Genomic DNA, 55793 nt, shown 5'->3' with positions numbered 1-55793 from the left:
CATTTGTCCCATCTGGGTGGAGCCGAAGTTGCGGGCGTCCAGCCAAGCGGAGACCTCGGCCGAGAATTGGTCTTTGCTGTTGTGGAGGGTGAGTGCGTGGCCGGTGGCCGGGATGTTGACCGCTGTGACGTCGTTACTGCCGGTCAAGAGACTGGCTTGGGGTTCTGCGAGGACGGGATAGATGGCGTCGCTGTCCCCGGTGAGGACGAGCGTGGGAACATCGATCGATCCGATGTTGGCTTTGTTTGTGTCCACTGCGTCCTTATAGGAGGTGATGTCACCGCAGGGGTCCATGTTGCGCAGGCCCGCCGTGGTATCCACCACTGCTGGTTCAGCGTTGTCGGTGAAAAAGTGGGCCTTGATGAACATTTCCGGGGTGTCCGCCCCGAAGAAAACGTACCCGGGGGACCCGGGGTCACCTTCGGAGAGCGTTCCGCCTGCTTCGCAGGCCGCGATGGCTGTTTCCAGGGCGCCCATCGCAGCGGGGGAGACAGTGGTATCGGAGTAGGACAGGACCATCAGCGCGTCGATGTCCCCGAAGCTGTAGGCGGCTGCCTGGGCGATGATTCCTCCAACGGAATGCCCGGCGAGCACCACTTCGGGGAAGGAGGGGGCGGCTGCTGTGTCGTCGGCCTGGTATTGGCCGCTGCGCAGTTGCGTGACGATCTGGTGGGCAATATCGGCGCGGGATCCGAAGCAGATGCCGGTGCCGTCGGGCTTGTCGGAGGAGTCGTAGCCGAGTCGGTCGACGGTGACGGTCACGTGCCCTGCTGCGGCCTGCTTTTGGGCGAAGTTGTAGCCGGGCTGTTCGCTGTAGTTGCCGAAGAACTCGCCGTAGCTGAGCCCGTGGAGGAGAAGGGTCACGGCTTGCGGATCGTCCAAGGCCTGCTGGGGGCCGGTGATGCTGCCTCGCACGGTGTAGGTTTCACCGTCAGCTTCGCAGGGGATTTTGCTTCGGTTGATGTTCTGGACTTCGAAGCTCACTTCCCGCTGCACGGTCTGCGAACCATCCGCCGCGCCCGTAGCGGGCCCCGCGGCCTGGGCAAGGGGTGCGGTGCCGAGAAGAAGAAGCGGAGTAAGGACAACTCCAGTTAGAAGGGGTTTGAAACGCTGAAACATGGCAACCTTTCACACGCCGCAGTCGCACCGAACCCAGGAACCACACCATTGCTGGTTCCATGGACGGCTGAGTGCGAACTCATTGATGAAGAGGAGAAGAGCTTCTTGGTGTCGCCACTGCCCCAAGAGGTGCGACACTTATCAGCGTACTGTCAATGTCCGTGAGCGTCCATCGTTTTATCAGTCCACGTCGAAAAGATGGCTGTGAATACCCTTGGTGGAGTCCCCCGGGGAGTTAGCTTAAAGCCGTCCAATTTGTGGGGGAGCGGCAGTTCATGTGTGGGGGCGACTTGGCGTATGTGTATGTTGGGCGTGGTCGGAGGGTGTGTGGGGTGGTTACGAAAGAGTTTCGGATTCATACCAATCCGGTCACGGTCCTGGCCCCGAATGGGTATTGTCCTTCAACTCCCAACAGAATTATGGAGGCACGATATGCAGAATCTTTTGACGAAGTCCCTGGCCGCAACCGCTATCAGCGGTGTGATGATCCTTGGAGGCGCCAGTATGGCCGCCGCCGACAGTACTGAGACCAGTGTGGACGAGGTCACCACCCAGGTGAGCGATAACCAAATCGCTGACAGCGGCAACTTCTCGCTGGATGACATTCTCAATGATGTGCTGGACCTTGGTGATGTTGCGAGCAACAACAACGTGCTTAACGGGATCGACACCGATGTGTCGGATAACTTGAACGGCAATTTCAGCGGTAATGACGCTGATGTTGACGCCAATCCTGATGTGGATGCCGACGTCGATGCCGATAACTCGGTCGACGGCTCTACTGACAGTGGCGAGGACAACGAGGGCCTGCTGGGCGGATTGCTCTAGCCAAACCCTTCAACAATGGTGTGGCACCTACCCCGAACCTGGGGTGGGTGCCACACTCATGTCCGGCACCAACCACCGGCGGCCAGTCAGAGCCAGCTAGCCACTACCGCCATCTGGGTGACACCCATTTCATAGGTCGAGTATCTTAACGACTCGCCCATAAATGGCTGGGGAAGAGCGGGTCAAGACCGTGATTCCGGCTGAGGACAGCTCTAGTAAGGGGTATCTTCATTCTCCGGCTGCGGGTCCGGCATTGCGGGTCATGCATTTCGTCCGCTGATGCAGCCGATGCAGTTTCGTCCATTTTCTAGGGAGCGGCCTAACGCAGTCGGATTCAGGGCGCATGGACTCGTTGGGGGATCAGGGTTAGATTGGTTGTGTTGCCCTAGACCCCGGCAGTGATCGTATTCATCACTGAAGAAGGGGACAATGATGACCATTTTCGGCAACGAATCATTCCGGCAGTCGGTTCTGATGACTGAGGCGCGTGGTAGTACGGCGTTGGCGGACATATCCGGTATTCCCGTGAAGAGCCGGCCTGGTTTGGAGCGCAGGCTTAGCCTTTTGGTGCAGGTGAACATGGATATGAGTTTCGCTACGGTAATGGTGCGTGGGTCGTTGACCTTGGAGAACTGTGAGTCGCTGGTACGTGTCATTGCCCGCACGAGTTATTTGGCGTCGGATCTGTCGATCACGGTGGATCTCAGCGAAGCGAAAACGATCGACCGTGAGGCCGTGAGTAGGCTACGCAACTATCCTTCCTGGACGATCGTGGGGGCTCCATGATGATTCGTCGCCAGCCCTATCTGGTAGTTGATGGTGCAGTGTCCGGGTGGAGTATCACGGATAGGCATAGTAATCGTTGAGGGTCCGCGCCGATCCGCCCGGCGCACGGGCGGGGCTAGAGGGACGGGCGCGAGTATGAATGCTAAGACCCTGATCAGACTGCGGGATCCTGGTCCGGGGAAACCGATTATACCGGGCGGTTCCGGGAGCGTGGCGGGCGAAGCGCCGGCTCAGTCGGTGCCTCTTAGTGCAGAGATTAGACCCATTACCCGTGCCGGAATGAGTGCGAATACGGGGGATACCTTGGTGGAACTGCTTTATAAGACCGGGCAGGGTAACGAAGAGGCCTTTACCTTGTTTTACCGGAATACCGCGGGCCGGGTCCATGGGCTGGCCAGACGGGTGATCCGCGACCCGGACCTGAGTAGTGATACCTCGCAGGAGGTGTATTTGCAGGTGTGGAGGACAGCGGCTCTCTATGATCCTTCCGTTGGTAGCCCGATGGCTTGGCTGATGATGATCACCCACCGCCGTGCGGTGGATCGGGTCCGATCGGAACAAAGCGCCACCAACCGTGCCGCCCGGTACGGGGTGGCTGTGTTGGTCACTGACTATGACTGCACGGTGGAAACCGTTATGCACCGGGTTGAGGTTGAGTCCGTGGTGGGATGCCTGAAAACCTTGACCAGTATGCAACGAGAATCGATACAGCTCGCCTATTACGGTGGCCTCACCTACCGGGAGGTGGCCGAAACGCTCGGTGTGCCGCTGTCGACCGTCAAATCCCGGATCAAAGACGGGCTGCTGCGACTAAAAACCTGTATGGGGGTGAGCTGAAGACGCGACTGCGGCATGGCCGGCCGGAACTAACCCGTCAACTCAATCAGAGGACCCGCACCGTTGCGCGGGGCACGGCAACCAAACCCATCCCACTTATTCCACAACTGATGAAGGAGAGAAACATGTTTGAACACTTCAACACCCCTGAGGAAATTTTCAGCTTCAAACTTGGTTCTGCGCTGACCATGGAGCGCGACACCTTGGCCATGCTCGGTGAGCTTGAGAAGGCGGCGAAGCGACCGGAGCTCAAAGCGCTGCTGAAGGACCATGCCAAGGAGACGGAACAGCAGATCGACAACATTGAACGTTCCTTTGAGCTGCTCGGAGAAGAGGTCAGCGACTCCCCTTCTCCGGTCACCAAAGCGATGGCCAAGGAAGGGAACTCGATGCTCGGCAAGACCGACACCAGCCTCGTCGACGTCGTAATTTTGGTCGGGGCACTGGAAACCGGGCACCACAAAATCGCTGTTTACGAAACGTTAGTGACAAACGCGCAAGCCCGTGGCGCGAGTGACGTTGCGGCCCTGCTGCGGCGGAACCTTGACCAAGAGGAAAACGCTAAAGACAAAGTCAAGGCGTTCGGCAAACGCATCTCGACCGACGGCATCGCCTACCCATAAAGCCAGCACCCACACCAGCAGAAAAAGCCAGAAACCCCATGAATGCTGGATTGATTGTGTCAACTAGGCAGGTGAATCGATTCACCACGCGTCGCTGACCCTCCGCACCGGCATCCCACTGGAGGTGCTGCGCGATCAGGTGGCGCAGTTCCCCATCTTCGACGAGGCATATTTTGCGGCCCTTGAGAAGTTCAGTTCGTAAATTCCTTGGGTAGAAGGATAGGGCGGAGGGTGAATCCCTAGGGGGGGTCAAAGCCTGGCAGCGAAGCCGTGGTGAAGATGATTGCGCGACGGGGAGACGTTCCCAGCACGAGACAGGCGTAGTCGGGGCAGGAAGAGTCGGAGGACGTGTATGAATACGAGGAAGTCCAGTGGGCAGGAGCAGTCAGGGGCGGTCATTTCGGACTATGGTCTGCTCGGTGACTGTCAGGGATCGGCTCTTGTCTCACGGGAGGGATCGGTGGACTGGTGGTGCCCAGCACGGTTTGATGCGCCCAGCGTGTTTGGCCGCCTGCTCGATGTGGATGCCGGATACTGGCTCATCTGTCCGACAGAAGATTTCACGGTCGGCCGACGGTACCTGCCGGGCACGATGGTCGTGGAAACGGACTTTCACTGCGGAAGCGGGGATCTCCGGCTCACGGATGGCCTCTCTTTAGGAAGGGGGGAGCGGGGGCACCAGATCGGGTATAGGTCCCCGCAAATGCTCGTCCGCCGGTTGGAGGTAAGCCGGGGGCAGGTACAGGTGAAGGTCGAGTTGGCGCCAAGGATGGAATACGGGCTCATCACGCCGGGCTTCACACGGACTGCTGCGGGGTGGGAAATAGCAGGAGGCGCTGACCGGCTATCCCTAACCGGCGACATCGCACTCAACGTCGAAAACGGGTCTGCGGGCGGAACGTTCACCCTCAACGCCGGTGAGAGCGCGATGTTCGCCCTGCAACATCGCAGTTCGGTCGACGGTTCGGTTAATAGTTCGGTGGTTGGTCCGGTTGACGATGTTGGTGGGGAGCCGGATGGTGCGGACCGGCTCAGGGACACGATCGCGGCGTGGCGGTCGTGGAGCGAGATTCATCAGAGTTATCAGGGGCCCTACCGGGAGCAGGTGCAGCGCAGTGTGCTGGTACTGCAGGCCCTGACGTACCGCCCGACCGGGGCAGTGGTCGCTGCGGCGACGACTTCGCTGCCGGAGGAACCCGGCGGAAGCGCGAACTGGGATTACCGGTTCGGATGGCTGCGTGATGGCAGTCTGACCCTTAAAGCGCTGTGGGTTGCTGCGTGCGCCGATGAGGGACAGCAGTTTTTTGATTGGATCACTTCTTCAGCCGGCCCGACGCGGGAGGGCCACCTGCAGATCATGTTCGGCGTCGGCGGGGAACACGACTTGAGCGAACATTCCCTTGACCACCTCACCGGGTATGCGCAGTCCCGGCCGGTACGGGTCGGTAATGATGCCTGGAACCAGACCCAGCTCGATGTCCTCGGGGAGGTCTTCGAATGCGCGTGGATACTGCGTGATCAACTCGGGGAACTACCAGCCCAGACAGCGGGGTTTTTGGTGGCGGTCGCTGACCGGGCCGCGGGGACCTGGCACGAAAAAGACTCAGGAATATGGGAAGGACGCGAAGGCGACCGGAACTACCTGACATCGAAGTTGATGTGCTGGGTAGCGCTGGACCGGGCGGTGAAACTCGCCGACCGCCTCGGTGCTCCTGACAAGGTGGCGGGGTGGGAGTCTGAGCGCGACAAAATCCGGGCGGCAATCCTGGAGCGGGGCTGGAACAGCGAGGTCAACGCGTTCACCGGTGCCTTCGATTCCGATCACCTCGACGCCGGTGTCCTCTTGATGCCGATGATGGGATTCCTGCCCGCCAACGACAACCGTGTCCTGGCGACGATGGACGCCATTGAACGGGATCTTTCCACCGGGGCCCTGGTCCAGCGGTGGACGGATGCAGGAGATGAGGGTGCGTTCATTATCTGTTCCTACTGGTTGGCCGCCGGACGGGCCATGGCAGGCCAAATTGGGCAGGCGAAAAAAATCTTCGAGACCGTCACCGGGTACGCCAACGATCTCGGGCTTCTCTCCGAAGAAGTTCACATTCATAAAGGGACCCTGATCGGTAATTTCCCGCAGGGACTCTCACACATCGGCCTCATCACTGCCGCCTCGGCCATCGCGCAAGCCGAACACCCTGAAAACCAGCAGGACCACCAACACTGAACTTCCAAACCACCAATGAGCACCAACTAAAGGAGATGGAAAGAAGTTATGGGAAAACTGGAGAACAAGGTGGCCTTCATCACCGGATCCGACTCGGGGATAGGTCAAGCCACAGCCGTCGAGTTCGCCCGCGAGGGCGCCGACATCGTCGTGCACTACCTCGAGGACGAAAAAGGCGCCAACACCACCCGGGAACAGGTCGAAGCCCACGGTCGTCAAGCGATCGTGGTTCAGGGAGATCACGGCGACGAGGCCAAGGTGCAGGAAATGTTCCACGCCGCATTCGAAACATTCGGGCGGATCGACATTCTCATGAACAACGCCAGCGTCGACGCGTCAGGGACCTATGTCGCGGATCTGGAGATCGCCGACTTCGAACGCACGATGCGCAGCAACCTCATCGGGCAGCTGATCTGCTGCAAACACTTCATTAACCATCGCAAGCAGCAGGGCGGCGGCGGAAAAATCATTAACACAACCTCGGTCCATGAAGAGCAGGCACGAGCAGGCGCGGCTGACTATGACTGTTCCAAAGGCGCCCTGCGCAACCTCACCCGCACCCTTGTACTGGAGGTCTCCGAGCTCGGCATGACGGTCAACAATATTGCCCCCGGTATGGTCCTGACCCCGTTCAACCAGAAAGCGATCGACGACCCCGAATATCGCAAGGAGCAGGTCAAAAGCATCCCCCTGAAAAGAGCCGCTGAACCCGGGGAAATCGGTCGTCTGGCTGTATTTCTTGCCTCCACCGACGGAGACTACGTGACCGGGGCGACGTACGTGATGGATGGCGGGCTGATGCAAATGTCCGGTCAAGGCGCCTGATCCCGCACCGCACAATAAGCAGCACAGGCCGGGATCTGGATGACCCGGCAGGCATTGCACCGGCATATCCGTTCCGCTTGTCGAAGAGTTGCGGCTGGGCGGAGGGAAGACCTCCGCCTAGGTGTGGGCCCTTCCGGGTGGATCACGAGACCGGGCGCTTTGTGACCGGGATGGGCAGGGGAGGCGCCGGGAACAATCGGTGCAGCCGCTTGTTGGAAGAATAACGAACCGCGTTGTAGAGGACGCGTTGTTGTGGATGGATAGGAACGGGAACTACACGGGCTTCGTTGCTGGTTGAAGGACCGTTGAGCTATTGATGCAGCCGCATCACGATGAAAGGATTATTGATGGTGTCGATGTCAGGTTTGGGGTACGAAGCACGGCCGCTGTCGGAGGCCGAGGCGGAAATCTATGTCGCGTCGGTGTGTTTCAAGACCGGCCCTCCGGGGGCGGTGGGCGTGGAGATCGAGAGAATTGTGCACGATCCTCTCGATCTGGGGCGGGCTGTACCGGTAGCGGAAGTCCAGGCTGCCGCTACTAAAACGGAAGGCAAGCTTCCCGGCGGTGGTGTCATCACCTACGAGCCGGGAGGGCAGCTCGAGCTGAGTTCGGCGTGCGGAGCGGACCTTCCCGCGGTCATCGAAGCAGTAAGATCCGATCTGGCTGTTCTTGACAGGTCTATCGAGAACGCGGGCCTTTCCTTCAGCAGCGTGGCCCTGGATTCGTCCCGTTCCCCGGTGCGAACGCTGGATCATCCACGTTACGCGGCTATGGAAGCCCATTTTGATCGTGCAGGTCCAGCCGGGCGGATGATGATGTGTTCCACCGCGTCCCTTCAGGTATGCCTGGATGCCGGTCTTTCCGGGAATGGTTCGGGTAGTGCGGTGCAGCGTTGGGAGCGGCTTCATCAGCTTGCTCCGGTGCTCGTGGCACTTTTTGCCAACTCCCCGTTCCGGCATGGGGCACCCAGCGGTTGGCAGAGCACACGTCAGGGCGTGTGGTTGAAAATCGATCCGTCCCGCACGTCGCCCGTTCCGCATTCTGATGATCCGCCCGTCGCGTGGGCCCGCTACGCCCTCGACGCGTCAGTGCTGTGCATCCCGGCGTCGCATGGTTCGTGGGAAGCGCCACGCGGTTTGACCATGCGGGGCTGGTTGCGCGGGCAAGGGCCCCGACCGGTCACGCGGAAGGATCTCGACTATCATCTCAGCACGCTCTTTCCGTTCATCCGTCCCCGGGGTTTCCTTGAGATCCGGGTGATCGATGCGCAAGCCGGTGCGGACTGGGAAGCCGTCGCAGCGATCACGACGGCGCTGGTGGATGACGAACGGGCAGCTGACATAGCTGCCGATGCATGTACGCCAGTGACTGCGCTGCCCGATCCGATGACCGCCGCGGCACGGGACGGGCTGGCGGATCCGGTCCTCGGCTCAGCAGGGCGTCGTTGTGCTGAGGTAGCGCTGGGCGCCATGGAACGGCTTAATGTCGATGCCAGTACAAGAACCAGGGTGGAAGCGTTCATCGAACAGTATGCAGCGCGCGGGCGCTCTCCCGCAGACCAGCGGATCGACGCTTGGCGCCGCACCGGCCGGTTTTTCGATCTCGAACAGCGAAAGGAAAACGTCCGATGATGAACTATGAGGTTTCCGCGGGTGCCTGCGCTACCCCTGAAACATTGCGTGCCCTCATTGCGGAGGGCCTGGAGCATACGCGCCGTCGTACGCATGTCCTCACCGCGTGTGACGAGGAGGAGTTACTCAAGCAGCATTCTCCGCTGATGTCTCCACTGGTGTGGGATCTGGCGCATGTAGGTAGCCAGGAAGAACTATGGCTGGTCCGCGATGTCGGCGGGATGGAGCCCCTGCACCCTGAAATCGACAGGCTTTACGACGCCTTCGAGCATTCGCGCAGCAGCCGCCCCTCGCTGCCGCTGCTGGCACCCTCGGAATCCCGGGGTTACCTTGCCCAGGTGCGCTCCAAGACCCTGGACATCCTGGAACGGGTTCCTCTGGAGGGTTCGCCGCTGCTGGAGGGCGGGTTTGCGTTCGGCATGATGATCCAGCACGAGCAGCAGCATGCCGAGACCATGCTGGCCACCCACCAGCTCCGGGTAGGAGAACCCGTATTGCATGCCGTGGATCCGGCCCCCGGGGTGCTGGCCAGCAAGGCAACCTTGCTTCCGCCGGAGGTGCAGATTTCGGCAGGGTCATTCACGATGGGCACATCGGTGGAACCGTGGGCACTGGATAACGAGCGGCCCGCCCATGAGGTGCACGTTCCCGGCTACTGGATCGACACCGTTCCCGTCAGTAACGGCGCCTTTCTAGATTTCGTGGACGACGGCGGGTACGCGAATCCGAACTGGTGGACGCCGGAGGGGTGGAGCCATTGCAATTATGAAGGACTGACAGCGCCGAAGTACTGGATGCGGGACGGCAACCGGTGGTGGCGTACCCGTTTCGGTGTCGTCGAACCGGTCCCCCTCGACGAACCGGTACAGCACGTGTCCTTTTTCGAAGCCGAAGCCTACGCCCGGTGGGCCGGGCGGCGTCTACCCACGGAGGCTGAGTGGGAAAAGGCCGCACGGCACGATCCGGTCAGCGGCCGTTCCCGGCGTTATCCGTGGGGTGACGAGGATCCGACGGCCCGGCATGCGAACCTGACCGGAGCAGCGCTGCGGCCTTCCCCGGTCGGGTCCTACCCTGATGGGGCATCAGCGCTGGGGGTCCGCCAGTTGATCGGGGATGTATGGGAGTGGACTTCCACCGACTTCGGCCCTTACCCGGGATTCCGGTCGTTTCCTTACCGGGAGTACAGCGAAGCCTTTTTCGGTGGCGGCTACAAGGTGCTGCGCGGTGGCTCCTGGGCGGCCGGCGGAACGGCGAGCCGGGGAACGTTCCGAAATTGGGACTACCCCATTCGACGTCAGATCTTCACCGGCTTCCGGACCGTCCGGAATGACGCTTCAGGTCGGGGGGAATAGAAATGTGCCGTCACCTGGCGTTCCTGGGACCGCCGACCTCGCTGGCCACGCTGATCTCGGCGCCCGAACACGGTCTGCTCCGGCAGTCGTGGGCGCCCCGGTTCCAACGCAACGGCACGATGAACGCGGACGGGTTCGGTGTCGGGTGGTACGCCGCAGGAGATCCCCTGCCAGCCCGCTACCGACGCGCCGTGCCGATGTGGACGGACCAGTCCTTCGCTGACGTGGCGCGGGTCACTACCAGCGGGGCGGTTCTGGCTGCCGTCCGTTCGGCTACACCTGGTACGACGCCGGACGAGGCGGCCGCTGCCCCCTACGCTTCCGGGAAGTGGCTATTCAGCCACAACGGACGGATCAACGACTGGCCACAGTCCGCGGAGGCACTTGCCGCCACACTGCCGCCGGCACGGCTACTCGCCCTCGAAGCCCGGGTCGACTCCGCCCTGCTGTGGGCGCTGGTCCTAGAGCAACTTGATTCCTTGGACCACGCGGTTGAAAATTCCCCTGCGAACGCTCTTGCACGTGTAGTGACCGATGCCTCCGCCGCCAGCACGGGCAGGTACAACTTCCTCCTGACCAATGGAACCACGATTGCTGCCACAACTGCCGGTGATACCCTTTTCTGGCGCTCAGATCACAGGGGGACCATCGTCGCCAGTGAGCCCTCCGACGATGGCACAGGGTGGCACGAGGTTCCGGACCAGTCCCTACTGGTCGCCACTTCACACGGCATCGACATAAGCCCGCTATTTTCCGCAGAGATGGAGCCCGCGCTCACATGAACCCTTCAAAAACCGCACTCGAAATAGTCCACCATCTGCCCCCGCACTACCTTGAGCGCACCATACGTGAAGACGTACGCGCGGGGTTGACCAAACCGGACAAAACTTTGCCGCCCAAGTGGTTTTACGACAAGAGAGGCAGCGAACTGTTCGAGCAGATCACGCAGCTCCCCGAGTACTTCCCCACCCGCGCCGAACGGCAGATCCTTAAGGATTACACAGCGGAGATGGCGGCGGCCAGCCCTACCGAGACGCTTATCGAACTCGGCTCCGGCTCCTCAAGGAAAACCCCCCTGCTGCTTGACGCGCTGAAGGAAGCCGGGGACCTGCGGAGCTATGTTGCCGTGGACGTCAGCGACAGTGCACTAACCGAGGCGAACAGTGAGCTGTCCCGAAACTATCCCGATCTGATCCTGCAGGCTGTGGCCGCCGATTTTGAATTGCAGCTGCAGCTGCTCCCGAGGGTTGGACGCCGAATGGTGGCATTCCTCGGCGGCACCATCGGGAACCTCGAACCAGATGCCCGGGCTCGGTTCCTGACCCAAGTGCGGGAACTGTTGGGTCAGGAGGGCGGATCATTGCTGATCGGCACCGGCCTGGTGCAGCCGCCGGAGATCCTGATTCCCGCCTACGATGACTCGAGCGGTGTCACCGCTGACTTCAACCGCAATGTGCTGCGCGTCCTCAACGCGGAGTTGGGGGCTGATTTCGACGTCGAGGCGTTCGAGCACGTGGCGGTGTGGAACGAAACTGAGGAGTGGATCGAGATGAGACTCCGAGCTACACGTGCCATGCAGGTGAGCCTGCCGGGCGCCGGATTTGAAATCAGCTTCGACCGGGGTGAAGAATTACGCACCGAAATATCCGCGAAATTCCGTCCCGCGGGAATCACAGCAGAACTTGAAAACGCACACCTCACCATCGTCGGGCAGTGGACGGACACTGAGGGACAATACGCGATGACCTTAGCCGAACCCCTCTGAGCCACCTATCAGCGGAACGGTTGTTCAATTGTGGAAAAGCCATGTTCGCGTGACTGTCCGTCCAATCAAGTGAAGTGAGCACATGAATTCAGGCATTTCACATACGTCCGCCTTGCGGCTTTTCGCCTCGGAATCAGTAACCGCGGGCCATCCGGATAAAATGTGTGACCAGATCAGCGATGCCATTCTTGATGGTCTGCTGGCGCAGGATCCCCACTCGCGTGTGGCTGGCGAAACGCTGGTGACCACAAGGCGTTAGAGGCACGGCTGCGGGAGCTGGAACGGGAGAATGATTTTCTGAAAAATGTTTCGTTGTTCTTCGCCAGAGAATAACGTTAGAAGACCTCTACCGCTTTGTTCAGGAGAAGAACGCCGAATTCCCTGTTACCTGGATGTGCGCCCGGCTGGCATTCCGCGGGTCTCGTACTACCGATGGCTGGACCGCAAAGAATCGGCGATGGCTGCCCGGCACCGAGAGCTGGCCGGCCACGTCAAGGCCATGTTTGATTCCTCCGACGGGATCTTCGGCCACAGGATGGTCCACACCAAACTCACCGCAGCCGGAGTCGAGGTTTCCGTCGGAACGGTGGCCGCGATCATGGCGGAGAACGGCTGGGCGGCCAAGGGGATGCGCGCGTTCAAACGCACGACCATCCCCTCGGATTCCGACAAGGGTCTTCGCGGACCTTATAGGGCGCTTCCATCACACCAGAAACTAGTGCCATAGGTCACCCGACTATGGGAGAGAGAGCGCTAGTTGGCCTATCCGGGATCCCTGCAAGGGATGCCTAGTACCGGGATTCATCCGCTACTTCAGACCGGAGTGGGCATGCGTGAGCAGATAAACGCGGCGGTGTAGTTCGAGCTTTCGTTCGGTCTCCCGCCGTCGTTCACCCTGCTGGCTAAGGATCGTCCGCTGACCGGCGCTCCTACCTTTTTCAAGCTTCCTGGACTGAGGAATCGCAGGCCGCACTAGCGGAAGGATCGGTGAAGCACCCAACCGGGCGTGGGTTTGCTCTGAACTCATGGTCAATCCTTTGCTAGGTGAAGCCTAGAACGATCCGTCTCACCCATGATCCGGTCCAGCGCCCCTTTTGCATAGGGCTTCGAAAACGACGGCCACAATTTCGCGCTCTTTCAGCTGTTGACCACGTGGAGAAATGATTACCTTCGCACGAATGGGAGGCTCAAAATCGGATTGCCCCAAATTTTTTACTTCCGCCTGGATGCACTGCAATCGTCGGTGATCCACCCCAAATTTATGACGGGCAGATTCGCATTGTCTTGGTTTGCCTCCACGAATAATAGGGGCAGTTCTGCGCGAACGCCCAGTGTCTTCGTTCGAGTGAACCCTGGTGGATGAGACCGGCTGGCGTGATGAACACGAGCGCCAGAATATTTGGACCATGCTGACCCGCGCGTCGCTTCACACATCAACCTTCGGATGACCTATATGGAACCGTCTGTTGTACTCACAGACAACTCAAGGACCAGGGAGCGGCGGCGGTTCAATGGGCGGTGGTTCGATGGGCGGTGCTGGGAGCGGCGGCGGTTCGATGGGTGGCGGTTCGATGGGTGGTGGTTCGATGGGTGGTGGTTCGATGGGTGGTGGTTCGATGGGTGGTGGTTCGATGGGTGGTGCTGGAAGCGGCGGCGGTTCAATGGGTGGTGCTGGAAGCGGTGGTGATTCGATGGGTGGAGGGAGCGGCGGCGGAGGGAGCGGCGGCGGTTCAGTGGGCGGCGGAGGGAGCGGTGGTGATTCGATGGGTGGAGGGAGCGGCGGCGGTTCAATGGGTGGTGGAGGGAGCGGCGGCGGTTCAATGGGCGGTGCTGGAAGCGGTGGTGGTTCAATGGGCGGCAGCGGTGCTGGTGCACCCGGACCTGGAGGTGGCCCCTGTGGGGCAGGGGCAGCTGGGGATGAGGGAACTAATTCACTCGGTGCAGGCGCGGATTCTTTCGGTGACGGTGTTTGCGGTTCTGGTGCAGGTTGGGTTGGATCTGATTGGTCGCCGGCCCGGGTATCGAGGTGGGTGCGGAGGGCGGCGATGGCGTCTTCTATGCGTTGCTGCCGGTCGGGTGGAACGGATCCGCTGGACGCCAGGGCGTCCAGGCGGACGCTGAGTTTATCTAGAATTTTTAGGGCTTCTTCGTAGTTTTCGTCGACGGAGAGCCGTGTGACGGCTAGCACCTCGGATTGGAGCTGTCGGGCCGCGTCCGGGCTGTAGCCCCCTGAGGTGTTGCTGCAGCCGCTGAGCAAAGCCACGCTGAGAGCTACCGCCGAGGTGCGGTTGAGGAATCGGGTGATTGTCATTGTGGTGCCACGCTGTCCTGTAGCTCCTGCAGTAGATCCCCGAGTTCCCCTGGGGCCGCAGGATAGGGAACGGGAACGGGGGAGGGTCCGTCTCCGATGTCGATGGCTGGCACTATCAGCACCGTTAAAACCAGCAGCGCAACTGCCAGGATAAGAGCTATCAGCGCCCATTGCATGGCGCCCGGTCTGCGGCGCTGCCCCGAAGGGTCCTGCTTCCCTTCCCGATGCGGCTGCGCCAGATCCCCGTCCGGTGGGGTGATGATTGAATGCGAGGGTAATTTACCTGTCCTGCTGGCGGTGGGTATGGCTGAGGTTTTCTGACCATCCTGCGGCGCATAACCTTGCCGGAGGGCTGAGGTTGGCGTAATCGTTGAGATGGACTCTAGATCTGATGTCCTTTGATCATCACTGTCTGTTGCTCGCGGAGTACCGGAACCGGGGAGAGAACGTAGCGCTAACGCTGTATCTGCGGCGCTGGGGCGCTCTAAGGGATCCCGGGCGGTCATGGCCTGGAGTAGCTGGGTCCAGCCGCTGCCCAGCGCGACAGGAACCGGTGGGCCGCGATACAACCGTGCCGCAGCGGATGCTGCCGCGGGCCCCGGGAAAGCGGTGTTTCCGGTGAGGCATTCCAGTAGCACCAGCCCCAGAGAGTAGATATCGCTAGCTGGAGTGACGGAAATGCCCTCAGCCTGTTCGGGGCTCAGGTAGGCGGCAGTGCCGATGGACTGTCCAGTGGCGGTCAACCGTGTCCCGTCCATCAGCCGCGCAATGCCGAAGTCCGTGAGTTTGGGGTTCTGCGCCCGCTGAGCGTCCCCATGGCTACCGAGGAGGATGTTGGCGGGTTTCACATCGCGGTGGACTATGTCGCGGCCGTGAATGTATGTAAGGGCGTCGGCCACTCCGGCGCCCATGGCCACTGTCTCTTCTTCGGTGAGTGGCGCATTGTATTTGGCACGGTGGAGATCCTCGCCGTGGACCAATTCCATGACTAGGTAGGCTTGCGGGTGTAGCGTTGCGGTCTCCGTGCCGACGTCAAAGACCGTGACGAGGTTGGGGTGGCTCAGTCCGGCCAGGACTCTGGCCTCGCCCTGCTGCCGGTCGGTCTCATCATTTCCGATCGCGCCCGCACGGAAAAGCTTGACTGCCACGTCCCTGCCGAGTACCTCATCGCGCGTCTGGTACACCGATGCCATCCCACCCTGACCGATGAGAGTGCCAAGCCTGTACCGCCCGCCAAGGGTCATACCGGTTGGCACACCGCCAGGTATTTCCTCCCCTATAACAGCATCTCTTACCCCAGATCCCGGATTAGGATCCTTGCTATTCATTTTCCGAGTCCAAGATCGACAGGTCGGGTTTGTCCGGATACCCCGAATGGTTGCGGTACAGGTTGGGATATCCGGTATTGCGGTTGGCCTTGTTCGTGTGTGGGACTGGCATATTGGGGGCGGCGTCCGGGTTCCGGGTTAACATTTCAGGGACCTTACAGTGTGCTGGGGGCGGTAGTTCATCGCCTAGGCTGCTTCCAGGCAGCTTCGTAGTTGTAAGAGTCCGTTACGGATGCGGCTCTTGACCGTTGGCAGCGGCAGGTCAAGTTTTTCGGCGACTTCCCGGTAGGTAAGCCCTGCGTAATAGGCCAGGGAAATTGCTTCCCGTTGCACGTGGGACAGGGTTTTCAACGACGCGATGACGCTTTGGGCTTCGATCCTGCCGATGGCGCCCGCCGCCGTCTCGTCGTATTCGATGGTTTGGGTGGCCGCACCCCAGTTCGCCTCCCGGGTGATGCGCCTCTGTTCTGTGCGGACTTTATCGACGGCTCTGCGGTGGGTGATGGTCATTAGCCAGGCCAGGGGTGTTCCTGCGGCGGGACGGTATTTGTGGGCATCCTGCCACACCACCAAAAATATTTCTTGGGTGGTGTCGTGGCTGAGCGAATCATTAATGATGACTCTGCGTGCTAGTCCGTACACCCGGCCCGCAGTGTGGTGGTAGAAGGCTGTAAAAGCCTCACGGTCTCCGTCAGCCGTGCGTAGTAACAGTCCGGTGAGCGCAGCACGATCAGCTTCGGCCCCAACCCCGGGATCGGACTTCGGGCGTTCAAAGTTGTTCATTGCACCCATCTTGTAGGTCCAGGCAGCACCCCAGCGGGCTGCCATCACACCATGCGAGCGACGCGAACGCCCGTTCTTAATCTTTGATTCGTGCACATAATTTCCGAACACCAGACCGGGCTTTAGCCTCCAATTTGATAGTAGTCTGCTGGGCTGCGGTCCGTAATGGTCAGCAGGCTTGCTAGCCATTTTGGAATGCAATTGTGATGTACCGCTTCAGTCAGATATTTCAGATCATTCCCAACTGCACTGCCATAGACAGGCGGGTAGGTGCCACTGACACCGGGTCTTGACCTCGATCGGCAACGTTCGGTGGGTGTCTTAAAAACGATCGTCTACGCGGCAACACCTACCGTTGACGGCGTTGACGGCGTTGAGGGGGCGCGGCGCGGCGTCGAACAGTTCCGCCAAGCCCGGAAGCGCCTCGGCGCACCGGACAACCTCACAGAGGCAGGAATTGTCCTGGGGGCGCTCCAGAACACCATTATGAGCCGAGTCGCTACAACGAGTATCGACGATCTCCGCGACACTGGCCTATTGCTGACTCCCTTGATCCCGCACCGGGTGATCGTCCAGGAAATGCGCGTCACCCAGGAGTGGTACGGCAAATACAGAAAAGGCGCCCCGGTAGTGGACGCCTATACCCAGATCGCAGAACAGGTAATCCGATGACAGAGAACATTCAAGACCGGCCAGCAGCTCTCCCCGCCCGCCGCCGTCCGCAGCCTGCACCCGATGAAACTGTAGATCCGGTGGACTACTCACCAGCAGCTCAGGCCGTGGCCGCTCCAGCTGCCGCAGCGGGGACCACCCGAACTAGGCGCAAACGTGAACTCACGTTCCCCTTCAGCACCCGAATCTCTCAGGACGTTCAAGAACTTCTCGACGCCGCTGTAGAGGCCGAAGGAATCACCGTCCGCGAAGCCGTTGAGCAAGCAATCCGCACCAGGTGGGGCAAATAGCACCCTAACTAGCTCCCGCTTGGGCGAGGCCACCCCCGGTTAGGGGTGGCCGTTTCGCTGTCCAGTTAGTGAATCAACCCAGGGCATTAGAGCACGTCGCTCACGCTTAGCTACAGGCTTTTTCTGCTGACTGGGGGAGTGTATGCGCCTGCTCCACAGCTTCTACCGGCTGCGCCGGCCTTAGTGCCCAAGACTTTTCCCAGGCGCTTCGCTTATTTCCTAGAAAAACTCCCGTGCCCACGTCCCTACGGGTAGACCCTGTTCCGTCAGCCGCAGCGAGACAAGCTCGCCAGCAGGAAAAAGCGACGGGGAAGGGCAGGGACCAGCATGGTTCAGCAATTAGCACACCAGATAGACCTATTCGACGCACTGGAAGCAGCCGAGCCAATCACAGCACCGCTGAGTTTCACCGTCGAACCCCACAGCCGCGAAGAGTTCCAGAAAGCAGACACCCGCTGGAGGTACGAGCACGGCTCGATGGGAGCACGGCCACAGTCCCACATGTGGAGCAGCTGGGATTACCAGTACGGCAACAACTGCACCATGCACGGCGGACACCAAAGCTACGTGGTGAGCGCTGACACCCGCTGCGACCACCACCGCGAGAAATGCTCATGCGTGGGGGATCTGCTCTACCGCGTCTACTGCGAAGGCTGCGGAAACGTTACCGCTATTCACGACAACGAAAACGCCGCCGTAGAGGACCACCTAGACCAGTGCTGGCCCGGGTGGCGAAATCTCCCCACCGTCACGGCCACAGCCCAGGACAGCGGCGGGTACCGCTTCAAACTCCCCGAGGGATACCCCGAAGCCTTCACCATCGACGGCGCACCCGTGCGAACCTCACGCGCCCCCGGAGCAAGGCGACACGTTCCCGGTCGCTCACCATTCGGCGGATACGACACCGGCCACACAGCATAAACAAATTCTGTCTATTTGGACTAGACAAAATGTGTCTAGGGGGAGTAGACCAAACCTAAGAGAACAAGCTGAACGGAAGGAAAAAAAGCAATGACTATCAAGAAGAACACCCGGACCCCCGAGGAACGCAAAGCCCAGGCCGAAGCCCTCCACAATCAGCTCACCAGTCAGGTTGAAGCGCTCACCAACACCGAGGAGTGGATGAAGTTCCTTGATTTCGCCCGCTCATTTCACGCCTACAGCCTCAATAACCTCATGTTGATTCTGGCCCAGCGCCCCACGGCCACGGCGTGCGCCGGTTTCCGTCAGTGGCAAGCCAAAGGCCGACAGGTCAGTAAGGGGGAGAAGGCACTCAAAATCTTCGGGTACAGCACCAAGAAAATCACCGTGGAGAACGGCGAGACCGGCGAAGAGGAAGAAAAGAAGATCGCCCGCTTTCCCATTCTGAGCGTGTTCGATCTCGATCAGACCGAACCCATGGAAGGCGCAGAGGACTACTCAAACCCCACCACGCGCCTCACCGGCGAGGATGAGGCCGGAATCGCGGCCACCGTCACCAGCTACCTAGAGTCCTTTGGCTGGAGCGTTGAGCGCGAAGAGATCCCCGGAGAAACCAACGGCTACACCACCACGGACGGCAGCAAGCGCGTAGCCGTCGATGCCCGGCTCTCACCAGCACAGACAGCCAAGACCATGATCCACGAAGCCGCACACGTCCTCATGCACGCCGACGAGGACCCCGCCGAGTACGTGGCACACCGAGGCACCAAGGAGACAGAAGCCGAATCCGTGGCCTACGTCGTCGCCGGAATGCTCGGACTCGACACCAGCGCCTACAGCGTCGGCTACGTCGCCCACTGGGCAGCAGCAGACATAGACCTCATCCGCAGCACCGCCGCAAACGTCCTCACAACAGTTCACACCATCGCCGAAGCACTCACCAGCACCGAAGCAGAACAAGCCGCCTAGCGTGTCTAGTCCCCCTTGACAAGCCTGTTGGTAGGCAGTACCGAGGGGGACCCGCTACTGGCGGTGCTACACACCAGGTCGAAAATGAAGGAGACTCACGCCATGATTGCAATTACCGTCTACACCAAACCAGGCTGTTTTGGCTGTGGCAAGACCATCGAGAAATTCCAAGCCGCAGCGGTTGAGCTCCAGATAGTGGACCTCGCCGAGACGCCCGCAGCGCTGGAGTACATCACCGAGGAACTGGGCTACTCCCAGGCTCCCGTTGTGGTGGTAGACGATGACACCCACTGGTCAGGACTGAATCCCGTCAACATTCAACGAGTCATTGATGCAGGCAAGCTGCCTAGTATTTTCTGTCTAGTCCCCCTTGCACTACTTGTGCTAGGGGGACTAGACTAATAGTATGAAGGAAATCAAAACGAAGCAGGCAGAGCAAGAGCTGTCCAAGGCTGGATTTACGGTAATCCGCACGGGAGGGAGGCACACCGTGTAGGCCAGTGCAGACGGGACGCAGACCGTCGCCATACCGCGACACCGCACCCTCAGCCCCGGAGTCGTCCGGCAGGTAGCTAAGTTGCTGCCGATCATCCCGCCGAGCTGGCGGTAACCATCGAGGGGGAGGCCGTAGCCGGCCTCCCCACCAAGGAGTGAGATAGACAGTGCAGACCTTCAATGCCGCCGCCCGACGAGAGGGTAAATGGTGGGTTATCGAGATTCCAGAACTTGGGGTAACCACCCAGGCCCGGAATGTCGCAGAGATTCAGGAAATGGCGACGGATCTCGCGGCTGTAATCCGGAATGTGGACCTCGCAGAGGTTCAGGTCACTGTGTCCATGCTGACACCGGAGCTACCCGAGGACAGTTGGCAGGAGGCGCGGGAGAAAACCTTACGCGCCCAGGAGCTCTCCAAGGAGGCCGCGGTGGCCTCTCGTGTGGTGGTTACGTCGCTGCGCTCCAGTGGGTACACCATGCGCGATATAGCGGCCATTCTTGGATTAAGTCACCAGCGAGTTTCACAACTCGCCCACGACAGCTAGAGCAAAGGAGATCCACTGTGAGGAACAAGCCTTATGCAGGCCCCAGTGATACCAACGATTTCGACGGATTGGACCCCGACGCAGCCGGGAAGCTGATGCACCAGTACCGGTTATTAGGGGATTGCTTCGAGCTCTCCGACGACGACGACATGATGGGCCGAGGTTTCCTCATCGAGGGCTGGGAAACCCTGTTGGAGAGCAAACAGTCAGACCTTGTGCGGGCGCAGCGGGAACTAGCGGCAGCGGTGAAACTAGCCCGCCACGAGGGCGCGATATGGTACGAGATCGCGGAGCTACTGGGGATCACCGAAGAAGAAACACGCACCAGGTACGCGCAGAACTAGACGCACTACTTTTCATCCGGGGCGGCGGGAGTGACCGAACCGACCCACACCCAGCCCTCACGCTGGATTCTGATTCCCGGCTCAAAGAAGGACACTTTAACGGCTGTTTTCGTCCACGCTGTCGCGTGTCCCTGAACCCGGTACGCGCTCGATGGGTAGCGAATCCACACGTACACCCTCCGTGGTGCTGGGAAGTCCTGTGCTGGGGTAGAGGGCAGGTCCAGTTCGGCCTCGGTGAGCATTATTGGTTCCTCACGCATCACCAGCTCTTCAATCCACCTATCCAACAGCCTGTCGTAATACCGCCTGTACCTTTTCGACGTGCCCACGGGACAACCGCCACCCTGCTAGCTCTCATAAACGGTGAGTACCCTTTTGATGTGAGGACCGCCAGAGATAGCGGCTCTCGGTGCCGGTGCCCTGGAAGTTACCCCCATGCTGTCCCAGGTCACCGGCACCACCACGTTAAAGCCCAGCACCGACACTTACCCGTCGCCGGGTGTCCAAAGATTACTTATTGGAGCGCGTCTGATTCGGGCCTGAAGAAGGACGCCGGTTGCCCCGAGTCGGTTCGCCCCTGAGGAACCCTTCCCCGAGGACCTGACCGTTTTGGATCAGTTCCAGACAGAAGTGCTCAACAGCAGAATGCATCGTCAACTTGATATGGAGTACATCTGCGATATTCAGGCACATCCTGAAGCCAATGTTCGCTTAGAGGAACTGACTGAAGAACTTGACCTCAGAGACAGCAAATATAGCTAGCGCTAAAGGGTCAGGGAACCTTCAATAATTTTGCCGGCCGTCTGCTGCAAGCCGAGACTGTGGGAACGCGAGTAGTGGCGGAGCCTGCTGAAGGCTTCGGTCATGTCCACATTATTGGTCTGAGAAATGACGCCCTTTGCCTGCTCAATCAGGACCCGGCTGTTCAACGCATTCTGCAGCTGGTCGTTAACGAGCGTGCTTTCGCGGATCGCGCGCTCCTGGAGCAGACCAATGGTCGCAACGTGTGCCAAGGCTTGCCCGATGGCTGAGTCTTCGTCGGTCAACGCACCGGGCTGGTGACCGAACAATCCCATAGCCCCAATTGTCCGGTCTTTCACGCGTAGCGGGATTGCGTGGATGGAGTGGAAGCCTTGGCTCAGCGCCGCGGCCTGAAATTCGGGCCAGCGTCCGCCCATGGAATCGATGCTATCGATGGTGATCACTACACCTGTTTTGAAGCATTCGACGCAGGGGCCTTCCCCGGCTTGGAGCTGCAATATCTCTACCAGTTGGGTTTCCTCACTCGTGGAGGCCACTACTTGCAGCTCCCCGTCAGGATCGACCAATAACAGGCCAGCTGCACTGGCGTCGAGCAGATCAACGGTCTCCTCCACCAGGGTTTGAAGGAGATCCAGCACATCGTAGTCAGTGACGAGTGTGTCTGTGAGTTTCACAAACGCTGCGCCAACCCGCTCCGCACGCGATGTAGTCACCATACGCCCACCTTACTCCAGCACAAGGTGCTGGTTCCGTTAAATAGTCGAGGAAAAATCCAGTTCACGAGCAACGACATCCTGGGCGGTTTCCGTGAGCGTGCGCCCGTTAGCAAACGCGTGGGCACGCAACAGCAACAGGGCATCCGCTGCCGGTAGCGTTGCCTGGACAAGAACCATGCCGGTGGCCTGATGAATTTCCCTACGCGATGGATAAGCATGTCCTGGAGATGATCCATCATCGGTACCAGCGCTGTCATTCAATAACTGGCGCAACACTGTCCACGACGTCTGGTCCGCGAGGGTGGACGCCGTGACTTGGTCGGAAAGGGTCAGGGTCCACGGCGACGTTCTATACAGTTCCACTACCCCAATATCGATCGTTCCGACGGCCAGCGGGAAAACATACAACGCCGCTGCGCCCGTCTCGGCTAGTGCTTTCCCAAATACGGGCCATAAATGGTGATCCGCGGATTGTAGATCCGGTAAGAGTACTGGGAGGCGGGTGCGGAGGGCTTCCCACCGTGGGCCTTCACCCAGATCGAACTGCAGCTCATCTAATCTGGCCGCAACAGGATCGGTGGCATGCAGCAACGTCGCGTTCATTGATCCGCCGAAGACGGACACAGAAGCGCCCGTGACCGGTAATTGTTCAAGAAACGGTGTGCACAGCCGGGCGTTATCCGAACCCAACTCCACGTGCATCTCAGTCATGGCTCCTCCGAAGCACCGCCCCGTGAATCGGTGCCTTCAATCACTCCCGGTATTCGGTCCTGGCTTAACCATAAACCCGCTGCTCAGCAGTGCAGGCGGAGAGACGTTCGCAGAAGCGCGTGCATGTCCAGTCAGCCCATCCTCGACCGGCTTAGCGATTAGTCAGCATACTCGACGAGCGAATCCGGCTCGATCAAGGGGTGAAAGGCAGCGGTCCCGATTATCCGCCTCGGACATGAATTGCCGTACCGCTCGCTGCGGTCTGACCTTTTGGTAGCGCAGCGCTTCGCTAAGCCTGATACACCTAGTGAAATCTGCTGTGCGAACAGGTGCTGGGGGCGTTTAGGGGTGGGTTCGCCCTTTAGCGCTGGCCCCGGGGGTCATCATCTCTCTTGTTCCTTTTGAGGCCTGCCAGACCCGCCAAGCCCAAGAGGCCGAGGAGACCCCACAAGCCCGCGTCACCGTCGTCGTCGCTTTCTTGGGTCTCTTGGGTAGCCGGTTCAGGCTCTACCGTGGCAGTGGCGGGAGCCGCCAGGCCGGTCAGTATGGCTAGGGACAGTGCGGCAGTGGCTGCAGTTTTGCGCATCGTTGTTCCTTAAACTTCGAAAAGACCTTCAACTGAAGGCTCAATCGTAAGCCTACTGTCTATTTGTTGTGCTGGCTACAGAATGTTGGTGAGGAGCGGGTGTCCACCCAGGTGTTCGGGTTAGGAGCTAGACGCCTCGTGAACGATCGATTCCATGCACTTCAACGGCATTAAATCGGTCTCGGGCTAACCATGGTTCCTTCTAGGAGGCTACTGTTAGGTAGTGCCCCAGACCCCGGCATGACCGCATGGACTATGCGGATGTCGATTAGATGGGGTTAGGATTCATGGCAACTCTTGAAAAGCACGGAGACGCCCAGAAGACTGGGCACCTAGCTCCGGAATTGCGGCTCAGCACCCTTATCCAGGTCAATACCGATATGAACTTCGCGACCGTGGTCATTCGCGGATCGTTAACACAGTCAAACTGTGACGCGCTGATCCGGATCGTTGTTCGCACCAGCTATTTAGCCCCCAACTTGAAAATCACTATCGATCTCAGCGGGGCTCGCTTAGTGGATCGCAAAGCTCTCAAAAGGCTAGAAATTTATCCATCGTGGACGGTCATCGGGCCCGTCCAGAAAACCGCCGTTGACGGTCAACCGGACACGCAGCCAAACCACCTAGGTGTGGGTTCAAACTGGCACGCTTCGTATCCGACATCGCCTCAATCAGTCGCTACCCACGAAGCAGCACTTTTGGCAGGAGAAGCAGACGGGAGTGAGTATGTGCACCCGGCTGATCCGAGCCGGATCGCGCCTGAGGAACCCTTCCCTGAAGACCTGACCATCCTGGAGCAATTTCAGTTAGAGGTACTTAACAGCAGAACGCATCGTCAGCTCGATATAGAGTACATCCGGGATGCACAACCGCACCCTGAAACGAGTGCTCGCCTGGAGGAACTAACTGAAGAACTTGACCGCATAGACAATCAGCACGACCTGGTCACTACTAGCGCCACTTTGGCCGCGAGCACCAAACTGATGCGCACCGCGGCGTCCGCCTATACTCCGATCCACTGGCCCTAGTGGGCCTATCTCCTGACGGAGCGGTTAATTTGAGTAGTCGGCAAATACCAGGAGTGCACTATGTCGTGTGAGTGTGAGGTTGGAATAGCGGCGGAGGCTGCCAAAGAGGGTCTCTGCTATCTCCTGGCGTGGCCTTTAGCTGGATCGGGACCAGCGATGAAACTATCTGCCTGCTCACAGGTGAATTTCCCGGTTCGAAGTGGTTGGGTCCCCGGGTAGGAGTCCAGTGACTGTGTGGCTATGTCGGATTCTCGGATTACTGCTGCCGCCGCCATTTCAGCGGTCTGAGTGCGGTATCAATAGAAAGCTTTGAGGGTATCTTTCGGCTAACGCGGGGTTTCCCCTCAGCCGACGTAAAATCTCGACGCTCGTCAGTCAAATGTTTTCCATGCTTCCAATCAGGCGTTGGCGCTATCCTGAGTTGCCTATAGAGGTACCCAAATAATCCTGCAGACTGCACCGCGGGAGGTTATAGACCGCCGGTGTGCCGGTGAAGGTAGGGAGTTACAGATGAGAACGTTCCGGATCAAACACTGGCTCAAGACCAGCCTCTGGTTCATTCCACTTTTCTTCATTCTTGGCGGGGTTGTCCTGTCCGTGATCACCACAACTATCGATGACGGCACCCTGATCCCTCAAAGCATCACCGGAGATCCGACTGCGGCGATGCAGATCCTCTATCTCATTTCCTTCTCAATGCTGACCCTGACCGGGCTGGTGCTCTCACTAGTGGTGGTCGTAGTGCAACTCGCCATGGGAGTGTTCTCACCGCGGATCGTCCGACAGATCCTGCAAGACCGGCCCAGCCAGGTGACCATCGGCCTCTTTGCCGGCACTTTCGCCCACTCCCTCCTCTCCATGAGGGCGGTCCGCACCACACCGGAAGGCGGCACCGTCCCGGGTCTGGCCCTCATCGCAGCAACCATCCTGGTGCTGTGCTGCATCGGCACACTGGTCTGGTACGTCAACCATATTGGGCAGGCGCTGCGGGTCGCTGCGCTCGTCGGATGGGTCGCGAACGACACCATGACCACCCTCGGCCATGTGCACCCGGATGAAGGCACAAATAACGACACCGCACCTGACCTGGTCGCCACACATATCGGCGGGATTATCTTCACCATCGACCACGCTCGCCTGGTCAACCTTGCCCACCGAAGTAACTGCCGGCTGGATGTGCTGTGGGCGGTCGGCGACTTCGTTCCCACCGATGCCGCGCTGGTGAGGATCAGCGGCACACCCACTAATCTCTCACACTCCGACGTCGTCAAGAACATTGCTCTCGGTCCCGAACGCACCCTAAACCAGGACGTGGCCTACGGAATCAGGATGCTGGTAGACATCGCCGAACGCACCCTATCATCTGGGCCCTTTCAGGATCCGACAACCGCGGTGCAGGCAATTGACCGGATCCACGACATCTTGCGCCAAATCGCGCAGCGCCCACTGAACTCCGGCGAATACCATGACGAGGACGGCACACTGCGACTGACCATCCCCGCCATAGGATGGCACGGATACGTCCGCCTCGCCTTCGACGAAATCCGTCAAACCGGGGCCGGCAGCCCCCAAGTCTCCCGTCGGCTCCGCGCGGCCCTGGAAGATCTCCTCTCGGTAGCGCCTCCGGCCCGCCGTCCGGCACTTGAACACCAGCTTTCCCTGCTCACGAACATGGCCAAAGACAGGGCTGGCAGCGACGCCGACCGGCAGGCCGCGATAATTGCGGACCCCTCCGGCATCGGATCAGGCAATGACGTCCTAGCAGAGTATTCCGGACCCGTGGTGCAGGAAAATTCAGTTACCTAACTTCCTGATTACATCCGGCAGCTGCGGGGCCGGATCTCCTATTCAATTGTGGATGCCTACAACGAAGCTCAGAAGTGGACCACATGGGCCGTAAGGGCTCTCAGCTCCCGCGGTAGGCACTCTGAACCGTCCCGGGTTTGATGCCGATCCCCCGGTTAAAGAAAGTCAGCCCGAGCCGTGAGGCGAGCGGGCTGATCATGATGAATAAAACTCACCACGCTCCGACCTGAGCACGCCTCGATAAGAATCCCAGAATGGGTGACCGTATGGCGTTAGCTGCACAAACGTAGGTCCCCACCAATCTGAAGCGGGCGCGAATAACGAGACAGACAGCTTGGCGTGTCGCCCACATCCCTCGTCTTACTCAGCACCGTCACTCAAACCATCGTTTGAGCGCATCAGAATTAGATGAACCATGCCGAGTAGAAAGCCCTCCAACGCGGAGCTGGAATCCAAACTGTGAGCTGCTGTGGAGATCTCGGACAGTGGGCCCTCTTAAAATGAGGGTCTACCGAAAGTAGAGATCAGCATGACCGCATCACGAAGACGATTTACCCAGGAGTTCAAGGACGAGCTGTGCCGCGAGGTGATCAACACGTCCAAGCCGATCAAGGACGTGGCCACCTCGTACGGTGTCGGTCCCGAGACGCTCCGCAACTGGTTGGTCAAGTACCGCCAGGCCAACGGCGGCACGGAGGCGGACCTGACGCTCTCGGAACGGGCCCGGCTGAAGGAGCTCGAGCGCGAAGTTCAAGAGCTGCGGGCAGAGACTGCCTTTTTGAAAAATGCCAGCGCTTACTTCGCGCGGGAGCAGCGGTAGTGAGCAAGTATGAATTCATCGATTCCCAAAAAGCCGACCCGTCCAATCTGAATGCAGTGGTGAAAATGTGCCGCTGGTTCGCCGTCTCGACGTCCGGTTTCTATCACTGGGCCACCCGTCCGAAATCAGCCACGGCGGCCCGCCGCGAGGCCCTGACAGCCAGGATCCAGCACTACTTCGAGGAGTCCGAGGGTACCTACGGGTACCGGCGCATCCACGCCGATCTCGCCGCGAAACGAACCGAGTGCTCTCCCGAGCTGGTACGGCACATCATGCGCTACCAAGGCCTGGTGGCCTGTCAGCCACGTCCGTTCCGCATCACCACCGAGACCGACGCTGAGGCAGCCGCGGGCATGCCCGACCTCGTCAAGCGGGACTTCACCGCTGACCGCCCCGGCGTGAAGTTCGTCGGCGACATCACCTCTATTCACACGTAGCAAGGGTTCGTCTACCTCGCCACCGTCATCGATTGTTACTCCAAGAAAGCTGTCGGCTGGTCCATCGCCGATCACATGCGCACCGAGCTCGTAGCGGATGCGCTCAAGAACGCCGCCGCTACGACCTGGATCGAGCCGGCCGCGATCTGGCACTCCGATCGGGGCAGCGTCTACACCTCGGCCGAGTTCAGGGCCTTGGTGACCGGTTTGGGCATGCGATCGTCAATGGGACGCACGGGTGTGTGCTGGGACAACAGCATGGCCGAATCATTCTTCTCAGCACTGAAAAATGAGCGTGTCTACCGGACCGTATACGCCACCAAATTACAAGCAAAACGAGACGTCATCCGCTACATCGAGGGCTTCTACAACAGTCGCCGCCGGCATTCAGCCCTCGATTATCGCCGGCCCAACGAAGTCCATTACAGTTACCAGCAGCCAGCCGTGGCAGCGTAGAGAAAAACCATCAAAACCGCTGTCCGAAATCCCCACAGCAGCCCACTCGGATACTGGACGAATGTCAGAAAAGACGCCCGAAGGTAGGATCAACATCGAACAAGTAACCCAAACTTCAAGTGGTCGGCTGGCATTGCGTCGACCTGTTCTTAGCGATGCGGACGAGTTGTTCCGAATGTACTCAGACACTCGCCTCATTGAATGTGACCCAATGCTCGCTCACCCTTCAATTACCCACACCCAAACAGTCCTCCAACGCAGAATCGCTGAGTGGCAACAGCGTGGGCACGGATTGTGGGTACTCCTGGAAGGTGGCCCGTCGGGCGAGGTGGTCGGCATGGGTGGCTGCCAGCTGCAAGCAGACATCGCATGGAACCTATCCTTTAGTCTGCGTCCCCAGAGCTGGGGGTGCGGCTACGCTCAGGAAGTCGCCCTAGCTGGCATAGGACTTGCCCAGTCGACACGTCCCGAGATTCCAATAACGGCTGTTGTCGCGGAGCGCAACACACGTTCCCAGCGGGCGATCGAAAGAGTTGGACTCCACAAAGAATGGGAGGGGCCGGACAACTACGATCCTGACCCTACGGCAATGATGCTGCTGTACGCCGACCGCGGATTATCCCAGGATCAAATTTCGGCCCTAACTCGCTAGCGACCTCTGTAAAGCTATTCGATCCGCCCGTCCAACAAACCATGGTTTTCGTGACGCTACAGAGTGAGACAAGGCATATAGGGTGGCGGGTCGAGCTATCTGTCGTGTTTCCCACGCAAGATCACGTTTGGTTTATGGCCCGGGTATGAGGAAGTTTCCGGTGGTCAGGTACCAGATGCCATCGACGGTCAGGGTGAGGCCGGCGATCGTGAGCACTGCGGTCAGGATGTGGTGCACGGTGGTTTGATGGCGGGTCCACCAGCCTTGAAACCAGGACACTGCTCTCTCATGTTGTCCCAGTGCCACCGCAACTAACAGCGCGGTTAGGGGCAGTTGGCTTATCAGGATCCACAGGCTGTGTGCCAGGAGGACCTGCCAGGTTGGTTCGTTTCTGCCCGCGACAACCACCAGGCCAACGAACGTCGGATCGAGGACGGCGGAAACGGTGAAGATCGCGCCAAGTCCTAGTAGGGCCGGGCCGCCCGGTCGGCGGCGCTGTGGTTTTTTGGCTGATGCTCCCAGGCGACGGAGGCGGCGGTACGCCCATACAAGTAGCGCTGCGGCGATCGCCAGTTCCAACACCGCGCCCACCGCTCCCTGCGGGATGAGGAATGCCCAGTCAACGTTGGCAAGCTGCCTGCCCACGGTGAGCGAAAGGAGTGTCCCAAACGCGGCGGTTCCCACAATTACTACTAGACCGTACCCGAGGATCCACGGCGTGCGGATGCCGCTAGCTAGTGCGCTGATGGCGATGAGGGCGCCCACCGGGTCGAGACCGGCAACTGCCAGGCCCAGAGCTATGCCGAGAAGACCACCCATGCGTGAATGCTAGCAGCAGCTTTTTCGGGAATCTGTGAAACTTTTCTCTGTACAGCCCATAGCTAAACTAGCCGGTCTCGTTCCGAGGCGTGCGTGCGCACGGTCTCAGGTTATTTGGGCGTGAAACAGTGCTGGCTCACAGAAAAGGGTGGGTACGACCCGAGCCGTACCCACCCTTGTGCAAGATCTAACGGTTACTTCTTGAAGGCGTCCTTGACGTTTTCGCCAGCACTTTTGAGGTCTGCCTTTGACTGGTCTTTCTGACCGTCGGCTTTCAGGCTCTCGTCGCCGGTTGCTTCGCCGTGACCTTCTTTTGCCTTACCGGTAACCTTCTCTGCGGCGTTCTTGATTTTGTCATCCAAACCCATGACTGCTCCTTACGCTCGACGTCCATCACCGGCCGACTGCCGGGGCATCTATCCACCCTAACGAACACGTCAACTAATCCGTCCCGCTGCAAGCAGGTCTGCTCGTTTCTGAGTCGTTCACAGATCGGATTAGCCTGGTTTGGTAGGGAAATTCAACCAGTGTTATGCCACCGGGATGGACTGCTTTTGAGGATCCGCTGGCCCTGGTAGCACTTCTCGCAGCAGATCGTCGAGGGTGACGACGCCAAGGAGTTTATCGGCGTCCACGACCGTGGCGAGCTGGACGTGGCCCCGCCGCATTTGTGCGAGAGCGTCGTACGCGGACACATCCGGGGTTAGCGCGAGGGCCGTCCGGGCGATGTCCATGGCTGGGGTTTCACCGTCGACGGCGAGAGTGTCGCGGACGTGTGCGACTTGAGAGTCCACGCCAGTACCAACGAGGACGCGCAGGTGCCCAGAGGATGCGGCGACGGCCTGGATGTCCGCGGCGGTCGCGGTTGCCGGTACCGATGTGGGGACGCGGTCGGTGCGGACGATATCGCCGACGGTGAGCGTGCCCAGGGATATTGCGCGATCGATTGGTCCGGAGAATTCCGCGTCGAGGACGCCGGCGTCGCGGGAGTGTGCGACCAGCTTCCGGATCGTGTCGGCGTCTTGACCGCCGGCGGCTGCCTTCTCGACGGGTTCCACTCCGGAGGCTTTGACCAGCCGGTTCGCGAGGTGATTGATCCACAGCAGAAATGGTCGAAGCGGCCAGGTCATTGCTCGAGCGGAGATGCCGGTTGCTTTGGCAGCCGTTTCGGGGTGAGCGATTGCCCACGATTTGGGCGCCATCTCACCGATGACCAGGTGCAGGAACGTGACGACGATCAGGGCGAGCATGAACGCGGTAACCCCGGCGAAGGCGGTGGGTAAGCCCCACTGTTCGAACACCGGAGAGAGCGCATAGTCAATAGCCGGTTTCGTTACTGCACCGAGCAGGAACGTACAGGCCGTGATGCCCAGCTGGGCGAAGGCCAGCATGACCGTGAGTTCGTTCAGGCCGCGAAGGGCAGCGCGTGCTGAAGCACTGCGTTCGGCTTCTTCTTCGAGCCGGTATCGCCGGGCGGCGAGCAACGCGAATTCGACGATGACGAAAAAAGCACTCGCCAAAATGAGGATTACCGTGATGATTGTGACCATCCACCAACTCATCGGGTCACCTCCTTGCTGCTGTGGTTTGAGTTAACGGGCGCATCGTCGCTGTTGTCGGTCTCGCTGTGACTGGATGGTGTCTCTTCGGCATCCAGATCGAGTTCGTGGAGTCGCACGATGAGTTGAGAGGGGACGTGGCGGTCAACTTCGGTGACTTCCACGTCGAGCCAGCGCTGCATCCGGAGATCCTGGACTGTTTCGGACGGTTTTTCGGGCAGGTCGATTCGCACGATGGAACCCACCGGTGGCAGGTCGCCGTGTTCGCTGATCACGAGTCCGGCAATGGTTTCGGCGTCGTCGTGGGTCATGTCATGGCCGATGAGGCGCTCCACCTCGTCGAGATGGACGTCTCCAGGCAGACTCCAGTGGGCTTCGCCGACGTTCACAGTTTCGTTGATGTCGAAGTCGTGTTCGTCGGAGATCTCACCGATGACTTCTTCGGTGAGGTCTTCGATGGTGAGGATGCCATCGAAATTGCCGTATTCGTCAACGACGCAAGCCAACTCGTTCCGTGTCTGCCGCATCCGCTCAAGCGCCAAAGGTAGCTGCATGGTGGTGGGCAGGACAACGGCTTCCCGCATCACTGTGGATACTGGTGCGTTGTGATTGTGCGCTCCGCGCAGGAGGTCGATGAGTTCGACGACACCTACGGGGTCGTCTTCGTCGCCGATGACCGGGTATCGGGTGTGTCCGGTGGACATCAGTGCCAGTACCTCGCCGATGGTGGTGTCCGGGGAGATCGAATCGACCTTAGAGCGGGACATCATGGCGTGCTCGACGTCGCGCTGTGGGAAGTCCAGGATCCTGTCGATAATCATCGACAGGTCATCGGGGAGGTCCCCGCTGACCCGAGAGTCCCTAATGATGGATTCAAGGTCCCGCGCGGTGGCGCTTTCGTCGACGTCTTCCAAGGGTTCGATACGCAGCAATTTGAGCAACAGGTTCGCTGCCACATCGAAGATGGTGATGAGCCAGCCGAACGCCAGCAAGTAGATGCGGGTGGGCATGGCCAGCGCCCTGGCCAACGGTTCAGGATTAGCGATGGCAAGGTTCTTCGGGTACAGCTCGCCGAAGATCATGGTCACCACCATGGCCAGTAATAAGGCGCCGGCTGTTCCGATGGCCACCGAGATGGCGGGGTCTATGCCGACCCCGCCCAGGAGTGTTCCGACGGACTGCCCGATGAGCGGCTCTGCGACGTAGCCGATGAGTAGCCCTGTAACGGTAATGCCGAGCTGGGCTCCTGAGAGCATGAACGAGGTGCGCTTCGTGATGGCCAGGACACGTTTGGCTTGGGCGTCGCCCTTTTCAGCCAGTGCCGCCATCTTGGAGCGATCCACCGACATGTAAGCAAATTCTTGTGCAACGAAGAACCCACACACGGCAATGATGGCCAGCGTCAACAGAATACCTACCAGCAGAGTCAGTACTGCTTCAATCATCTAACTTCACCCCCTCTTACATTGAGGGGGTACGAAGATCGACCCTCCTGATCGGGGGCACTGCGATGATTTTTCACAAAGAATCTCTTCCATAGGCGAAACAAGTAGTTTCAACGATACGGGAGACCCTAGGGTTACTGAGATTCCTTCCCAACAACACGATGAAAATCGGTTGTCCGCAAACGATGGTTTGGAGGACATGGTTGGGTGATGGTGGGCCATGTGGAGCGACACGCCGCGTTGTTTGTCTCGTTATTCGTGTCCGGTGAGACAGGCTGTGTACCTACGTTTGTGCATCTACCGCCAGCCGGTAGCCCAACCTGGGATCCGTTCATCGAGTCGGGCACTCCGATTCGAGTCCAGGGTGCCGCGGTGCTGGAGTCCACGCTGCGTGACCAGCCAGGTGGCTAAAGTGTTCTCGTGCTGATCGACACCTCTGCGGAATCGGGGAGGGCGACCTTCCCTGCGAAGGACGTCTGCGACTTCGGTGAGGCGTTGGTCCCACAGGCTGATTTCGGCTTGTCGCCGAGGGGTGCCTATCCAATCTCCGAGTGCATCGTGCATCAGTTCTTGTCGGCTGTTGCTCATGGACTCGTTGCGGATCTGCTTGCGCTGGCCAGCGACCCACACGGCGAGACGCTGTTCGACCGGGTCCGTGGAGAGAATGCGCGGCAATCGTCGGTGCCGCCGCTGAAACTTTCTCGCTTCGTGGAGACGGATTTCCCAGGAAGGCCGGGATGGCTCTCGCTGCAGCTGTGCGGCTGTCGGGGGAGCTGGGCGATCAATGAATATCAGGCGTTTACCGGCGAGTTCGGGATGGGATTTTTCGAATCTTCGGAGGACTCGGCGGACCCGTTTCTTCGGGACTCGACAGATGCGGGCTATTTGGTCGGGTGGTAGCCCGCGCAGGTACATCAGCTTCCACTCTGCCACGGAAATGCACGGACCCCAGTCGTCGTCGGGATCCTCCGCCTCTTGTCCGGCTGGGAGGGTCATGTCCACAGAATATTGGTATCAACACAATGTGCGGAAGGGCTGGTTGGATAGCAGTGCGGCGATGTCTTGTGTAAGTTCCTGCCATGCTGTGCCGGCGACTCGTGTCGGGCACGGCCCCCAACTGTCCTGAAAGCTTCGTTAAGGGCGGGTGAGGCGGAATTCGGTCCAGAGGGGGTAGTGGTCGGAGATCCGCCAGGACACTTCGTTCTTGGTGAGTCCGGTGAGGACAAGGGGTAGGAAGCCGATGTGGCCGGCCTTGCCGGTGTAGGTGAGGCTTTGGAGCATAGTCGTACCGTCGGGTTCGGAGAACCAGGCGATCTGGTCGTAGAAGTTTTTGCTGTTGTCGTCGTCGAAGATCGTGCGCGGTACGTCATTGAGTTCCGATGGAGGCCATAACCCGGTGGAGACAAAAGCTTCATAGAGGGGATCTCCGAGGCGGTCGAGGTTGAAATCTCCCAGGACGAGCAGATTCTCGTTGAAGTCATCGGGGCGTTTAGCCCAGTCGTGCATCCATTGGGCGAACGCAGTGATCTCCGGGAGCCGGTCGGTGGCTTTGTTTCCCCAGAGCACGTGAACGGTGGTGAGCACAAACCCCACGGTTCCGCGGGTGAAACCCGCGGCGTAGGGGGTACGGACGAATTGATCTGCCGGTGCGTCCGCTGTTGGGGGAAGGACGATCTCTCCGACCAGGCCGGAAGGTTGAACCCGGGTGGTGTCGTAAAGATAGGTGAGGCGTTCACCGTTGCCCGCCGGGCCTTCGGTGACGTCGGACGTGATGAACCGCCACGAAGAACCGAGCAAACCCACCAAGTACTGCAGGGCGGTGGTGTTCCTGCGCACTTCCTGCAGGGCGAGGACGTCGAAGCGGGACGCTATACCGGCGACGCAGGCCATGGCATGGAAGTCTCGTTTGGGGGAATCCGTCGGACCGGAGTTCCACTTTTCGCTCAGATCCCCGAAAGCCCGCAGGTTCCAAGTCGCAATCAGCAGGTTCGTAGCATCCTTGGCTGGCACCGTGGCGTCCAACGCCGCCCTTAGACGGTTCAGGTCTTCAGTGACTGCTGTGGGTGGGGTGACCTGAGCCATGAGTTTATCGAACCACACTCCAGGATTCTAGGAAATGCGCTGTCTTGCCTCTGGGGTGCTTGGCTCGCGTCGTTAGTCGGCAGGATCGGTGGGTGACTCGAGCTGGTCGAAGGCTGCGGAGAGTTCCTCAGCGGCGGGGAGGGCTTCTTTTTCGGCTGCTGGGAGGGTTTCGTAGGTGTAGGTGGAGACGGCCATGGGTGAATCCGCCCGTCCCAGGGCGTAGCGGACGGTGTGCTCGTTTTTGCTGCCGCAGATGAGGATGCCGACCGTTTCCCGGTGGGCGGGGAGTTTGAGTTTGTCATCGACCAGTGCGACGTAGAAGTTTAGCTTCCCGGCGTACTCAGGCTGGAACTTGCCGGTCTTGAGCTCGATGACGAAGTACCGCAACTGTGCGACGTGGAAAAATAGTAGGTCGATGTAAAAGTCGTCGCCGCCGACGTCGAAGTGCACCTGCCGGCCAACGAAAGCGAAACCAGGCCCAAGTTCCCGCAAGGTCTCGACGATCCGCTCCGTCAGCGCCCGTTCCAGGTCTCGTTCGGCGACCTCGCCGGTGAGGCCCAGGAACTCGAAGGCGTAGGGGTCTTTAGCGACCTGTTGCGCGAGTTCGGAATCCTTGGGGGAGAGGTGCCGGCCAAAATTAGACGGGGCAGCACCGGTGCGCTCCATGGATTTGTTCATGATCATGTTCATCAACACGTTTCGCGACCAGCCGTACTCCACCGCTGCCGCGGCATACCAACTGCGGCCTTTTGCGTCATCAAGCTTGTCGATTAGGACCATGATGTGACCCCACGGCAATTTCCCAGCAGTCTGCTGGGAAATTGGTTCAGCGTTCTGCCAGGCGGCCGCGAAGGCACGCATGTACTGCAGATTGCTTGGCGACAGGCCCTTCATCTGTGGGAACTCCGCACGGAGATCCGTAGACAGTTGCTTGATGACACCGGTTCCCCACCCTTGCCGCACCTGCTGGGAGAGAATCTCATTTCCGATATTCCAATACAGCTCGATGAGCTGGGTATTGACCGTGCGCAGCGCCTGAATGCGTGCATCACTAACGCGGCGCTTCAGCGCGTCGAGCGTTGACGCGTAACCATCAGGAAGAACAACATCGGCGGGTGTCATAGCCTCATTCTCCCGACGTAGGCCCCTCTACCGCGAATCCGAGCAGGCAGATTCATGTTTTGGGATGACTATCAGGGCGTTATCGGCGTCGATCAGATCGAGGTGTTTGTCGGAAGCGGCTGGCGCAGGCTTCCGGCAGCAGCAACTAGGTGCGAGCCGAAGAGGTGTATGTGGTCTTCGATCCGCGGTGCGGGGCCGGAGATGTTTAGCGCGGCGATTATCCTGCCGGAGAAGTCTCGTACCGGAGTGCCAATGCCGATGATCTCGGGGTCGAAGATCCGGTTTGCCACAGAGTATTGCCGTTGTCGGGACCGCTTTATTTCTTCGAGGAAGGCCGTTGCCTGGCTTTGTGACGGGTTGGCGTCCGATGTCTGTGCGATCTCGAGGATCTGGTCGTCGTCGTGGTCCATCAGCAGTGCCATGCCGCTTGAGCTGCGGCCTACCGGGATGGTTCGTCCCACCCAGCCTTGGGTTTCGATGGATCGGCGTGAGCTTTCAGATCGCACGGTTAGTACTTCGCCGTCGCTGAGGACTGTGAGGTGGGTGCGTTCTCGGACGTGATCGGTGAGTTTGCGCATTACTGGGCCGGCTTTTTTGGCTAGGTGCTGGTCGCCGGCGCGGGATGCTAGCGCGTACAACCTCCAGCTCAGTTCAAAACAGCCGGTGGGATCCCGCGATACCAGTCCTGACTCGAGCAGGCTCTTCAACTGCCGGGACACGATCGATTTGTCGCGGCCCAACGCTCGGGAGACCTCGGAAACGGTCATTCCGTGGGGGTATGACACTGCATCCGCCGTACCGAGCACCTCCAACACGGCCATAATCTTGGCTGCCCCACTTTGCTTCTGCCCCGTGCTCATGACGCAAATTCTAGGATCCAGATGTGATATTTGCAACTGTAGATGCGCAATCCGCAATCCTAATTTGAGCTTACAACGACTGCATGCTTCTCAGAGGTCGTCCGCTGCGAGCCTGCCGGCTTCGCGGGCAATAAGGTCGGCCCGGGACTCCTGGAGGAGTGGCCACTGGCGTCGCAGTAGCCGCAGTTCGCCCAGATCGAGTTCGACATCTAGTTGGCCGGGGTCGGATCCTAGCTGGCCGAGAACTTCACCGGAGGGGTGGATGACGCGCGAGCCGCCCCAGAAGTCCCGCTGGTTTTCCTCTCCGCACCGGTTGACGAAGACCACGAAGGACTGCAGTACCACTGCAGCGTGCAGCAGGAGAATCTCCCAGGCCCGCTCTGTCGGTACGCCCACGTGGCTCGTTGCGCTGTTGACGGGCACCACCAAAACCTCGGCGCCCGCATGAGCGGCGAGCCAGGGAATGGCGGGTTGCCAGGCATCGTTACAGATCAGCACCGACAGGCGGGTGTTCAGTAGGTCCTCGCAATGCAACTGTCCGCCGGGGCGGAAATGCTTGCGCTCTTCCCATCCGCGGTAGGTGGGCAGGAACATCTTTCGCTGGATCCGGGCCTCACCGTCGCTCACTAGGGCCGCGCTGTTGAAGGTGTGGTGGCGGAAGGCTTCGGCGAAGCCCACCACGGCTGCCGGCCCATGCCTGCCTAAGCCCAGCAGGCGCTGATCCGTGGGCTGCAACGGCATCGCGTCAGGTACTTCACTTAGGTGGTAACCGTGGGTTGCCAGTTCGGGGAGCACTACCAGATCGCTGTCCGTGGTGGCTGCAATCAACGAGTCGATCTCCCGCAGGTTACCGTCGACGTCGCCCAGCGTGGGATCCGTCTGCAGCAGCCTGACCTTCAACCTGTCGCTCTTGATGGTCCCATCCTCAGCAGCTATATTCACTGGCAAAATCCCCTTCTTGGGCGGGATAACCCACCTGGTTCGCGGAGTGAACCTTACTCCGGTAATCGTGTGCACCACTATTCATGCTGGATGCTGTAGCCGCAATTGCCGGTGCATAAATCGCAACTCCGGTTCCGGGGCCCGAGACGGACCATTGGAAGTGTGCTGTGGGACAGGTTGCAACTTGCGGTTGCATATTTTGCATCACGGTGTTGCTTAGCTCACACTTCGCTCTTAGAGTCGTCCGCATGAACTTGGGAAGAAATCAGAGTGGATTGACCCCGCCCCGAGCGGTGGCAGGCGGAAGGTTATCGGCTGATGTTTGATGTTCACGTCCATGCCGCGCCGGACGTCATCGATCGCATCGGCTATGACGACCAGATCTGCGCCCAGTACGCCGCCGATGGTTTCAGCGGGTTCGTGCTCAAGGGGCACCAGGAATCGACCGTCGGACGGGCGAAGACGCTGGCACGCACGTCGGGGCTCGACGTCGTCGGCGGCATCGTACTTAACCGGCCGGCCGGTGGCATCAATCCGGCAGCTGTTGCTGCGACCCTCCACAGCGGAGGTCGTGTCATCTGGTTTCCTACCGCTGATGCGCATACCCAGGAAAGTGCTGGGCTGCCCAGGTTAAGTGACCTTCAACCTCGGCTGAACCGCTCCACTCTTTCCACGCCTCCGGTGCTGGCTACCGACGACGAGCAGCTGAGGAACATCTATCTGGTTCTGGATCTGATTGCCGAGTTCGACGCCGTCCTGTGCACGGGACATCTCAGCGCTGCCGAATGTTGGTGGCTCTTCGACGAGGCCGGGAAGCGGGGAATCACCCGGTTCCTGCTCACGCACCCGTCCTATACCGTTCCGGCGATGAGCGTAGCGGAAATCGCCGGGCTGGCCGAACGCGGCGCTTACGTCGAAATCACCGCTTACCAGCTCTGGCATCAGCCGGAGATGACCGAAGCGCTGCTGGCCGAGGTGGCCCGCGCCGCCGGTAATCGCCTGATTCTCTCCTCCGACGCCGGTCAGCCGAACAGCCCCCAGCCCCCGCAGGCCCTGAGGGAACTCATTGACCGGCTGGCTTCTCAGGGCCTCGACCACAGCTGGCTGCAGGCCAGCGCCTCCGACAATCCCAGGAAGCTCGTGCTTTCATGACCCTTCGCCTATCCATCAACTTGACCCGCCAGCACGCATGCGCCGTCGGCAGCGGCGGCATCGGACCGGCTGTCGGCCATCCCTCCATGACCCCCGGAGCCACTGGAGGGGTGAACTGAATGAATTTCTTCGAATTCCTCGTCAACCGCAGCGATGACATGCTCGAACTCGGTCTGGGGCACGCCGCCGTCGTCGGCGTCTCGGTGCTGCTGGCCACCGTCATTGGTGTGGGAGTGGGCATCGCCACCTACCGGCGTCCACGGCCGCGCGAGGCGGTGCTCGCCGTCGCCGGCGCATTCCTGACCGTCCCTTCCTTCGCGCTCTTCATCCTACTGATCGGCCCGCTCGGCCTCGGGGCCATGCCGGTGGTGGTTGCGCTGACCATGTATGGGCTACTGCCGATCATCCGCAACACGATCACCGGGCTCCGGGAAGTGGATCCGGCGATTGTCGAATCCGCCAGCGGCATGGGCATGAACCGCAGGCAGCAGTTGCTGCGGATCGAACTGCCCCTGGCATGGCCGGTGATCATCACGGGTGTCCGCGTGACTTCTCTGGTGCTGCTCGGCATCGCGGCCATCGGCTCGATCGTTCTCGGCCCCGGCTACGGCGAGATGATTTTCACGGGCCTGGCCCGCGTGGGCACGCCGGTGGCCGTCAACCTCGTCCTTGCCGGCACCCTCGGCATCATTGTTCTCGCCGTACTGTCCGATGTCTTGTTCTACGTCATCCGCAGGCTCACAACCTCCCAAGGAATCCGATGATCAGTTTACCCACCACCACCCAGCCGCCCCGCAAGGTCATGATCCGGTTGGAGAACCTCACCAAGCGGTTCCCCGGCCAGACGCAGAACGCTGTCGACAACCTCACCCTCGATATCTACGAGGGCGAAATCGTGGTGCTGGTCGGCCCGTCCGGCTGCGGTAAGACCACCACCATGAAAACGATCAACCGGATCATCGAACCGACCTCCGGCCGTATCATTCTCGACGGCGAAGATGTTACCACCGCGGATCCGGACACCCTCCGGCGCCGGATCGGTTACGTGATCCAGCAGGTGGGCCTGTTTCCGCACATGACGATCGGCGAGAACATTGCCACCGTGCCCAAGCTGCTTGGCTGGGACAGTAAGCGGGTCGCTGCCCGGGTGGATGAGTTGCTTGAGATGGTCAACATGTCACCTGCCGAGTACCGCGACCGGTACCCCAAGCAGTTATCCGGCGGGCAGCGCCAGCGGGTGGGTGTGGCAAGGGCACTCGGCGCGGATCCCGATGTGATGCTGATGGACGAACCGTTCGGCGCGATCGACCCCATCACCCGCGACCGACTGCAGAACGAGTTCCTGCGCCTGCAGTCGGAGGTCCGCAAGACCATCGTCTTCGTCACCCACGACATTGATGAAGCCATCAAGATGGGGGACCGCATCGTGATCTTGCAGGAAGCGTCGCGGATCGCCCAGTACGACACCCCTGAACGGATCCTCACCGCGCCTGCCAATCAGTTCGTCGCCGACTTCATCGGCAAGGGGGCGTCGCTGAAACGGCTGAACCTCAGCCGGGTTGCCGACATTGGGTTGTCCTCCTGGCCTACCGTTCCGGTGGGTGCCGACGCTGCCCAGGCGATGGCTTTGCTGGCCAGCGCTCAGCAGGAATCGGTGCTAGTTCTCGACGGTGCTGGCCGCCCCCTCCGTTGGGCGGACGCCGCGGATCTGCAATCAGCCTCCGGTGCATCCCTTGATGGGATCGGCGCACCCGCTGAAGGCATGGTTCAACCCACTGCGACCTTGAACGACGCGCTCAACGAACTGGTAGCCGCTCGAAACAGTGTCACCCTGGTGGTCGATTCCGACGGCGCCTACCTGGGCGTAGTGGATATCCACCGGATCAACGAGGCAATCCGCACCATGCGCAGCACTTCGGCCGCCCAGAATGCCGCCGATCTCGCAGCACGCACGCCGGCGGGAGCCGGTGACCGGCCATGACCACCCACGCACGCGACCAAGACGTCGTCGTCCGGACCCCTTCGCGGGGCCGCCGCCGCTCTCTTGCGGGGTATGTGGTCATGCCGGTAATTCTTGCGCTGGTGTGCCTTGGCCTGTACCTGTATGTCAGTACGCAGGAGTTGGACAGCATTGAGGCCCGCTCGCTCAATGCAGCGTCGCTGGGCAACGCAACTTGGGAACACATCCAGTTGACCGCTGTGTCGACACTGCTCACCCTCATCGTTGCTGTGCCGTTGGGTGTCCTGCTCACCCGCCCCTTCACCCGCCGGATCCGGCCCTATGTGCTGACCATCCTCACGCTAGGTCAGGCAGTCCCGACGATCGCGGTGCTGGTACTGCTGGCCGTCGCGTTCCTATTCCTAGGTTTCCAGGCAGCGGTAGTGGGCCTAGTGATGTACGCCATCATCCCGGTGCTGCTGAACACCATGGTGGGCTTGGAACAAGTAGACGAATCCGTGCTGGAAGCCGGCCGGGGAATGGGTATCTCGAAGTTCGGGGTGCTGCGGCGGCTGGAACTCCCGCTGTCCGTACCAATCATCCTGGCCGGGGTGCGGACCGCACTAGTCATTAACGTCGGCACGGCCACCCTCACCACCTACATCAACGCAGGCGGCCTGGGCGACATCATCGTGGCCGGGCTGTCCACCAACCGGGTCCTGATTCAACTTGTCGGGGCCGCCCTCACCGCCGTCCTGGCCCTGCTCATCGATTACCTGGCCGGTATCGCCGAAGACTTCCTGCGCCCCAAAGGGCTGTAAGACCATCACAACCACTAGAAGAGGAACCATGAACACAACATCCGCTCAGGCGAAAACCCTCACGGCCATTGGCGCCGGCCTTGTCCTCATGCTGACCGCCTGTGGTGGCGGGGATGCCGGTGGTGGTGCGGCCGCTGAAGGCGAGCTCGCCGGTGCCGAACTTTCCGTCGGCTCCAAAGAATTCACCGAATCCATCCTGCTGGCCCAGATCACCGCGGCCGCCCTGGAAGACGCCGGTGCAAAGGTCGAGGATAAGACGGGAATCTCCGGCAGCGCCACGGTCCGAGAAGCACTGGAAAGCGGGGAGGTCGACATGTACTGGGATTACACCGGTACCGGTTGGGTCAACATCCTCGGCAACACCACGGAGAACGTTCCCGAGGACCTGTACGCCGCCGTCGTCGAAGGCGATGCCGCCAACGATATTGCCTGGCTGGAGCCAGCACCGTTCGAAAACACTTACCGCATTGCCGTTCCCACAGCCTTCGCCGAGGAAAACAGCCTGACCACCATGACCGACGCGGCCGCCTACATTCAGGCGAACGCGGATGACGGCGTGGTTTGCGCCGCCAGTGAGTTCATCAACCGCGACGACGGACTGCCCGGCCTGGAGTCCGCCTACGGTTTCGAATTCAGCAGCATTGTTGAACTGGACCTGAACCTGATCTACACCCAGATCGGAGAAGAATGCAGCTTCGGCGAAGTGTTCTCCACGGACGCTCGCATCGTTTCCAACGAACTGACAGTCCTCGAAGATGACCAGGCGTTCTTCGTCGAGTACCAGGGCGCGATGACCCTCCGCCAGGAAACCCTCGACGAATACCCCGCCATCGCCGAGGTTATGGCGCCCATCAATGAAGCGCTGACCAACGAGACCATCACCGAGCTCAACGGCAAGATCGACAACGACGGCGAAGAGCCGCGCGACGTCGCCGACGAATGGCTCGAGAGCGAGGGCCTGATCGGCTGATCAGGTTCCACCCCCATCCCCACCAAGCTTCACACGAAAAACAGAAGGAAACACAGTGATTGAGAAGGAAACCACGTTCTACAGTGAGGGAAGCCGCCTGAAGGCCACCCTGTACTACCCGGACGACCTGCCGGCAACTGGCCCGCATCCGGCATTGATCGTCAACTCCGGGTACCAGGGCTTCAACGAGTTCTACCCGAAGATGTTCGCCAAGAACATGACCAAACGCGGCTACATCTGCCTGGGCTTCGACTACCGCGGGATGGCGGACAGCGAGGGCGCGAAGGGCACAGTCCTCATTGAGCAGCAGGTTGAGGATGTCCGCAATGCCATCACGTTCATGCAGTCCCAGGATGATGTGGACGATCACCGGATTGGGCTGATCGGCTGGGGAATGGGAGCAGCGAACGTGGTCCTCGCCGGCGGCAAGGCCCGCAACGTTGCCGGAGTGGCCGCGCTGAACGGCTTTTACGACGGCGAGAGGTGGCTGAAGTCGATCCACACGTACGACGAGTGGACCCGCATCGTTGACCAAGTTCAGGAGGACCGCACACAGCGGGTCCTTGAGGGCGAATCAAAGATGGCCGACACGTTCGCCCACTATCCCCTGGACCCCGCCACTGAGGATTATGTAGGGAAGGAACTCTCCCAGGTGTACGGCTTTGGGCACCCCACGCGGGTGCAGTTCACCGAGTCCATCATTGACCTGAAGGTGGAGAAGTCGGTTCAGGACCTAGCGCCGTCGCCCCTGTTCATCGGACATGGGTCCCGCAACACGCTGCACCCCTACGACGAGGCAATGTCCCTCTACGAAGCGGCGTCATCGCCCAAGACGCTGTACACGATCGATGGACGCCATAACGACTTCATGTACGGCGACCACCCGGAATTCCTGATCCTCTGCGACCGTCTGCAGGAGTTCTTTGATTGTGCATTCGCGGCAAGCGCGTCGCCGATCCGGAGCGTTTCGGCTTAGCTCCACCCGGACGCGAGGGAGGGGCCTACCAGTGGTAGGCCCCTCCCTCTGCCGTTTCGGCGCGCACCGCAGAAACGAATAGCGACGAGCCGCAGCTGTTAGTCTCTATGGTTGGGTTCCGCGGGGTCCAGCAACTGGGCGAGGTGGATGCCGCGGCGGTCACTGAGGTCCTCCAGCTGGGTGCGGCAGGAATAGCCATCGGCCAGCACGATGGTGTCATCGCCGGCTGCTCGCACCGCCGGCAGGAGCTGCTGCTCGGCCACCGCCACCGAAATGTCGTAGTGGCCGCGCTCCACCCCGAAATTTCCGGCGAGGCCGCAGCACCCTCCGAGCTTCTGCAAGGTGGCGCCAGCTCCCTCAAGCAGCGCGGCGTCGGGGCTCCAGCCCATTACCGCGTGGTGGTGGCAGTGTGGCTGCGCGACGACGGTGGTCCCCTCAAGTGACGGCGGTGTGTAGCCGGGCGCCTTGGCGAGAAATTCCGCCAGCGTGTGGGTGGCACCGGCGACTTGACCCGCTGTCGCACGACCCAGCAGCTCGAGAGCATCCGAGCGCAGGACACCGGTACAGGACGGCTCAAGCCCCACGATCGGAATGCCCTCCTCAACGGATTTACCTAACACGTCGATACTTGTGCGCAGGATTTTCCGGGCAGCGTCGAGCTGGCCGGTAGAGATCCACGTCAGGCCGCAGCACACGGGCACATCTGGAATCCGTACCTCGTACCCGGCGGCCTCCAGCACCCGCACTGCGGCTTTTCCTACCTCGGGCGAGAAATTGTTGGTGAACGAATCAGCCCACAGCAGCACCGGCGGGCGGGCCACGGACGCCGCAGTGGCCTGGCGCGCTTTGAACCAGCCGTGGAACGTCTGCGGCGCGAACGCGGGAATGTTCCGGCGCTGATCCACGCCGGCAAACCTGAGACCTAACTGGCGTGCCCCGGGCAGCCGCACCAAGGCATTCACCAGCCGCGGTGCGTACGCTGCGAAACCTGCCCAGCGGGGCAACCAACCCAGCGAGTAATGAGACGCCGGCCGAATCCGGCCCTTATAGCTTTGGTGCAGCACCTCGGCCTTATAAGCTGCCATGTCAATGCCGGTGGGGCAATCCGACGCGCAGCCCTTGCAGGACAGACAGAGGTCCAAGGCATCGTGCACCTCGGGCGCCCGCCAGTTCGGGGCACTGTTCTTCACACCATCGACGGCGCCGCCGGTGACGCTGCCGTTAATCATTTCCTGCAACACCCTGGCCCGGCCCCGGGTGGAGTCCTTCTCCTCACGCGTCGCGATGTAGGACGGACACATCACTGTCTGGTTGTCGTTGTGAGCTGCGCGGCACTGGCCCACACCGGTACAGCGGTGAACCGCCTGGCTGAAGTCGCCGGCGTCGTGCAGGTATCCGAAACCTAGTCCCGAACGCAGCGGACCCGCCTCTGCAGCCCGGACGTTCGCGTCCAGCGGCTCCGGATCCACCAGCACTCCCGGATTGAGGATGTTGCCCGGATCAAGGATGCCCTTGACCTTCCCGAACAGTGAGATAGCCGCTGGAGAATACATGAACGGCAGGAGCTCGCTGCGTGCCCGGCCATCGCCGTGCTCGCCCGAGAGCGACCCGCCGTAGCGCGCCACCAGGGCGGCGGCATCGGTAAGGAACGCACGGAAAGCTGCGGTGCCATCCTCGCGGTGGAACGGGAAATCGAGGCGGACATGCACACAACCGTCCCCGAAATGTCCGAACGGGAACCCGGTCAGGCTGTGAGTGAGCAGGAGGTCATCGAAATCGCGGAGATAGTCGCCCAGCATTTCCGGCGGAACTGCCGCGTCCTCCCAGCCGGCATGCGCCGGCGCCCCGGCGGGAGATCGGCCTGCAAGCCCTCCGCCGTCCTCGCGGATCCGCCACAGTGCGGCCGCCTGACGGGAATCCCCGACGATCCGGCAGTGCCGGGCAGCTTCGATGCGACTGACCCGTGCCGCCCGGTCGGCAACTTCCAGGGCATCATCTCCGGAGATCTCGACGAACAGCCAGGCGGCGCCGCCAGGGAGTTCAGGCACGGACTGGGGGCCCTTGCGGGTGCGGACCACTTCGACGATGCGTGAATCTAACCCTTCGCACGCAGTGGGTTTGAAGGGCAGCACGGCGGGTACGGCGTCGCCGGCGGCCCCAATGTTCTCGAAACCGAGCACCACCAGCGTCTTGTAAGGCGCGTCGGCCACTAGCCGTACACCCGCCTCAAGTACGACGGCCAATGTGCCTTCGCTGCCTACCAGCATCCGGCGCAGGTCGAACCCACGCTCAGGCAGCAGATGCTCCAATGAATAGCCCGAGACCTGCCGGCCGAACCGGCCCAGCTCTGTGCGGATGGTACCCAATTCTGACTTCACCAATAAGCGCAGTGCGTCGGTTTCCGGGGTGGACGGCGTGCCGTCCGCGTCCAAGTGAAGCCGTGTGCCCGAGCCGGTGACGACGTCGAGGTGGGTCACGTTATCGGCGGTGCGCCCATAGGCAAGCGCGCGGGAGCCGCAGGCGTTATTGCCGATCATCCCGCCCACTGTGCACCGGCTGTGGGTGGAGGGATCGGGACCAAACCGCAGGCCATTGGCCAACGCCACCTTCTGCAAGGTGGCGTGGACCGCGCCGGGTTCGACGACGGCGGTGCGGGCCTCGACGTCAAACTCCATGATTTTATTCAGATGGCGGCTGAAGTCGAGAACAACACCGGGCCCGATCGCATTGCCGGCGATCGAGGTACCGGCACCGCGCGGCGTGAAAGGGACACCACGTTCACGGCAGACCTCGAGCGTGGTGAGGACTTCGTCCAGGTGCCGCGGAAAAACCACCGCCGCCGGCTGCACCCGGTACAGGGACGCGTCGCTGGAATAGGCCGCTCGAGAAGTTGCATCCGCCCGAGCATCCGCGACACCACGGGACTGAAGTTCGGATACAAGGGAGGTGGGGGCTGTGAGTGACGTTGCCATGAGTAACATGTTACTCCAGATGTCCAGCGCCCTCGCGGACTAATCTTGGAGTCATGTCACAATCATCCAGCGATACCGGCGATCGCCGGATGCGTCCGCCTACCCTCGCCGACCGCACCATTGACGCGGTGCGTGAGGGCATTCGGAACGGCAGGCTGGTACCCGGCGAGCTGTACTCGGTATACCGGTTGGCTGATGAGCTGGGTGTCTCCCGCAGCCCGGTCCGGGATGCCCTGCTCCGGTTGGCGGAAACAGGAATGGTGGCGTTCGAGCGTAACCGGGGCTTCCGTGTGGTCCTTCCTGGCGCGCGGGAGCTGACCGAGATCACCGCCGTCCGCCTCGCACTGGAGGTTCCAGCCGCAGAACGTGCGGCCATTCGGGCGCAGGAGTCCGACCGGGGGGCCTTGGACGCGGAGCTCGAGGCGATGCGGGTGTCCTTCACGGTCGGAGACGAAGCCGCCTTCCTCCTGCATGACCAGCGGTTCCATGCGCTGCTGCTGGACCTCGCGGGCAACGCGCATGTCACCCGGATCATCGAGAATCTGCGCGATGCCACCCGCCTGGTCGGTATCTCCACCATTCGGAGGTCCCGCTCACTGGAGGACGTGTACCGGGAACACCGGCCGATCCTCGACGCCATCCACCAGGGGGACCCCTCCGCGGCGGGTGCAGCCATGCGGCGTCATCTGGAGTCGACAGGGCGGCTGCTACTGCAAGAAGCTGCGCGCGAATCCGACACGGATCCGGACTTCAACGCGCTTTGGAACGATCTGGTGGGCCATCCACCTGTGGGCGGGTGGAGCCCCGAAGGACAGAGCTCAAAGCCGTCCACCTGTGGGTGAGCCGTCGGAGCAGTTCCCGGTCGAGATGGGAACGAGCATCGAAACCACGCCTCTCCTAGCAATCTCGATCCGGATAAAACCTCAGCTATGAGTCGTCTCGTAAATTGGCAGCTTTCTGAGACACACAAACTGTGATTCACGGAAAGGCCTTGCTTCCGATATGGCGGCACTGCTTCTGTTACGGAAGCCTGTCTCGCCGGGTAACACCCAACCCGCAGCAGACTCGTTGGATGGAGCCGCCCAACGCTGCACGGGCCTCAATTGGTCGGCAGCTACTGATGTAACTTTGGGCGACTGGCCAGCTGGGCTCGGGCCAGAGGACAATGTCGGTTCTGGTTGACGTATCAGGGTGTTATTGGCGCTTGGTATGGAAGTATTCGTCAGCCGAGGTGACCACTGATGGTTTCTGCCTTCGATGACTTTCCTACTCGCCGCGTTCAGGACTATCTCAGCAGCTGAGGTTGAATGGGCTTCCTCGACAAGCGCCAGCCAATTAGGGGTTGTGCCGCGAGTGCGGTATTTGAACCTGGTTCAGCCAGTTACTGCTGGGGCTCATGTGGTTTTTCGTGCGAGCTGTCTTAGGCCGGGGAGGTCTTCGATGATGATCCTGCCGCGTCCTTGGCGGATGAGGTGGTGGGTTGCGAGGTCGGACATGGTTTTGCTGGTTGCTTCCCGGGTAACTCCGAGGAGTCCGGCGAGTTGTTCGTGGGTGAGCCGCACGGACGGGGAGCTGTTGAATCGGGGTTTGGGCGCGGATTCAGCTATTTTGAGCAGGGTCGAGGCCGCGCGGGCAGCTAGCGGTCGTAACGCCATGTCGGTGAGTCGTTCTTCGAGCCGGGCGACCTGTTCGCCGAGCAGGCGTGAGATCTTGATGGCGACCTTGGGGTTGGAGAGTAAATGTTCCTCGACTTGGACCACGCTGAGCTGGCAAATCACTGACGTTTCGATGGCTTCGGCGTAATTGTCGTACATTCTTTGACCGATCAACAGCATTTCACCGAAGACGGCGCCCGGTTCAAGAATCGCGATGGTGAGGGCTTTGCCGCCCTCCGTGACCCTGAAGACGCGGATTCTTCCGGCTTTGAGGATAAACAACGCGGTGACAGGTTGGCTTTGGCTAAAGACCAGTTCCCCGCTTGAGAAGGTCCGAGGCGGGGAGGCCCTGTCGATGGCCGCCATGTCCTCGGCCGTGAGGTCCGTGAAGAGTTCCACGGCGTTGAGGCAACTGAAGGGCTCACCTGGCATGTCCGTCAAAGGTTCGGCCTCCCGTTCGTGGGGCGCCCACGCTGTATGGCCGCTAACGGTCGCCGCGATGATCGCGTTGGTGCATGCGTCCCCGACCGTCGTCGGGCCCACGGTAATGCTCAAAGGCGTCGCTGGAGAACCGCGGTGGCGGCAAGTCCTAAAGTAATCCCGTACAGAATATGCCCTATCAGGGACATCAGGGCGGGTTCGTTGATCATGAAGATCGGCATGCCCATCATAGCTGGCATGATCAGCAGCGGGCCAAGGATCCACCATAGGGCGCCGTAGAGAAGTCCGGCGACGGCGCCGCGGGCGTGAGAGGTCAGGACGCGGTTCCCGAACGGCACTGCCAGGCCCAGACCGATCAACACCGAAATTACCAGGTGCACACCCAGCCCGATCACCGCCGAATCGGATCCAACCAGAGAGGCGATCATCGGCAGCATGCCCATGACCGCCATGAGCACCCCGAAGACGGCGCCGCCAGCCAAACCCCCGATGACACCTGCCATCACCCTGGTGGACACGGAAGCAGCGGCGCGGGGGTGCGACGTCTGATCTGTTCGGGAGGCACGGTGTGAGGTGGTCATGGGATTACCTTTTCGTGGGCGAGGGATCTTTTCCCGCTAACGGTAGGCGGTTGAAGGTGTTAGGTTCTGTAATCCAGGACACATAACAACCCGCACAATACTGCGTCTGCACCGGGCGTAAGAGGCCTTGTAGTGTGAGGATATGTCTACTGGATTTATGGTGGCCCTCGCCCTGGTTCTCCTCCTGATGCTGCTCTCGCGGTTATTGCTTCCAGGCCTTCCGTTGAGCAGGACCGCAACACGATTGACTGCGCTGGACTTGGTCCTGGCCGCAGTGGGCCTCATGGGACTGGTCCTGCACTGCGCTTCAATGTTTTATCGGTTCTTGGTTGCTGCCATACCGGGGACCGCAGACATCATCAGCCAGATAAATTCGATGGGCACGGCAAGCATGATCTGGTACATCGTTCCATCCCTTTTGCTGATCACCGGCCTGCGGCGGCAGAACGCAGTGGCATTGGTTGTTCTCGCGGTCGCATTGATTGCGGTCGGCGTCACCATGTACAACGGCACACCAGTCCCGACACACGTGAGTACCATCTTCGCGGCAGCCGTAATAATTGGGGCAATTATGTTTCTTCTCGTCATCCCGCCGTGGCAAAACAAAACCCTGGCTGCGCAAAACTAACCAGATTCAACCGCCATCTCTTGAGGACCGCCGCTCCGCCGCAACCAACGCGCACCGTCTCCGGGACCGGGTGACCTAACGGGGTGTTATTGACGCAGTTGAGCATGCATGGGCCCGCGGGGCGCTTCCTGTGCTGTCCCGACGTTCCCACGGGACTTCAGTCAACCTTGTCGGCTTTCATAAACGGTATTTACGGTGGGAACGGAGCCGTACAGCAATCCACGGCACCACTACGCTAAACGCTGGAACGGACATTTACCCGCTGCCAGCAATCCAGTGCAGCCGCCGTCCTTCCAATCCTCGGCCCGCGAGAAAATCGAACCGGTTGGTCGAAGAATTCAGCAGTTTTGTCGAGGGTTTGCGCAGGATTGACAAAGTATGGTGTCTCTGGATTTATTCCCCTGTAACTTCAGAAAGTGTCTCGGATTCGATCGGACTTGTTTCATCCGATTTGACGCAGTCGCACACCCGCACAGCGCCGGTTTAGGGGATCCGCTTCCAGTCTCTTCTTCTCCGTTGTGATGCATCCTCACTAAAACGGCAAACCCGGTGTGAACCGGGGACGCAAAGCCACGGAACCCGCTGGGGGTTCGCCGGGCTACTGAAACTGAGAGAAGAAAAACTATGATGAAATCCACCAAACTCGTCGCTGCTCTTGCCGTTGCTGGCTTGGCTTTCGCTGGCGGTTCCGCGCTTACCGGGACCGGTCTGAGTAACACCGCTGGTTCGACCCAGTTCGTTGGAGGTACTGTCAGTCAGTCCGTTACAGGCGCTACTTTGAGCAGCCTGGTCTACGGGTACACCGATGGCACTAAAACGGCTGTTAATTCAGTGACCCTGACGTTCGCCGACGCAACGGGTGGGAAAACCCCCACCATTGCACTCACCGGCGGCACGGCGACGGCCTTCACCTGCACACCCATCAGTGCTACTACGTTCGTTTCCACCTGCAGCCCAGGGACCGGTTTGAGCCAGTCCGGTGTGACCAGCGCCGCTGTCACCGTCCCTAGCTAGTCCCACAACCTTTGGGATGGGCCCGCACCTCTCGCTCGCGGGCCCATCCCAAAGGTCTCCACATCAGTATGAAAGCCACTGTATGCTGAACCGGCTGTTCCGTCGTCTGGCGGTGTGTTTCCTTGCCGCCGCGACCGTGTTTTTGACGGTTATCGGGGCCGCGATTCTCGCTGGCCAGACTGCGGTAGTCACCACAGACGGTGTCAGCATGAACCCGGTCTATTACGACGGGGACCTAGTGGTCACTGTCCGTGCACCCTCGTATTCCGTAGGTCAAATAGCCGCCTACCGGCTGCCCGGCAGCAACGAGGTTGTGCTGCACCGTATTATCGGCGGCGACGAAGACGCTTTCGTATTTCAAGGCGATAACAGTCAGTCGGTCGATACCGTGAAGCCTTCCGCCAAAGACCTCGTCGGCCGGGAGCTCCTGCATGTCCCGCAGGGTGGGGTGTGGCTGGATCGGTTGGCCAGCCCGCCGATGCTGGCCCTGATGACTTTCGCGCTGATGGTCGGCGGCGGGACAACTATAACCCGACGCAGACGCAGACAAAGTAGACAAAGGAGGGCGGAGATGTCCCGCCACACTGTTACTGGAACCGGCTTCAGCGCGGCAGTGGGGGCGTTATCGCCACTGCTACGGGTGGGAGCCGCGATGACTCTCATCCTCGCAATCATTGCCTCGGCACTCGTCGTTTGGGCGTGGACAGGACCGCTTAATCAGGATGCTGCTGAACCGGTCAGCGGTGCCCGGATGGAATTTTCCTATACCGCGGAGGTCGGTGACAGCCCAGCCTATGACGGGACTCTGGCTGAGTCCCCGGATCCAGTTTTCCGTTCCCTCGCCGATACCGTTGATGTGCACTTCGCCTACCAAGGCGAACCGGGCAGCGTTACCGTGTCCGCTGAATTGTCGACCCCTGGCGGATGGCGCACGACTATTCCTCTCGCGGCTTCAACCTCGTTCTTGGGCTCTCAGTATGAAGGCACCGTAGAGCTGGATCTAGAAACGTTCGAGGACAAAGCCCAGGCAGCGTCGGCTGTCACGGGCCTTCCGGAAAGCCCGATACTAATTACCCTCACTCCTCGGGTACAGACCGCAGCGGGGCCGGACTTCGAACCGGCGCTCACACTCGAACTAGCGCCTCTGGCGCTCAGCGTTCCCGGCGCAGCGGATGCCCTCACCGTCATCAACGACGCCCCGATAAGCCAAACGCTCTCCGTTCCGCGGACCGTAGGACCCGAGAGTTGGAACCTCACCGCAGCAAACGGTCGGATCCTCTCGGCAGCCTTACTCCTGCTGGCATTTGTTGCAGGCACCACTCTGACGTTGCTGGTCCGCCGGAACACACCAGCTGATGAAGGTGCAGCCATCCGCCGCCGCTACTCCGCGCTCCTGGTCCGAGTACATCCGATGCCCGCCCCTCAAGGACGGCCCGTCATCGACGTCACCACCTTCGCGACACTGGCTAAACTCGCCGAACGCTACGGGCTTCTAGTCCTTCACTGGGCCAGAAGCGACGTCGAAACATTCGTGGTCCAGGACGAAAGCACCACCTACCGCTACCGGACGAACACCGAAACCTCACCAACTGACGCTCAAGTACTAACGACGGAAACGGACTCGCGGATCAACACCTAGAAAGTAAAAGCGGAAACCTCAGCCACACGCCGCGTGGGTAAGGACCCGCAGCAGAAGCACCCTAGATCAACGTTTCGTAGAGGGACTATCCCATAAACGGTGTATGAACCGTACCGGGTTTTAGGCCGCCTTCTTGCTGGTGGCCTGGTCGTCTGACGAGGCGTCTATTTGAGCATAATAGTTTTGCTCGAACTCCGGCGGGCGACATAGGCGATGGTCCGTTCGTGGAATCTCATTCTGACGATGACCGTTCGATAGATTGCGGCGTTGAGCTGGCGATGCCCGCCGTGGTTTGATGCGATGCTTTCCGCTGGTCATCCCTGAACCCGTGGGGACGGGGGCAATTCCGGCGAGTTTAGCGAAGGCGGCTTCGGAGCGGATCCGTTCAGGGTTGTCTCCGGCGACGATGAGAATCTCGGCAGCGGTGTCGACTCCGATCCCGAATTGCTCGAGGAGCTGCGGGGCAGTGCGACGTACGAGGGCGTCGATCAGGCCCTCGAGTTCTTTGGCTTCGGCGTCGAGGGCGAGCCAGCGTCGCGCCAGGGTGCGGACCGAGTGGCGCAGCGCGTCGTCGGGAGTGTTCAGGTTCCGCGGCCGTGACCCTGCGAGGTGCCGGGCGAGCCTGGGAGGTGAGATTTTGTTCGTCTCGCGGCGCAGCTCGTCCGAGCCGTGGACCAGCATCGCTTTGATCATGATTATTGTTGAGGAACGGTTGACGACCGCGGAATCATGCAAGACTTTCAGCTGTCGGATCATCTCGACGGCGCCGTCTGCGGTCTTCGGGATTGCGGTCGCGAATCCTGCAAGCCCGCTCGTGGCGGCGTTTTTTCGCATCAAGGGTGTCGGACTTGCCATTCGCGCGCCGCAGCCGCCGGTCAAGGCGGCCGGCTTCGACGACCTTGATGTCGTGTCGGCGCAGGAACCAGGTCAGCGTGGCTCCGTAGGAGCCGGTGCCCTCGATCCCGAACGCGAGGATCCGGCCGAACTCTTCCGCCCAAGCCAGAGGATCCGGCCGAACTCTTCCGCCCAAGCCAGTAGCTGCCAGAACCCGCCGGTGTCGGTCGGGATCGTCAACGTCGCGAGGATGCCACCGATCGTGTCCATCACGGCGGCTACGTGGATGTGTTTGTGCGTGTCGACGCCGACCACAATGTGGCCCGATCGCGTCGAGTTGAGATCCGTCATCGTGTCCTGTCCTTCTGCCCGTTGGCGTGGAATCACGCTGTCGCCAGCGGGTGGACAGGACTGTCACGGGGACGCTCGCAAAGTCTGCTCCAGGCTCCTATCAGGTCACATCCGACAGACGACAGCCCTTACTGCAAGCCCATCCGGACGGTCGACAGATCAACGCAAAGGCACCTATCGGGCCGATCGTAAGCAAGAGTCAGACCGCGCCGGCCGGGTTACCGGATCAGTCTCGACCCGACAGAAACAAACTGACAGTCGTACGCATCGCCGACGGTCGCGACGGAAGCTGCCAGGCCTTCGAACAGCAGTGCCTCCCCGAAACGGATCGAGGTGTATTGGGACCCGGCGTCGCTGTGATGGACCAGGCCCTCAGGGACTGGCGTTCCGGCTTGGTCCCGGCGCCAGAGCGCCATTTTCAAGGTGGTTAGCACCATGTCCGTGTCCTTGATCATGGCAGTGTGCCAGCCCACGATCGCCCGGGAGAACACATCAATCGCGAAGGCCACATACGCAAAGCCGGCCCACGTTCTGACGTAGGTGAAGTCAGTGACCCACGCGGCGTTGGGCCGGGCAGCGGTGAAGTTCCTCTTCAGCAGGTCCGGGGCCCGCTGGGAATCCTGCGTTGTAGCGCCGGCTTTAGGTTTCCGGCCGCGAACGAGCCGTTCATGGCTTCATCACGCATCAGCCTGTCCACGGTACATCTGGCCACGACATGGCCTTCTCTGCGCAGCCAGGCTGTCATTTTCCGCCGCCCGTACAAGGACTCCGATTTCTCCGCAGTACCTTTTAGCGCATTGACGACAGCAGCGTCCGAGACCGTCCGGGCAGCGGGTGCTTTGGATTTCCAAGACCGGTAAGTCCGCGGGGCAACCTGCACGCCCGGCTCGCGCAGGACCTCGCAGGCCGGCTCGACCCCGTGGCCGTCGGCACGTAGTTCGTCGACGAATCCGGCTATCTACGGCGGCGAGGGTCGAGCTCCCTCGCGAAGAAAATCGAGGCCTTCTTCAGGATCTCGTTTGCCTCCCGCGGTTCCCGGATCTCGCTCTCCAGATTCCTGATCCGGGTCTGTTCGGCACTGGTTACCCCTGGTCGTTCGTCAGCGTCGATCTGGGCCTGAAGAACCCACCGGCGCTGTGACTCCCTGCCTATATTCAGCTTCGGTCCGATGGCGGAACAGGCGGCAAAAACGGAGTCGTATTCAATGAGGTGGTCCAGGACCATCCGCACGGCACGCTGACGCTGATCCTGGGGGTATCGCTTGGGCATAATCGCTATCCTTCACAAAAAGGAAGCGGCATCAAACCAGGTACGGTTCGCTCCACCGGGTGTGTAAACTAATACGCGGCTTTAGGCTATGAGCCTGCCTGCCAGTTCGGGGATACTTGACGCCGAGAAGTCCCAGTCACTCTCCGGGGCCAGGTCCGCCACCTGACCCAGGCCGTATTCGGTAGGGCGGGCGATGAACGCCGTCGCCAGCCCCGCCTCACGGGCTGCATGGAGGTCCTTGTTGTGGGCGGCCGCGAGCATCACCTCGCCGGGCCGGAGGTCCAGGAACTCCGCGGTCCGAAGATAAGCCTGGGGCAACGGCTTGTACCTGCGCGTCATGTCCGAGCCGATGATCACGTCCCACGGCAAGCCCGCATTCCTGGCCATGGCCAGCAGCAGCGAGGTGTTGCCGTTGGAGAGGGGGCCCACTATGTAACTGCGGCGGATGACGGCGAGACCCTCCACACTATCCGGCCATGGGGGCAGGCGGTGCCATGATTTGTTCAGCTGTTCCAGGGGCCCTGGATCCAGCCGATCCGGATCGAAGCCGTGGCGGCGGAGCACCTGGTCCAGGTTTTCGCGGTGAAGTGTGTCCAGCGTGGCGAACTCACGGGATCCGGAACGGATGGCCTCCATCGCTGGCTGGTAGAGGGCGCGCCAGTCATCGGCGAACGCCTCCGCGTCGACGTCCTGCCCACGTGCTGCGGCGAAGGCCTCCGCCTGGCGGGCAACACCGGCGCGCCAGTCCACCACCGTCCCGAACGTGTCGAAGAGGACAGCGCGCACCTCGCACCCGGTTGATGATGAACGGTATGGCTGGAATCTCATGTTCTGTCTCCTTCCTGGGCTTCCCTCACAGCCAGTCTCCAGCATGCGAACTGATTTCAGTCTCACAGCCACGCGCGCCCGTGTTTTCTCTGCGGTGATGGCGGGCTGGTGGCCGAGCGCCTTAAGAATCTCGTACGATCTCACTACTGGGAGCCACGTGATTGGGTCCCCGGGTAGGAGTCCAGTGTTTATGTGAGTTTCGCATCCGATAATGGGTGCAGGAGGAAATTCACTTTTATGGCACGTAGACATACCCCTGATCAGGTCATCGC

58 protein-coding genes, 2 pseudogenes, 1 riboswitch and 1 other annotated feature (1 of these 62 running past the window's edge) are annotated in these 55793 nt (G+C 60.5%); of the genes and pseudogenes, 35 read left to right on the top strand and 25 right to left on the bottom strand.

Annotated features, from left to right (window positions below; all coding sequences use genetic code 11):
• Window positions 1-1119: the 5' portion of an alpha/beta hydrolase gene (locus ACX80G_RS10985; protein ID WP_459307681.1), read on the bottom strand. It extends 153 nt beyond the left edge of the window; only the first 1119 of its 1272 coding nucleotides appear in the window; its start codon is at window positions 1117-1119; its stop codon lies off the left edge, out of view.
• A gap of 432 nt (window positions 1120-1551) precedes the next feature.
• On the opposite strand from ACX80G_RS10985, the gene ACX80G_RS10980 reads away from it, so the two are divergent.
• The 12 genes and pseudogenes from ACX80G_RS10980 (at window position 1552) to ACX80G_RS10925 (ending at window position 12717) form a co-directional block, all read left to right on the top strand.
• Window positions 1552-1947, top strand: coding sequence for a hypothetical protein (locus ACX80G_RS10980; RefSeq protein WP_459307680.1), 396 nt, complete (start codon window positions 1552-1554; stop codon window positions 1945-1947).
• Between the two features lie 429 nt (window positions 1948-2376).
• Window positions 2377-2733, top strand: a complete 357-nt coding sequence (locus tag ACX80G_RS10975; protein WP_459307679.1) for a hypothetical protein — start codon at window positions 2377-2379, stop codon at window positions 2731-2733.
• A gap of 279 nt (window positions 2734-3012) precedes the next feature.
• Complete coding sequence (locus tag ACX80G_RS10970; RefSeq protein ID WP_459307678.1) at window positions 3013-3570, top strand: ECF RNA polymerase sigma factor SigK; 558 nt, start codon at window positions 3013-3015, stop codon at window positions 3568-3570.
• Window positions 3571-3695: 125 nt separating this feature from the next.
• Window positions 3696-4193 carry a ferritin-like domain-containing protein gene (locus ACX80G_RS10965; protein WP_459307677.1) on the top strand — a complete coding sequence of 166 codons (498 nt, stop codon included), beginning with the start codon at window positions 3696-3698 and terminating at the stop codon, window positions 4191-4193.
• Between the two features lie 352 nt (window positions 4194-4545).
• The gene (locus ACX80G_RS10960) at window positions 4546-6417 is read left to right on the top strand and encodes a glycoside hydrolase family 15 protein (RefSeq protein WP_459307676.1); all 1872 of its coding nucleotides are present in this window, start codon (window positions 4546-4548) and stop codon (window positions 6415-6417) included.
• A gap of 69 nt (window positions 6418-6486) precedes the next feature.
• Complete coding sequence (locus ACX80G_RS10955) at window positions 6487-7242, top strand: SDR family NAD(P)-dependent oxidoreductase (RefSeq protein ID WP_459307675.1); 756 nt, start codon at window positions 6487-6489, stop codon at window positions 7240-7242.
• 347 nt (window positions 7243-7589) lie between these two features.
• Window positions 7590-8873 carry an ergothioneine biosynthesis glutamate--cysteine ligase EgtA gene (gene egtA, locus ACX80G_RS10950; RefSeq protein ID WP_459307674.1) on the top strand — a complete coding sequence of 428 codons (1284 nt, stop codon included), beginning with the start codon at window positions 7590-7592 and terminating at the stop codon, window positions 8871-8873.
• Complete coding sequence (egtB, locus tag ACX80G_RS10945) at window positions 8870-10225, top strand: ergothioneine biosynthesis protein EgtB (RefSeq protein ID WP_459307673.1); 1356 nt, start codon at window positions 8870-8872, stop codon at window positions 10223-10225. Before egtA ends, egtB begins: the two co-directional genes overlap by 4 nt.
• Window positions 10226-10227: 2 nt before the next feature.
• Window positions 10228-11007: an ergothioneine biosynthesis protein EgtC gene (gene egtC, locus ACX80G_RS10940; protein WP_459307672.1), complete on the top strand. Its 780-nt coding sequence runs from the start codon at window positions 10228-10230 to the stop codon at window positions 11005-11007.
• Entirely contained in the window at window positions 11004-11990 is a 987-nt protein-coding gene (gene egtD, locus ACX80G_RS10935; protein WP_459307671.1) for an L-histidine N(alpha)-methyltransferase, read from the top strand. The genes egtC and egtD overlap by 4 nt, the downstream gene beginning before the upstream one ends.
• Before the next feature lie 82 nt (window positions 11991-12072).
• Window positions 12073-12240, top strand: a pseudogene (locus ACX80G_RS10930) (S-adenosylmethionine synthetase N-terminal domain-containing protein); the annotation flags it as partial.
• A 207-nt stretch (window positions 12241-12447) separates the two neighbouring features.
• A complete protein-coding gene (locus ACX80G_RS10925) occupies window positions 12448-12717 on the top strand; it encodes an IS3 family transposase (protein ID WP_459307670.1) in 270 nt (89 codons plus the stop codon).
• Window positions 12718-12798: 81 nt separating this feature from the next.
• Here the strand turns inward: ACX80G_RS10925 and ACX80G_RS10920 are convergent, their stop codons facing one another.
• Window positions 12799-13017: a hypothetical protein gene (locus ACX80G_RS10920; protein ID WP_459307669.1), complete on the bottom strand. Its 219-nt coding sequence runs from the start codon at window positions 13015-13017 to the stop codon at window positions 12799-12801.
• A gap of 491 nt (window positions 13018-13508) precedes the next feature.
• Between ACX80G_RS10920 and ACX80G_RS10915 the strand changes: the two genes are divergently transcribed.
• On the top strand, window positions 13509-14111 hold the full coding sequence (locus ACX80G_RS10915; RefSeq protein ID WP_459307668.1) for a hypothetical protein: 603 nt from the start codon (window positions 13509-13511) through the stop codon (window positions 14109-14111).
• A 186-nt stretch (window positions 14112-14297) separates the two neighbouring features.
• Here the strand turns inward: ACX80G_RS10915 and ACX80G_RS10910 are convergent, their stop codons facing one another.
• Both ACX80G_RS10910 and ACX80G_RS10905 read right to left on the bottom strand, forming a co-directional pair.
• Window positions 14298-15557, bottom strand: coding sequence for a serine/threonine-protein kinase (locus ACX80G_RS10910; protein WP_459307667.1), 1260 nt, complete (start codon window positions 15555-15557; stop codon window positions 14298-14300).
• 258 nt (window positions 15558-15815) lie between these two features.
• Window positions 15816-16457, bottom strand: a complete 642-nt coding sequence (locus tag ACX80G_RS10905) for an ECF RNA polymerase sigma factor SigK (protein WP_459307666.1) — start codon at window positions 16455-16457, stop codon at window positions 15816-15818.
• A gap of 225 nt (window positions 16458-16682) precedes the next feature.
• On the opposite strand from ACX80G_RS10905, the gene ACX80G_RS10900 reads away from it, so the two are divergent.
• The 7 genes from ACX80G_RS10900 to ACX80G_RS10870 all read left to right on the top strand — a co-directional run bounded on the left by ACX80G_RS10900 (window position 16683) and on the right by ACX80G_RS10870 (window position 20648).
• Window positions 16683-17084 carry a hypothetical protein gene (locus ACX80G_RS10900; RefSeq protein ID WP_459307665.1) on the top strand — a complete coding sequence of 134 codons (402 nt, stop codon included), beginning with the start codon at window positions 16683-16685 and terminating at the stop codon, window positions 17082-17084.
• A complete protein-coding gene (locus ACX80G_RS10895; RefSeq protein WP_459307664.1) occupies window positions 17081-17374 on the top strand; it encodes a hypothetical protein in 294 nt (97 codons plus the stop codon). Before ACX80G_RS10900 ends, ACX80G_RS10895 begins: the two co-directional genes overlap by 4 nt.
• A 327-nt stretch (window positions 17375-17701) precedes the next feature.
• Entirely contained in the window at window positions 17702-18295 is a 594-nt protein-coding gene (locus ACX80G_RS10890; protein ID WP_459307663.1) for a DUF6349 family protein, read from the top strand.
• A gap of 90 nt (window positions 18296-18385) precedes the next feature.
• Complete coding sequence (locus tag ACX80G_RS10885) at window positions 18386-19264, top strand: ArdC-like ssDNA-binding domain-containing protein (RefSeq protein WP_459307662.1); 879 nt, start codon at window positions 18386-18388, stop codon at window positions 19262-19264.
• Window positions 19265-19366: 102 nt separating this feature from the next.
• Entirely contained in the window at window positions 19367-19666 is a 300-nt protein-coding gene (locus tag ACX80G_RS10880) for a glutaredoxin family protein (protein WP_459307661.1), read from the top strand.
• A gap of 260 nt (window positions 19667-19926) precedes the next feature.
• Window positions 19927-20304, top strand: coding sequence for a hypothetical protein (locus ACX80G_RS10875; RefSeq protein WP_459307660.1), 378 nt, complete (start codon window positions 19927-19929; stop codon window positions 20302-20304).
• 17 nt (window positions 20305-20321) lie between these two features.
• Window positions 20322-20648 carry a hypothetical protein gene (locus ACX80G_RS10870; RefSeq protein WP_459307659.1) on the top strand — a complete coding sequence of 109 codons (327 nt, stop codon included), beginning with the start codon at window positions 20322-20324 and terminating at the stop codon, window positions 20646-20648.
• 5 nt (window positions 20649-20653) lie between these two features.
• Here ACX80G_RS10870 and ACX80G_RS10865 read toward each other — a convergent pair whose 3' ends face one another.
• The 4 genes from ACX80G_RS10865 to ACX80G_RS10850 all read right to left on the bottom strand — a co-directional run bounded on the left by ACX80G_RS10865 (window position 20654) and on the right by ACX80G_RS10850 (window position 23423).
• The gene (locus ACX80G_RS10865; RefSeq protein WP_459307658.1) at window positions 20654-20935 is read right to left on the bottom strand and encodes a hypothetical protein; all 282 of its coding nucleotides are present in this window, start codon (window positions 20933-20935) and stop codon (window positions 20654-20656) included.
• A gap of 477 nt (window positions 20936-21412) precedes the next feature.
• Window positions 21413-22126 carry a GAF and ANTAR domain-containing protein gene (locus ACX80G_RS10860; RefSeq protein ID WP_459307657.1) on the bottom strand — a complete coding sequence of 238 codons (714 nt, stop codon included), beginning with the start codon at window positions 22124-22126 and terminating at the stop codon, window positions 21413-21415.
• Window positions 22127-22162: 36 nt separating this feature from the next.
• Window positions 22163-22837: a GAF domain-containing protein gene (locus ACX80G_RS10855; protein ID WP_459307656.1), complete on the bottom strand. Its 675-nt coding sequence runs from the start codon at window positions 22835-22837 to the stop codon at window positions 22163-22165.
• Window positions 22838-23198: 361 nt separating this feature from the next.
• Window positions 23199-23423: a WGxxGxxG family protein gene (locus ACX80G_RS10850; protein WP_459307655.1), complete on the bottom strand. Its 225-nt coding sequence runs from the start codon at window positions 23421-23423 to the stop codon at window positions 23199-23201.
• A 287-nt stretch (window positions 23424-23710) separates the two neighbouring features.
• Here ACX80G_RS10850 and ACX80G_RS10845 point away from each other — a divergent pair, with 287 nt between their 5' ends.
• From ACX80G_RS10845 to ACX80G_RS10830, 4 genes and pseudogenes are all read left to right on the top strand, one after another.
• Window positions 23711-24451, top strand: a complete 741-nt coding sequence (locus ACX80G_RS10845; protein ID WP_459307654.1) for a hypothetical protein — start codon at window positions 23711-23713, stop codon at window positions 24449-24451.
• A gap of 510 nt (window positions 24452-24961) precedes the next feature.
• On the top strand, window positions 24962-26257 hold the full coding sequence (locus ACX80G_RS10840) for a DUF2254 domain-containing protein (protein ID WP_459307653.1): 1296 nt from the start codon (window positions 24962-24964) through the stop codon (window positions 26255-26257).
• Between the two features lie 529 nt (window positions 26258-26786).
• A pseudogene (locus ACX80G_RS10835) lies at window positions 26787-27970 on the top strand (IS3 family transposase).
• Between the two features lie 61 nt (window positions 27971-28031).
• Window positions 28032-28622: a GNAT family N-acetyltransferase gene (locus ACX80G_RS10830; protein WP_459307652.1), complete on the top strand. Its 591-nt coding sequence runs from the start codon at window positions 28032-28034 to the stop codon at window positions 28620-28622.
• Window positions 28623-28754: 132 nt separating this feature from the next.
• Here the strand turns inward: ACX80G_RS10830 and ACX80G_RS10825 are convergent, their stop codons facing one another.
• The 4 genes from ACX80G_RS10825 to ACX80G_RS10810 form a co-directional block, all read right to left on the bottom strand.
• Entirely contained in the window at window positions 28755-29441 is a 687-nt protein-coding gene (locus tag ACX80G_RS10825) for a hypothetical protein (protein WP_459307651.1), read from the bottom strand.
• A gap of 194 nt (window positions 29442-29635) precedes the next feature.
• Entirely contained in the window at window positions 29636-29809 is a 174-nt protein-coding gene (locus tag ACX80G_RS10820; protein ID WP_459258365.1) for a CsbD family protein, read from the bottom strand.
• A gap of 162 nt (window positions 29810-29971) precedes the next feature.
• Complete coding sequence (locus tag ACX80G_RS10815; RefSeq protein WP_459307650.1) at window positions 29972-30991, bottom strand: CNNM domain-containing protein; 1020 nt, start codon at window positions 30989-30991, stop codon at window positions 29972-29974.
• Between the two features lie 8 nt (window positions 30992-30999).
• On the bottom strand, window positions 31000-32445 hold the full coding sequence (locus tag ACX80G_RS10810) for a hemolysin family protein (RefSeq protein ID WP_459307649.1): 1446 nt from the start codon (window positions 32443-32445) through the stop codon (window positions 31000-31002).
• 420 nt (window positions 32446-32865) lie between these two features.
• On the opposite strand from ACX80G_RS10810, the gene ACX80G_RS17130 reads away from it, so the two are divergent.
• Window positions 32866-33345 carry a hypothetical protein gene (locus ACX80G_RS17130; protein ID WP_525929872.1) on the top strand — a complete coding sequence of 160 codons (480 nt, stop codon included), beginning with the start codon at window positions 32866-32868 and terminating at the stop codon, window positions 33343-33345.
• Between the two features lie 234 nt (window positions 33346-33579).
• On the opposite strand, the gene ACX80G_RS10800 is transcribed toward ACX80G_RS17130, so the two are convergent.
• From ACX80G_RS10800 to ACX80G_RS10785, 4 genes are all read right to left on the bottom strand, one after another.
• Window positions 33580-34545, bottom strand: a complete 966-nt coding sequence (locus tag ACX80G_RS10800) for an endonuclease/exonuclease/phosphatase family protein (protein WP_459307648.1) — start codon at window positions 34543-34545, stop codon at window positions 33580-33582.
• Between the two features lie 54 nt (window positions 34546-34599).
• Window positions 34600-35649 (bottom strand): PDDEXK nuclease domain-containing protein, encoded by a 1050-nt coding sequence (locus ACX80G_RS10795; protein ID WP_459307647.1) that lies wholly within the window; start codon window positions 35647-35649, stop codon window positions 34600-34602.
• Window positions 35650-35741: 92 nt separating this feature from the next.
• Complete coding sequence (locus ACX80G_RS10790) at window positions 35742-36509, bottom strand: IclR family transcriptional regulator (RefSeq protein ID WP_459307646.1); 768 nt, start codon at window positions 36507-36509, stop codon at window positions 35742-35744.
• A 90-nt stretch (window positions 36510-36599) separates the two neighbouring features.
• Window positions 36600-37451 carry a carbon-nitrogen hydrolase family protein gene (locus ACX80G_RS10785; protein ID WP_459307645.1) on the bottom strand — a complete coding sequence of 284 codons (852 nt, stop codon included), beginning with the start codon at window positions 37449-37451 and terminating at the stop codon, window positions 36600-36602.
• Window positions 37452-37769: 318 nt separating this feature from the next.
• On the opposite strand from ACX80G_RS10785, the gene ACX80G_RS10780 reads away from it, so the two are divergent.
• The 6 genes from ACX80G_RS10780 (at window position 37770) to ACX80G_RS10755 (ending at window position 43309) form a co-directional block, all read left to right on the top strand.
• Complete coding sequence (locus ACX80G_RS10780) at window positions 37770-38603, top strand: DUF6282 family protein (RefSeq protein WP_459307644.1); 834 nt, start codon at window positions 37770-37772, stop codon at window positions 38601-38603.
• Between the two features lie 119 nt (window positions 38604-38722).
• A complete protein-coding gene (locus ACX80G_RS10775) occupies window positions 38723-39367 on the top strand; it encodes an ABC transporter permease (RefSeq protein WP_459307643.1) in 645 nt (214 codons plus the stop codon).
• Window positions 39364-40584, top strand: a complete 1221-nt coding sequence (locus ACX80G_RS10770) for an ABC transporter ATP-binding protein (protein WP_459307642.1) — start codon at window positions 39364-39366, stop codon at window positions 40582-40584. The genes ACX80G_RS10775 and ACX80G_RS10770 overlap by 4 nt, the downstream gene beginning before the upstream one ends.
• The gene (locus tag ACX80G_RS10765) at window positions 40581-41363 is read left to right on the top strand and encodes an ABC transporter permease (RefSeq protein WP_459307641.1); all 783 of its coding nucleotides are present in this window, start codon (window positions 40581-40583) and stop codon (window positions 41361-41363) included. The genes ACX80G_RS10770 and ACX80G_RS10765 overlap by 4 nt, the downstream gene beginning before the upstream one ends.
• Before the next feature lie 28 nt (window positions 41364-41391).
• On the top strand, window positions 41392-42333 hold the full coding sequence (locus ACX80G_RS10760) for an ABC transporter substrate-binding protein (protein ID WP_459307640.1): 942 nt from the start codon (window positions 41392-41394) through the stop codon (window positions 42331-42333).
• Between the two features lie 55 nt (window positions 42334-42388).
• On the top strand, window positions 42389-43309 hold the full coding sequence (locus ACX80G_RS10755) for an alpha/beta hydrolase (RefSeq protein ID WP_459307639.1): 921 nt from the start codon (window positions 42389-42391) through the stop codon (window positions 43307-43309).
• Window positions 43310-43407: 98 nt separating this feature from the next.
• On the opposite strand, the gene ACX80G_RS10750 is transcribed toward ACX80G_RS10755, so the two are convergent.
• On the bottom strand, window positions 43408-46281 hold the full coding sequence (locus tag ACX80G_RS10750; RefSeq protein ID WP_459307638.1) for an FAD-binding and (Fe-S)-binding domain-containing protein: 2874 nt from the start codon (window positions 46279-46281) through the stop codon (window positions 43408-43410).
• Between the two features lie 53 nt (window positions 46282-46334).
• On the opposite strand from ACX80G_RS10750, the gene ACX80G_RS10745 reads away from it, so the two are divergent.
• A complete protein-coding gene (locus ACX80G_RS10745) occupies window positions 46335-47123 on the top strand; it encodes a GntR family transcriptional regulator (protein ID WP_459307637.1) in 789 nt (262 codons plus the stop codon).
• Between the two features lie 552 nt (window positions 47124-47675).
• On the opposite strand, the gene ACX80G_RS10740 is transcribed toward ACX80G_RS10745, so the two are convergent.
• Both ACX80G_RS10740 and ACX80G_RS10735 read right to left on the bottom strand, forming a co-directional pair.
• Window positions 47676-48335, bottom strand: coding sequence for a Crp/Fnr family transcriptional regulator (locus ACX80G_RS10740; RefSeq protein WP_459307636.1), 660 nt, complete (start codon window positions 48333-48335; stop codon window positions 47676-47678).
• 152 nt (window positions 48336-48487) lie between these two features.
• Window positions 48488-48958, bottom strand: coding sequence for a hypothetical protein (locus ACX80G_RS10735; protein WP_459307635.1), 471 nt, complete (start codon window positions 48956-48958; stop codon window positions 48488-48490).
• Window positions 48959-49100: 142 nt separating this feature from the next.
• On the opposite strand from ACX80G_RS10735, the gene ACX80G_RS10730 reads away from it, so the two are divergent.
• The 3 genes from ACX80G_RS10730 (at window position 49101) to ACX80G_RS10720 (ending at window position 52239) form a co-directional block, all read left to right on the top strand.
• Entirely contained in the window at window positions 49101-49586 is a 486-nt protein-coding gene (locus ACX80G_RS10730) for a hypothetical protein (RefSeq protein WP_459307634.1), read from the top strand.
• Between the two features lie 529 nt (window positions 49587-50115).
• Window positions 50116-50192: riboswitch (cyclic di-GMP riboswitch) on the top strand.
• An 18-nt stretch (window positions 50193-50210) separates the two neighbouring features.
• Entirely contained in the window at window positions 50211-50600 is a 390-nt protein-coding gene (locus tag ACX80G_RS10725) for a hypothetical protein (RefSeq protein WP_459307633.1), read from the top strand.
• A gap of 82 nt (window positions 50601-50682) precedes the next feature.
• Window positions 50683-52239 carry a S24 family peptidase gene (locus ACX80G_RS10720; RefSeq protein ID WP_459307632.1) on the top strand — a complete coding sequence of 519 codons (1557 nt, stop codon included), beginning with the start codon at window positions 50683-50685 and terminating at the stop codon, window positions 52237-52239.
• A gap of 120 nt (window positions 52240-52359) precedes the next feature.
• Here the strand turns inward: ACX80G_RS10720 and ACX80G_RS10715 are convergent, their stop codons facing one another.
• The 6 genes from ACX80G_RS10715 to ACX80G_RS10690 form a co-directional block, all read right to left on the bottom strand.
• On the bottom strand, window positions 52360-53073 hold the full coding sequence (locus ACX80G_RS10715) for a transposase (RefSeq protein ID WP_459307631.1): 714 nt from the start codon (window positions 53071-53073) through the stop codon (window positions 52360-52362).
• A 93-nt stretch (window positions 53074-53166) separates the two neighbouring features.
• A complete protein-coding gene (locus ACX80G_RS10710; RefSeq protein ID WP_459307630.1) occupies window positions 53167-53424 on the bottom strand; it encodes an IS110 family transposase in 258 nt (85 codons plus the stop codon).
• 218 nt (window positions 53425-53642) lie between these two features.
• A complete protein-coding gene (locus tag ACX80G_RS10705; RefSeq protein WP_459307782.1) occupies window positions 53643-54020 on the bottom strand; it encodes a DDE-type integrase/transposase/recombinase in 378 nt (125 codons plus the stop codon).
• Complete coding sequence (locus ACX80G_RS10700) at window positions 54017-54304, bottom strand: IS3 family transposase (RefSeq protein ID WP_459307629.1); 288 nt, start codon at window positions 54302-54304, stop codon at window positions 54017-54019. The genes ACX80G_RS10705 and ACX80G_RS10700 overlap by 4 nt, the downstream gene beginning before the upstream one ends.
• Window positions 54290-54424 (bottom strand) — a sequence feature (AL1L pseudoknot). (Overlaps the previous gene by 15 nt.)
• Window positions 54379-54693: a transposase gene (locus tag ACX80G_RS10695; RefSeq protein ID WP_459307628.1), complete on the bottom strand. Its 315-nt coding sequence runs from the start codon at window positions 54691-54693 to the stop codon at window positions 54379-54381. Its footprint overlaps the feature before it by 46 nt.
• A gap of 81 nt (window positions 54694-54774) precedes the next feature.
• Window positions 54775-55521 carry a haloacid dehalogenase type II gene (locus tag ACX80G_RS10690; RefSeq protein WP_459307627.1) on the bottom strand — a complete coding sequence of 249 codons (747 nt, stop codon included), beginning with the start codon at window positions 55519-55521 and terminating at the stop codon, window positions 54775-54777.
• Between the last annotated feature and the right edge of the window lie 272 nt (window positions 55522-55793).

This window comes from Arthrobacter glycogeni (assembly GCF_054510815.1).
The sequence above is the reverse complement of the archived record's forward strand: the minus strand, read 5'-3'. Positions and strand labels throughout refer to the sequence as shown.

Excerpts from the sequence above, each read along its gene's own strand:
- ACX80G_RS10885 (WP_459307662.1), top strand. The coding sequence starts at position 18,386 with ATGACTATCAAGAAGAACACCCGGACCCCCGAGGAACGCAAAGCCCAG.
- ACX80G_RS10980 (WP_459307680.1), top strand. The coding sequence starts at position 1,552 with ATGCAGAATCTTTTGACGAAGTCCCTGGCCGCAACCGCTATCAGCGGT.
- ACX80G_RS10975 (WP_459307679.1), top strand. The coding sequence starts at position 2,377 with ATGATGACCATTTTCGGCAACGAATCATTCCGGCAGTCGGTTCTGATG.
- ACX80G_RS10920 (WP_459307669.1), bottom strand. The coding sequence starts at position 13,017 with ATGAGTTCAGAGCAAACCCACGCCCGGTTGGGTGCTTCACCGATCCTT.
- ACX80G_RS10810 (WP_459307649.1), bottom strand. The coding sequence starts at position 32,445 with ATGATTGAAGCAGTACTGACTCTGCTGGTAGGTATTCTGTTGACGCTG.
- egtA (WP_459307674.1), top strand. The coding sequence starts at position 7,590 with ATGGTGTCGATGTCAGGTTTGGGGTACGAAGCACGGCCGCTGTCGGAG.
- ACX80G_RS10880 (WP_459307661.1), top strand. The coding sequence starts at position 19,367 with ATGATTGCAATTACCGTCTACACCAAACCAGGCTGTTTTGGCTGTGGC.
- ACX80G_RS10845 (WP_459307654.1), top strand. The coding sequence starts at position 23,711 with ATGGCAACTCTTGAAAAGCACGGAGACGCCCAGAAGACTGGGCACCTA.
- ACX80G_RS10735 (WP_459307635.1), bottom strand. The coding sequence starts at position 48,958 with ATGACCACCTCACACCGTGCCTCCCGAACAGATCAGACGTCGCACCCC.
- ACX80G_RS10925 (WP_459307670.1), top strand. The coding sequence starts at position 12,448 with ATGGCTGCCCGGCACCGAGAGCTGGCCGGCCACGTCAAGGCCATGTTT.
- ACX80G_RS10690 (WP_459307627.1), bottom strand. The coding sequence starts at position 55,521 with ATGAGATTCCAGCCATACCGTTCATCATCAACCGGGTGCGAGGTGCGC.
- ACX80G_RS10960 (WP_459307676.1), top strand. The coding sequence starts at position 4,546 with ATGAATACGAGGAAGTCCAGTGGGCAGGAGCAGTCAGGGGCGGTCATT.
- ACX80G_RS10695 (WP_459307628.1), bottom strand. The coding sequence starts at position 54,693 with ATGCCCAAGCGATACCCCCAGGATCAGCGTCAGCGTGCCGTGCGGATG.
- ACX80G_RS10905 (WP_459307666.1), bottom strand. The coding sequence starts at position 16,457 with ATGGCAGCCCGCTGGGGTGCTGCCTGGACCTACAAGATGGGTGCAATG.
- ACX80G_RS10890 (WP_459307663.1), top strand. The coding sequence starts at position 17,702 with ATGGTTCAGCAATTAGCACACCAGATAGACCTATTCGACGCACTGGAA.
- ACX80G_RS10815 (WP_459307650.1), bottom strand. The coding sequence starts at position 30,991 with ATGGTCACAATCATCACGGTAATCCTCATTTTGGCGAGTGCTTTTTTC.
- ACX80G_RS10780 (WP_459307644.1), top strand. The coding sequence starts at position 37,770 with ATGTTTGATGTTCACGTCCATGCCGCGCCGGACGTCATCGATCGCATC.
- ACX80G_RS10715 (WP_459307631.1), bottom strand. The coding sequence starts at position 53,073 with ATGCGAAAAAACGCCGCCACGAGCGGGCTTGCAGGATTCGCGACCGCA.
- egtD (WP_459307671.1), top strand. The coding sequence starts at position 11,004 with ATGAACCCTTCAAAAACCGCACTCGAAATAGTCCACCATCTGCCCCCG.
- ACX80G_RS10790 (WP_459307646.1), bottom strand. The coding sequence starts at position 36,509 with ATGAGCACGGGGCAGAAGCAAAGTGGGGCAGCCAAGATTATGGCCGTG.
- ACX80G_RS10825 (WP_459307651.1), bottom strand. The coding sequence starts at position 29,441 with ATGGGTGGTCTTCTCGGCATAGCTCTGGGCCTGGCAGTTGCCGGTCTC.
- ACX80G_RS10710 (WP_459307630.1), bottom strand. The coding sequence starts at position 53,424 with ATGACGGATCTCAACTCGACGCGATCGGGCCACATTGTGGTCGGCGTC.
- ACX80G_RS10850 (WP_459307655.1), bottom strand. The coding sequence starts at position 23,423 with ATGCGCAAAACTGCAGCCACTGCCGCACTGTCCCTAGCCATACTGACC.
- ACX80G_RS10730 (WP_459307634.1), top strand. The coding sequence starts at position 49,101 with ATGTCTACTGGATTTATGGTGGCCCTCGCCCTGGTTCTCCTCCTGATG.
- ACX80G_RS10725 (WP_459307633.1), top strand. The coding sequence starts at position 50,211 with ATGATGAAATCCACCAAACTCGTCGCTGCTCTTGCCGTTGCTGGCTTG.
- ACX80G_RS10770 (WP_459307642.1), top strand. The coding sequence starts at position 39,364 with ATGATCAGTTTACCCACCACCACCCAGCCGCCCCGCAAGGTCATGATC.
- ACX80G_RS10775 (WP_459307643.1), top strand. The coding sequence starts at position 38,723 with ATGAATTTCTTCGAATTCCTCGTCAACCGCAGCGATGACATGCTCGAA.
- ACX80G_RS10860 (WP_459307657.1), bottom strand. The coding sequence starts at position 22,126 with ATGGTGACTACATCGCGTGCGGAGCGGGTTGGCGCAGCGTTTGTGAAA.
- ACX80G_RS10765 (WP_459307641.1), top strand. The coding sequence starts at position 40,581 with ATGACCACCCACGCACGCGACCAAGACGTCGTCGTCCGGACCCCTTCG.
- egtB (WP_459307673.1), top strand. The coding sequence starts at position 8,870 with ATGATGAACTATGAGGTTTCCGCGGGTGCCTGCGCTACCCCTGAAACA.
- ACX80G_RS10760 (WP_459307640.1), top strand. The coding sequence starts at position 41,392 with ATGAACACAACATCCGCTCAGGCGAAAACCCTCACGGCCATTGGCGCC.
- ACX80G_RS10965 (WP_459307677.1), top strand. The coding sequence starts at position 3,696 with ATGTTTGAACACTTCAACACCCCTGAGGAAATTTTCAGCTTCAAACTT.
- ACX80G_RS10830 (WP_459307652.1), top strand. The coding sequence starts at position 28,032 with ATGTCAGAAAAGACGCCCGAAGGTAGGATCAACATCGAACAAGTAACC.
- ACX80G_RS10795 (WP_459307647.1), bottom strand. The coding sequence starts at position 35,649 with ATGACACCCGCCGATGTTGTTCTTCCTGATGGTTACGCGTCAACGCTC.
- ACX80G_RS10720 (WP_459307632.1), top strand. The coding sequence starts at position 50,683 with ATGCTGAACCGGCTGTTCCGTCGTCTGGCGGTGTGTTTCCTTGCCGCC.
- ACX80G_RS10820 (WP_459258365.1), bottom strand. The coding sequence starts at position 29,809 with ATGGGTTTGGATGACAAAATCAAGAACGCCGCAGAGAAGGTTACCGGT.
- ACX80G_RS10750 (WP_459307638.1), bottom strand. The coding sequence starts at position 46,281 with ATGGCAACGTCACTCACAGCCCCCACCTCCCTTGTATCCGAACTTCAG.
- ACX80G_RS10895 (WP_459307664.1), top strand. The coding sequence starts at position 17,081 with ATGACAGAGAACATTCAAGACCGGCCAGCAGCTCTCCCCGCCCGCCGC.
- ACX80G_RS10855 (WP_459307656.1), bottom strand. The coding sequence starts at position 22,837 with ATGACTGAGATGCACGTGGAGTTGGGTTCGGATAACGCCCGGCTGTGC.
- egtC (WP_459307672.1), top strand. The coding sequence starts at position 10,228 with ATGTGCCGTCACCTGGCGTTCCTGGGACCGCCGACCTCGCTGGCCACG.
- ACX80G_RS10745 (WP_459307637.1), top strand. The coding sequence starts at position 46,335 with ATGTCACAATCATCCAGCGATACCGGCGATCGCCGGATGCGTCCGCCT.
- ACX80G_RS10840 (WP_459307653.1), top strand. The coding sequence starts at position 24,962 with ATGAGAACGTTCCGGATCAAACACTGGCTCAAGACCAGCCTCTGGTTC.
- ACX80G_RS10970 (WP_459307678.1), top strand. The coding sequence starts at position 3,013 with ATGAGTGCGAATACGGGGGATACCTTGGTGGAACTGCTTTATAAGACC.